This window comes from Variovorax sp. GW458-11-26-14-LB1 (genome assembly GCF_059423965.1).
Window position 1 is genome coordinate 1 of record NZ_JBWKYW010000056.1, and the last position, 46,026, is coordinate 46,026.

A 46,026-nucleotide genomic window follows, 5' to 3' on the forward strand; every position below is an offset into this window, starting at 1 on the left:
CCCCCGGCAAGCCCTACGTGCCCACCGCGGCGCGCGAGGCCGCCGAGTTCGTCGCCAAGATCGCCGAGCTGTCCGCCACCAACCCGGCGTCGGCCGCGGTCGAGGAAGAGGCCACGCCGCAACTCGAACTCGTGCCCGAACCCGAGCCCGAAGCGCCCAAGGGCTACACGCCCGCCGTGCTCGCGGTCACCGGCACCAACGGCAAGACCACCGTCACCTCGCTCACCGGCCAGCTGGTCGAACGCGCGGGCAAGACCGTGGCCGTGGCCGGCAACATCGGACCCACGCTGCTCGACACGCTGGCCGGGCACCTCGACGCCGGCACGCTGCCCGACGTGTGGGTGCTCGAACTCTCGAGCTTCCAGCTCGACGGCGTGCAGGGCTTCGAGCCCACGGCCGCGACCGTGCTCAACCTCACGCAGGACCACCTCGACTGGCATGGCGACATGCCGGCCTACGCGGCCGCGAAGGCGCGCATCTTCGGCGCCAAGGGCCTGATGATCCTCAACCGCGACGACGCCGGCGTGATGGCCATGCTGCCGCCGCCGGTCAAGGTGCGGCTGCAGCGCCCGCAGATCCGCACCCACGTCACCTTCGGCGGCGCGATGCCGCTGCGCCCCGGCGACTACGGCATCGAGCGCATCAACGGCGTGGCCTGGCTGGTGCGCGCGCTGGAAGCCGACGAAACGCAAAAGCGCAAGCGCGGCGCGGTGGTGGAAGAAGAGCTCTTCTTCCAGCGCCTCATGCCCGCCGACGCGCTGCGCATCCGCGGCCGCCACAACGCCATGAACGCGCTGGCCGCGCTCGCGCTCGCCAGCGCCGCCGACTGCCCGCTGGGCCCGATGCTCTACGGCCTGCGCGAGTACCGCGGCGAGCCGCACCGCGTCGAGCCGATCGCCATCGTGGACGAGGTCGAGTTCTTCGACGACAGCAAGGGCACCAACGTCGGCGCCACTGTGGCTGCACTGAGCGGTCTCGGCGAAGAACGCCGCGTGGTCGTGATCCTCGGCGGCGAAGGCAAGGGCCAGGACTTCGAGCCGCTGGCCGACCCCGTGCGCCAGTACGCGCGTGCCGTCGTGCTCATCGGCCGCGACGCCCCGCTGATCGAGGCCGCGCTGGCCTCCACCGGCGTCTCGCTGAAGCACGCGGGCTCGATGGAAGAGGCCGTGAAGCTCGCCGCCGTGCGCGCCCACCCCGGCGATGCCGTGCTGCTGTCACCGGCCTGTGCGAGCTTCGACATGTTCAAGGACTACGCGCACCGCGCCGAGGTGTTCTGCGAGGCCGTCGAGGCCTATGCCGACAGCCCGCGCGAGGCCGTGGGTGGCGACGACGCGGTGGTGTCGTACGTGCCTGGCGCGTCGCTGTCCACCGCCGGATCGATGGAGGACCCGATTTGAACTCCGCAGCCGCAGGCCAGGAAACCAGCACCGGCAGCCGTTTCGGCGGCTGGTTCCGGCGCGCCCGCAGCGGCATGGATTCGCTGCCCGTGCACCTGCCCGTGCGGCTGGGCGGCGCCGGTGTCGCGCAGACCAAGGCCACGCCGATGCGCGTGCTGGGCTTCGACCAGGCGCTGGTCTGGGTCACGGTCGCGCTGATGACCTGGGGCCTGATCATGGTGTATTCGGCCTCCATCGCGCTGCCCGACAACCCGCGCTTCGCACGCGCCGGCTACAGCGCCTCGTACTTCCTCACGCGGCATGCGGCCTCGCTGGTCATCGCCTTCATCGCCGCGCTGCTGACCTTCCAGGTCCCGATGAAGACCTGGGAGCGCGCCGCGCCCTGGCTCTTCGTGGCTTCGCTGCTGCTGCTGGTGGCGGTGCTCATTCCGCACATCGGCATCAACGTGAACGGCGCGCGCCGCTGGCTGCCGATGGGCTTCATGCGCTTCCAGCCGTCGGAGCTGGCCAAGTTCGCGATGGTGCTCTACGCCGCCAGCTATATGGTGCGCAAGATGGAGATCAAGGAGCGGTTCTTCCGCGCCGTGCTGCCGATGGGCATCGCGGTGGTGGTGGTCGGCATGCTGGTGATGGCCGAGCCCGACATGGGCGCCTTCATGGTGATCGCCGTGATCGCCATGGGCATCCTGTTCCTGGGCGGCGTGAACGCGCGCATGTTCTTCGTGATCGCGACGCTGGTGGTGGTGGCCTTCGGCTCCATCGTGGCGAGCAGCCCGTGGCGCCGCGAGCGCATCTTTGCGTACCTCGATCCGTGGAGCGAAGAGCACGCGCTGGGCAAGGGTTACCAGCTGTCGCACTCGCTGATCGCCATCGGCCGCGGCGAGGTCTTCGGCGTGGGCCTGGGTGGCAGCGTCGAGAAGCTGCACTGGCTGCCCGAGGCGCACACCGACTTCCTGCTGGCCGTGATCGGCGAAGAGTTCGGCCTCATCGGCGTGCTGCTGATCATCGGCCTGTTCCTGTGGCTCACGCGCCGCATCATGCACATCGGCCGCCAGGCGATCGCGCTGGACCGCGTGTTCTCGGGCCTCGTGGCCCAGGGCGTGGGCGTGTGGATCGGCTTCCAGGCCTTCATCAACATGGGCGTGAACCTGGGCGCACTGCCGACCAAGGGCCTGACCTTGCCGCTGATGAGTTTCGGCGGCTCGGCGATCTTGATGAACCTCGTGGCGTTGGCCGTGGTGCTGCGCATCGACTACGAGAACCGCGTGCTGATGCGGGGAGGTCGCGTATGACCGGCCGTACGGCACTCGTCATGGCAGGCGGCACGGGCGGCCACATCTTTCCGGGTCTCGCAGTGGCCGAGGCCCTGCGCGAGCGCGGCTGGCGCGTGCACTGGCTGGGCGCGCCCGGCAGCATGGAAGAAAAGCTCGTGCCCCCGCGCGGCTTCGCCTTCGAGCCGGTGCAGTTCGGCGGCGTGCGCGGCAAGGGTCCGCTCACGCTGTTCCTGCTGCCGCTGAAGCTGCTGCGCGCCTTCTGGCAGAGCCTGGCCGTGGTGCGCCGCGTGAAGCCCGACGTGCTCGTGGGCCTGGGCGGCTACATCACCTTCCCGGGCGGAATGATGGGCGTGCTGATGGGCAAGCCGCTGGTGCTGCACGAGCAGAACTCGGTCGCCGGCCTCGCCAACAAGGTGCTGGCGGGCGTGGCCGACCGCGTGTTCACGGCCTTCCCGAACGTGCTGAAGAAGGCGCAGTGGGTGGGCAATCCGCTGCGCGCGGCGTTCACGTCGCAGCCCGATCCGGCCACGCGCTTCGCGGGCCGCACGGGTCCGCTCAAGTTGCTGGTGGTCGGCGGCAGCCTGGGCGCGCGTGCGCTCAACGCCGTGGTGCCGCAGGCGCTGGCACGCATCGCGCTCGACGTTCGCCCGCAGGTGCTGCACCAGAGCGGCGCCAAGCAGATCGACGAGTTGCGCGCCAACTATGCGGCGGCCGGCGTCGAGGGCGAGCTCACACCCTTCATCGACGACACCGCGCAGGCGTACGCCGAGGCCGACCTCATCGTCGCGCGCGCCGGCGCCAGCACTGTCACCGAAATCGCGGCCGTCGGCGCAGCAGCGCTGTTCGTGCCTTTCCCCTCGGCGGTCGACGACCACCAGACCACCAACGCGCGCTTCCTCGTGGACGCGGGCGGCGGCTGGCTGGTGCAACAGACCGACCTCACCCCTGAATTGCTGGCTGATTTGCTACAGAAAACCGAACGCGCGATCTTGATCGACCGGGCCACCAAGGCCAAGACCCTGCAGAAGACCGAAGCAGTGGACGCGGTTGTCCGCGCCTGCGAGGAGCTTGCGAAATGAAGCACGCGATCCGTCACATCCACTTCGTCGGCGTCGGCGGCTCGGGCATGAGCGGCATCGCCGAGGTGCTGCTGAACCTGGGCTACCGGATCACCGGCTCCGACCTGTCCGACAGCGCCACGCTGCGCCGTCTCGCGGGCCTGGGCATCGGCACCTTCGTAGGCCATGCCGCCGCGCACATCGACGGCGCCGATGCGGTCGTCACCTCCACCGCCGTGCAGTCGGACAACCCCGAGGTGCTGGCCGCGCGCGAAAAGCGCATTCCGGTCGTGCCACGCGCGCTGATGCTCGCCGAGCTGATGCGCCTGAAGCAGGGCATCGCCATCGCCGGCACGCACGGCAAGACCACCACCACCAGCCTGGCCGCGAGCGTGCTCGAGGCCGCTGGGCTCGACCCGACCTTCGTGATCGGCGGGCGCCTGAACAGCGCCGGCGCCAACGCGCAGCTGGGCAGCGGCGACTACATCGTGGTCGAGGCCGACGAGTCGGACGCCTCGTTCCTGAACCTGCTGCCCGTGATGGCGGTGGTCACGAACATCGACGCCGACCACATGGAGACCTACGGGCACGACTTCGCCAAGCTGAAGAAGGCCTTCGTCGATTTCCTGCACCGCATGCCGTTCTACGGCGTGGCCATCCTGTGCACCGACGATCCGGCGGTGCGCGAGATCGTGGCCGACGTGACCTGCCCGGTCACCAGCTACGGCTTCGGCGAGGACGCCCAGGTGCGCGCCATCGACGTGCGCGCCGTCGGCGGCCAGATGCATTTCACCGCGCAGCGCCGCAACGGCGTGACGCTGCCCGACCTGCCCATCGTGCTGAACCTGCCGGGCGAGCACAACGTGCGCAACGCGCTGTCGGTGATCGCCATGGCGGTCGAGCTCGGCATTGCCGACGAAGCGGTGCAGCGCGGCCTGGCCGGCTTCAAGGGCGTGGGCCGCCGTTTCCAGAGCTACGGCGACGTGGCCGTGCCGAACGACACGGCGGGCGGGCGCTTCACCGTCATCGACGACTACGGCCATCACCCGGTCGAGATGGCGGCCACCATCGCGGCCGCGCGCGGCGCCTTCCCGGGGCGCCGGCTTGTGCTGGCCTTCCAGCCGCACCGCTACACCCGCACGCGCGACTGCTTCGAGGACTTCGTGAAGGTCATCGGCACGGCCGATTCGGTGCTGCTGGGCGAGGTCTATGCCGCGGGCGAGGCGCCCATCGTGGCCGCCGACGGCCGCACGCTGGCGCGCGCGCTGCGCGTGGCCGGCAAGGTCGAGCCGGTGTTCGTGGACGACATCGTCGCCATGCCGCAGGCCATCCTGGACAACGCCCGCGCGGGCGACGTGGTGTTGTGCATGGGCGCGGGCTCCATCGGCGCGGTGCCGGGCAAGGTGGTCGAACTCGGCACGCCGCCCGCACCCTCATCAACAACTTCAGAGCGCACTGCGCGCAAGGGGAGGGCCGCGTGAGCCTTCAGGATCCACAACTTTTCGGCAAGGTGGCCGTGCTGTTCGGCGGCAGTTCCGCCGAACGCGAGGTGTCGCTGATGTCTGGCGCCGGCGTGCTGCAGGCCCTGCGTTCGCGCGGCGTCGACGCGCATGCCTTCGACCCGTCGGAGCGCGAGCTGACCGACCTGAAGCGCGAAGGCTTCGCACGCTGCTTTGTCGCGCTGCATGGTCGCCACGGCGAAGACGGCACCGTGCAGGGCGCGCTCGAGCTGCTCGGCATTCCCTACACCGGCTCGGGCGTGATGGCCTCGAGCGTGGCGATGGACAAGGTCATGACCAAGCGCATCTGGCAGGCCGACGGCCTGCCCACGCCCAAGTACGTACGCCTGGCCTTCGACCAGCAAAGCCGCGAGCAGATCATGGTGGTGCCCGACGTGCTGGGCCTGCCGCTGATCGTGAAGCCGCCGCGCGAGGGCTCGTCCATCGGCGTGACCAAGGTCGAGGGCTACTCGCAGATGCAGGACGCCGTCGCGCTGTCGGCGAAGTTCGACGCCGACGTGCTGTGCGAGGAGTTCATCGACGGCGAAGAGGTGACCTGCGCCGTGCTCGGCCAGGGCCTGGACGCGCGCGCGCTGCCGGTGGTGCGCATCGCCGCGCCCGAAGGCGCCTACGACTACCAGAACAAGTACTTCACCGACGACGTGAAGTACCAATGCCCGAGCGGCCTGCCCGAGGCCGAGGAACGCGAGATCCAGCGCATCACGCTGGCCGCGTACCACACGCTCGGCTGCCGCGGCTGGGGCCGCGCCGACGTGATGATCCGCGCCAGCGACCGCAAGCCCTTCCTGCTCGAGATGAACACCTCGCCCGGCATGACCAGCCATTCGCTGGTGCCGATGTCGGCGCGCGCGGCGGGCATTCCCTACGAAGAGCTGTGCGTGCGCGTGCTCGCGTCCGCATCGCTGGATGCCAAGGGAGGCGCGAACTAAGCCATGGCCGACAGCATCCCCGCTCCCTTCGACGTCAAGCTGATGAACATCGTCGCGAACGTTGCGTTCGTGCTGGTGGCGCTCATGCTGCTGGCGGCGAGCGCGTGGTGGGTGCTGCGCCAGCCTTTCTTCCCGATCTCGGGCATCAAGGTGGACGGCGAGGTCACGCACAACAACGCGGTCACGCTGCGTGCCAATGTGGCGCCGCAGCTCAAGGGCAACTTCTTCACCATCGACCTGGCGCGTGCGCGCACCGCCTTCGAGACGGTGCCGTGGGTGCGCAGCGCGGTGGTGCGGCGCGAGTTCCCGAACAAGCTGCGCGTGACGCTGACCGAGCAGGTGCCGGTGGCGGTGTGGGGCGACGAGGCCGGCTCCAAGCTGATCAACGGCTTCGGCGATGTGTTCGAAGCCAACGTGGCCGAGGTCGACGCCGACCTGCCGCGCCTGGACGGCCCGATCGAGCAGGCCGGGCAGGTGCTGGGCATGTACCGCGTGCTCGCGCCGATGTTCGAGCCCTACGACTTCGACATCGCCGAGCTGCGGCTGTCCAGCCGCGGCAGCTGGAAGGTGCTGCTGGACAGCGGGGCCGAGATCGAACTCGGCCGCGGCCAGAGCGACGAGGTGTCGGCGCGCCTGCAGCGGTTCCTGAAGACCGTGACGCAGGTCGCGGGCCAGTACCGCCGCACGGTGGCCGACGTCGAACGCGCCGATCTGCGCCACAACGACGCGTATGCCCTGCGGCTGCGCGGCGTCACCACGGTCTCGCCCGAGGCCCCAAGAAAAATCAAGTAGCGAATACCGAGGACATCTACATGCCCAAAGAATACAAAGACCTGGTCGTAGGCCTGGACATCGGAACCGCCAAGGTGATGGTGGTCGTGGCCGAGGTGCTGCAAGGCGGCGAGCTCAAGCTGGCCGGCCTGGGCATCGCGCCCAGCAACGGCCTCAAGCGCGGCGTCGTGGTGAACATCGACGCCACCGTGCAGAGCATCCAGCAGGCGCTGAAAGAAGCCGAGCTGATGGCCGACTGCAAGATCAGCCGCGTCTACACCGGCATCACCGGCAGCCACATCCGCGGCATCAATTCGAGCGGCATGGTGGCGGTGAAGGACAAGGAAGTCACGCCCGCCGACGTGGCCCGCGTGGTCGAGACGGCGCGCGCCATCAACATCTCGAGCGACCAGCGCCTGTTGCTGGTGGAACCGCAGGAGTTCGTGATCGACGGCCAGGACGTGAAGGAGCCGATCGGCATGAGCGGCATGCGCCTGGAGGCCAAGGTGCACATCGTGACCGGCGCGCAGAGCGCGGCCGAGAACATCATCAAGTGCGTGCGCCGCTGCGGCCTGGAGGTCGACCAGCTGATGCTCAACCCGCTGGCGTCCAGCCAGGCGGTGCTCACCGAAGACGAACGCGAACTGGGCGTGGTGCTGGTCGACATCGGCGCGGGCACCACCGACGTGGCGATCTTCACCAACGGCGCGATCCGCCACACGGCCGTGATCCCGATCGCTGGCGACCTCATCACGAGCGACATTGCGATGGCCCTGCGCACGCCCACCAAGGACGCGGAGGACATCAAGGTCGAGCACGGCTACGCCAAGCAGCTGCTGGCCGACCCTGAATCGCAGGTCGAAGTCCCCGGCCTTGGCGATCGCGGCCCGCGCATGTTGAGCAAGCAGGCGCTTGCCGGCGTGATCGAGCCGCGCATCGAAGAAATCTTCTCGCTGGTGCAGCAGGTGGTGCGCGAGTCGGGCTACGAGGAAGTGCTGTCGTCGGGCGTGGTGCTCACGGGCGGCAGCGCCGTCATGCCCGGCATGGTCGAGCTCGGTGAAGACATCTTCCTCAAGCCCGTGCGCCGCGGTATTCCGAAGTACTCGAGCGCGCTCTCGGACATGGTGGCGCAGCCGCGCGCGGCCACCGTGATGGGCCTGCTCGAGGAAGCACGTTTTGCACGCATGCGTGGCTTCAAGGTCGCACAGAAGAACGGGTCCGTAAAGACTGCGTTCGGACGTTTCAAGGACTTCATCGTGGGGAACTTCTGACCATGAACCACTCCCCACTCTGGCTCGCACGCGCGGGTCCTCCGCTGCATTTCAACGAGCGATGGCGACGCACCGGTCCACCATCGCGACGGCGATCCCGTTGATCACGTCACGGCAGAAGAAATATTCATAGACACATAACGGCAACTGCAATATTCAAGGAGTTAGAAATGACCATCGAAATGATCGAAGTCGAAGAATTCAACCAGGGCACGCAGATCAAGGTGATCGGTGTCGGCGGCGGCGGTGGCAATGCGGTCGCCCACATGATGGAGCGTGGTGTGCAAGGCGTGCAGTTCGTTTGCGCCAACACCGACGCGCAAGCCCTGCAACGCAGCAACGCGCACAAGAACATCCAGCTGGGCATCAGCGGCCTGGGCGCCGGCAGCAAGCCCGAGAAGGGCCGTGACGCGGCCGAAGCCGCGGTGGACGACATCCGCGCCGCCATCGACGGCGCGCACATGCTGTTCATCACGGCCGGCATGGGCGGCGGCACCGGCACCGGCGCGGCCCCCGTGATCGCGCGCGTGGCCAAGGAAATGGGCATCCTCACCGTGGGCGTGGTGACCAAGCCCTTCGACTGGGAAGGCGGCCGTCGCATGACCAACGCCGACGCCGGCCTGGCCGAGCTCGAAGCCAACGTCGACTCGCTGATCGTGGTGCTCAACGAGAAGCTGCTGGACGTGCTCGGTGAAGACATCACCCAGGACGAAGCCTTCGCGCACGCCAACGACGTGCTGAAGAACGCCGTGGGCGGCATCTCGGAAATCATCAACGAGTACGGCGGCGTGAACGTCGACTTCGAAGACGTGCGCACCGTGATGGGCGAACCCGGCAAGGCCATGATGGGCACGGCCGCGGCTGCAGGCCCGGATCGCGCGCGCATCGCCGCCGAACAGGCCGTGGCCTGCCCGCTGCTCGAAGGCATCGACCTCTCGGGCGCCAAGGGCGTGCTGGTGCTGGTGACGGCATCGAAGGGTTCGCTGAAGCTGAACGAGTCGAAGCTCGCGATGAACACCATCCGCGCCTACGCCTCGCCGGACGCGCACGTGATCTACGGCGCCGCCTACGACGAAAGCCTGGGCGACCAGATGCGCGTCACGGTGGTGGCCACGGGCCTGTCGCGTGCCGACGCACGCCGCCAGGCCCCGACGCTCGAAGTGATCCGCACCGGCACCGACAACATCCCGTTCACCGTGCCGACGCTCGGCGGCGTGGGCCACGCGGGTGGTGGTTCGGGCAGCCAGCCCAACTACGACGGCATGGCCGTGCCCAGCGTGTGGCGCACCAACCGCACGATGGCCGCTGCCAAGGTCGACGCACTGTCGTCGGGTGGCATGGACGACTTCGAGATCCCCGCATTCCTGCGCCGTCAGGCCGACTGACCGCAGGCCACCGAACGCAGAGGGCACGAGGGTTCGCAAGGGGACGGGGAAGACCTGAAAGGGACTGCCCCCCGGCTCTAGGCGCTGCGTCCACCTCGTGCCCCTTGCGTCCATCGCCGGGGGCTCCCTGGCTTTTTGTTCTTTCTTATCTGACCGGTCCATGTCTATCGCGGCCATAGCGAAGGGAATAGGGCGTCACGGTCGCCGCCCGCCTAAAATCTCGGGCGTGCTGCAACAACGAACCCTCAAGTCGATCAGCCGCGCCGTGGGCGTGGGGCTTCACAGCGGCCAACGCGTGGAGCTGACCCTGCGACCGGCCCCGGCCGACACGGGCATCGTGTTCCGCCGCGTCGACCTGCCCGAGCCGGTCGAGATCCGCATGACCGCCGAATCGGTCACCGACACGCGCCTGGCGTCCACCGTCTCCACGGGCGGCGCCAAGGTGCAGACCGTCGAACACATCATGTCCGCCTGCGCGGGCCTGGGCATCGACAACCTCTACATCGACATCACGGCCGACGAAGTGCCGATCCTCGACGGGTCGGCCTCGTCCTTCGTGTTCCTGCTGCAAAGCGCGGGCATCGAGCTGCAGAAGGCGCCGCGCCGCTTCATCCGCGTGCTGCGCAAGGTCGAGGTGCGCGAAGGCGAGGGCGCCAACGAGAAGTGGGCAAGCCTGGAGCCGTACCACGGCTTCAAGCTGAGCTTCGAGATCGACTTCGACCACCGCGTCGTCAACTCCACCGGCCAGCGCGTGGAGTTCGACCTGGGCACCGACTCGTACAGCCGCGACATCGCGCGTGCGCGCACCTTCGGCTTCACGAAAGAAGTCGAGTACATGCGCAGCAAGGGCCTCGCACTCGGCGGTGGCCTGGACAACGCCATCGTCATGGACGACACCAAGGTGCTCAATGCCGGCGGCCTGCGCTACGACGACGAGTTCGTGAAGCACAAGATCCTCGACGCCATGGGCGACCTGTACATCATCGGCAAGCCGCTGCTGGCCGCGTACACCGCGTTTCGCTCGGGCCACGCGCTCAACAACAAGCTGCTGCGCGAGCTGCTCTCGCACAGCGACGCCTACGAGGTCGTGACCTTCGAGGACGAGAAGCGCGCACCGCGCGGCTTCGGCGAAGTGGCGCGGGCCTGGTAAGCCCGGCGCACGCCTTTTCTTTCCGATGCTTCTCTTTCGCTGGGCCATCCTGCTGCTTCTGCTGGTGGCGGGCGTGTCCTTCGCGTTCTATGCGGGCACGGGGCAGGTCAAGTACCGCCGCTTCGGCTGGATCGTGTTCAAGTGGACGGTGCTCGCGGCGCTCGGCTTCTTCGCGGTCCTGATTGCCGAGCGCGTCGCGTAGACCCAGCCGTTCAATCGATCAGGGCCTGTAGCGCCTGCACCTGCTGCGCGAGCAGCGGCCCCTTGCGGTGCGCGGGCACCAGCAGCATCAGCGTGTCCCCCAGCGCCTTCGGCCGTCCCCAGGGCGCGTGCAGCCGGCCTTTCTCCAGCAGCGGCGCCACCAGCCGCTCGCGACCCATCAGCACCCCTTCACCGTCGAGCGCGGCCTGCAGCGCAAGGCTGTAGAGCGAGAAATCGGGCCCGGCAGCCAGCGCATCGGCCTCGGTTGAGGTGGTGTCGGGGCGCACGGCCTGCAGCCAGCGCGACCAGTCGTCGCGCCACACCGTGTCGTGCAGGCCGCCGCAGCGCGCGAGCACGTCGAGGAGGTCGTCGAGCGGGCGCGGGCGTGCGCTCTCCAGTGATGCGCGCAGGCGCGGGCTGCACACGGGCACGAGGCGGTCGCGCGCGAGCGGGATGCTCGTCGCGCCGACGGCGGCTTCGGCGCCGCGTGCGTAGAACAGTCCGAGATCGAAGGGCTCGCGCCGGAAGTTCGGCGGCTGCTCCAGCGCCGTCACCGACACCTGCACGCCGGGCAGCGCGGCCTTCAGCCGCGAGAGCCGCGGCGACAGCCACAGCTGCGCCATCGCCGGCAGGGCCGCCACCTGCAGCGTGCTGCGGCGCGCGGCGGTCTGCGTTTCCTGGCGCAGCGCCTGCACCGCGAGGCCGAGCTGGTCGACCGCCGCACTGAGCGCAGGCAGTGCGCGCCGGCCGTGCGCGCTGAGCCGGATGCCCTGGCTGTGCCGTTCGAACAGCGCACCGCCGGCCCAGGTCTCGAGCGCCTTGATCTGCTGCGCGACGGCGGCGGGCGTCACGAACAACTCCTCGGCCGCGCGCGCGAAGCTGCCGTGGCGCGCCGCGGCCTCGAAGGCGCGCACGGCCGTGTGCGGCGGCAGGCGAGGGCGGGGTGGGGCGAGGGACATGGTGGGGAGGCCAAGTTTTTCTTGGGCTCGGGCCCAGTTTATCCATGTTGCCCGTTGGGACACAGGGCGCGACCATGCGGTCATTCCCTTCCACCACTCCCAGCGAGACACCGCATGCCCGCAGCCCTCCACCGCCGTTCCTGGGTTCCCGCCGCCAGCGAGGACCACGTGCTCGCCATTGCCGCCGACGCCGCCGCGCGCGACGCGGCGGGCGTGGCCGCCGAGATCGAACGCCTCGTGGCCGACAGCCACCGCATCCACGACGTCGACGGGCTGAACCTCAACCCCGCCACCAACGTGATGAACCCCGCCGCCGAGGCGCTGCTGTCGCGCGGGCTGGGCTCGCGCCCGTCGCTGGGCTACCCGGGCGACAAGTACGAGATGGGGCTGGAAGCCATCGAGCGCATCGAGGTCGTCGCCGCCGAGCTGGCGGCCGAGGTGTTCGGCGCGCGCTTCGCCGAGGTGCGCGTGAGCTCGGGCGCGCTGTCGAACCTCTACGTGTTCATGGCAACCTGCCAGCCCGGCGACACGATCATCGCGCCGCCGCCCGCCATCGGCGGCCATGTGACGCACCACGCCGCGGGCGCGGCCGGGCTCTACGGCCTGAAGACCGTGCCGGCGCCGGTCGATGCCGACGGCTACTCGGTCGACGTCGTGGCGCTGGCCAAGCTCGCGCGCGAGGTGAAGCCCAAGCTCATCACCATCGGCGGCAGCCTCAACCTGTTCCCGCACCCGGTGCCCGCGATCCGCGAGGTGGCCGACAGCGTGGGCGCCAAGGTGCTGTTCGATGCCGCGCACCTGTCGGGCATGGTGGCCGGCAAGGCCTGGCCGCAGCCGCTCGAAGAGGGCGCGCACGCGATCACCATGAGCACCTACAAGAGCCTGGGCGGCCCGGCCGGCGGGCTGATCGTGTCGAACGACGCGGCGCTGATGGCGCGCATCGACGCCATCGCCTACCCGGGCCTCACGGCCAACTCGGATGCAGGCCGCACGGCCGCGCTGGCCCGTGGCCTGCTCGACTGGAAGGTGCACGGCACGGCCTATGCAGCGGCGATGCGCGACACCGCGCAGGCGCTCGCACGCGCGCTCGATGCGCAAGGCCTGCCGGTGTTCGCCAAGGCGCGCGGCTTCACGCAGTCGCACCAGTTCGCGCTCGAGGCCGCGCGCTGGGGCGGTGGGCAACGTGCAGCGAAGCAGCTGGCCCAAGGCGGCCTGCTGGCCTGCGGCATCGGCCTGCCGATCGCGCCGGTCGACGGCGACATCAACGGCCTGCGCCTGGGCGTGCCCGAGATCGTGCGGCTGGGCTTCACGCCCGACGACATGCCGCAGCTGGCCGGCTGGATCGCGCGGGCGCTGGCAGGCGATGCGCCCGCCGTGGCCGCCGAGGTGCGCGAGCGCCGCCGGCGCCTGGGCGACCTGCGCTACATCGTGCGTTGAATCGCCGTCAGCGCGAACGCCCTTGCCGGTAGGAGCCGGCGTGGGTCTTCGACAGCTCGGCCGCTTCCGCGAGCCGCGCCATCGAACGGCCGACCTGCGCGTGCGTGATCGCGATGCCCAGCGCGTCCGCCGCGTCGGCGCCCGGCAGGCCGGGCAGGTCGAGCAGGCGCTTCACCATCTCCTGCACCTGCGCCTTCGCGGCCTGGCCGGGGCCGGCCACGGCCTTCTTCATCTGCAGCGCCGTGTACTCGGCCACCGAGAGGTTGTGGCTCACCAGCGCCGTCACGCAGGCACCGCGCGCCTGGCCCAGCAGCAGCGTCGACTGCGGGTTGACGTTGACAAAAATGATTTCGATCGCCGACGCCTCGGGCTGGTAGCGCGCCGTGATCTCGCCGATGCCGTCGAACAGCACCTTCAGGCGCGCCGGCAGGTTGCCGCTGCCCAGGTGCCGGGTGCTGATGGTGCCGCTGGCCACGTAGCGCAGCGCATGGCCGTCCGCATCGACCACGCCGAAGCCGGTGGTCTGCAAACCGGGGTCGATGCCGAGGATCCGCATGAAAAGGAAGCGTAAAGGCCTAAGCCTGGGTGAGGAAGGTTGAAGAAGGTGCGAATTCGCGCGCGATGCGTGGGGGATCGCGGGCAGAATCCGCCGTTCTTGCATTCCGCCCCGCTTCGCGCGGGGCGCGCCACACAAGGAAGCGAAGGTGAATGTAGTCGAGTCCTCCGCGCAGCAGCAACCGAAGCCATCGAACGACGCCCCGGCCCTGCCCGCGCCCCTGCAGCAATCTCCCGCCGAACGCGCCGCCGCGAGCTTTCGCCAGGCGGAGCTGTTGAGCGACCTCGGCCGCCGTCGCGAGGCGATCGCCGCCTGCAGCCGGCTGATCGCCGAGTTCGGTGCGCTGCCCGACGCCGGCGTGGTCGTGCCTTGTTGCCAGGCGCTGCGGCTGCTCGCGCACGTGCTGCGCCAGCTGCACCGCCCGGCCGACGCGCTGGCCACGCTCGACCGCCTGGTGGCCGCGCACGGCGGGCGCAGCGAGCCCGAGATCCGCGCGCACATCGCCCACGCGCTGTACCAGCGCACCTGGCTCATCGACGATGCGGCGGCGCGTTGCGAGGCCTGCGACTTCATGAGCGAGCAGCTCGACGCACAGGCCGATGCCGCGCTCGATGCGTGGCGGCTCGATGCGCGCCTGCTGAAAGCCGAGATCGAACACCACCGCGGCCTGCCGCAGGACGCATTGGCCACGCTCGAAGCGGCCATCGAACGCTTCGAAGGCGGCGCCGAGGCCGGCGTGGTCCTGCGCGTGGCGCGGGCCCGGCTGGCTGCGGTGCTCAACCTGCGCGAACTGGCGCAGCACACGCAGGCGCAGGTGCTGTGCCTGCAGGTGGCCGACCAGATCGAGACCGGGCTGGCCGAGGCTGCGCCCGAACTGCGGCTGGAAGGCGTGCGTGCGCTGGCCCTGTTCTTCGACGGCCTCGGACTCGACGAGGTGGCGCGCCGCGCCGAGCTGGTCGGCTGGCTGCTCGACCGCTATGGCCACGACGCCTCCGCGCAGGTGCGCCGCCTCGCGGCCGTGCGCGCCCACGAATGGGCCGTGGGGCTGCGCGACCAGGGCGACGGCGAGGCCGCGCTGGCCGCCTGCGAGCGCCTGCTCGGCACGTTCGCCCGCGACAGCGACGCCATGGTGCAGCGCACCGTGGCCACCACCTTGCTGCACAAGGGCTTCGTGCTGCTCGACCTGCTGGGGCGGCCCGAGGCAGCGCTTGCGGTGTACGAGCCGCTCGTCGCGTTGTCGCGCGACGGCGCCACGCCCGAACTGCGCGAGCTGCGCGTGAAGGCGATGGCCGGGCGCGAGGCCTGCCTGAAGCGCCTGCGCAAGACCGGCGGGCTCGACGCCGGCGAGTTGCCGGCCGAGCTCTTCGATGCGGCGTGCGACACCGTCCGCGAAGGCCGCAAGCTCGGCGACGCGGGCGCATCGCGCGAGGCCATCGCGCTCTTCGACGAGGTGCTCGCCGCGCATGCCGCCTCGCCGCACCCGCTGATGCGCCGCCAGTGCGCCCGCGCCCTGTCGCACAAGACCTTCTGCCTGCTGGCGCTGGAGCACTTCGCCGAGGTCGTCGAGGCGGCCGACGCGATGGACGCGCGCTACGGCGCCGATGCCTCCACCGAGATGCAGTCGCAGGTGGCGCTGTGCCTGCAGTACAAGAGCACCGCGCTCGATCGCCTCGCGCGGCCCGCGGACGAGATGCGTGTGCACGACGAGATCGTTGCGCGCTGGGGCAATTCCGAGCTGCCCGACCTGCGCGCGCGCGTGGCCGGCGCGCTGTTCCGCAAGGGCGCCGTGCTGCGCCGCGCGGGCCGCTTCGCCGAGGCCGTGGCCAGCTACGACGAGGTGATCGCGCGCACGGCGATGGCGCGGGACAGCGCCCTGCAGCTGTGGGCCGCCAAGTCGCTGATCAACAAGGCCAAGGCCTTCGACAAGATGGACGACGCAGCGGGCCAGGCCAAGGCCTACCGCGTGCTCATCGCGCGCTTCGGCGAGTCGGGCGACACGGCCTTGCGCGAGCGCGTCGCCAATGCGTGCGAATGGCTGGCCGAGGCCGAAGGGCGGCAGGGGCGGGTGGCGGCGCAGCGCGAGGCGCTGGAGTTGGCACTCGGGCGTTTCGGCACGGCGCTGTCGGCTGAGCAGCGCACGCGGCTCAAGCGCGAGCTTCAGGCGCTGAAGACGAGGGCTCTAGGGCGGCGTGCGAAGCAGGCCTTCGACCGGGTGGTGCGGCGCAAGGTCTGATCGCCCACCGCCCGCCCGGTGCTTCAGACGTTGAAGTACCAGCGGATCGAATGGAAGAAGATCGGCGCCGCGAAGCACAGCGCATCGACGCGGTCGAGCAGGCCGTTGGCGCCGGTCACGCCCACGCCCTTCTGGCCCCAGTTCGGAATGCCGCGGTCGCGCTTGAGTGCCTTCATCACGAGGTGGCCCATCGAGCCCGCGACGCAGGCAATGATCGACACCGCGAGCGCCTGCCCGAACTTGAACGGCGTGATGAACGAGAACAGCGCGCCCACCAGGCTGGCCACGACGATGCCGACGCCCCAGCTGGTCCAGTTGAAGCTGCGGCTCACGTTCGGCGCGAACGGCGTGCGCTGCATGCGCCGCGAGATCAGGTGCTGCACCAGCACCGAGGTCTGCACCACGAACACCAGGAAGAACACGAGGAAGGCGCTCTTGCCTTCGTAGCCGGGGAAGGTCAGCAGCAGCAGCGCGGGCACGTGGCTCATGCCGTAGACGCAGACCATGATGCCCCACTGCAGCTTGGCGTTGCGCTCGAGGAAGTGGCTGGGGTCGTTGGCCAGCGCGCTCGCCACCGGAATGGCGAGGAACACGTAGACCGGGATGAACACCGTGAACAGGTCGAAGCGCGCCGTGGCCACCAGCCAGAACTGGATCGGCAGCACCACGAAGAACGCGAGGATCAGGCTGCGGTGGTCGCCGCGCCGCGTCGGCGAGAGCGTGATGAACTCGCGCAGCGCAAAGAACGCGATCAGCGCGAACAGCACGGTGGCCACCGTTTCGCCCAGCGCCCAGCCGATCCAGAACACGATCACCATGAACCAGGTGGTGCCCAGCAGCGCGCGGAAATGCGCCAGCTCGGCCTGCCACGACTCGTCGTGCACCGGGTTGCGCCGCTCCTTGAAGCTCAGGAAGAAGACGGCGGTGCTCACGATGAAGAGCAGGCCGAAGACGATCAGGAAAAGGGCCGCGACCTGCTGGGTCGGGCTGAGGCTGCGCAGGAACTGGTTCATACCTTCAGACGTCGCGCAATGCGATCACGGCGGCACGCGCACGGTCGAGGAAAGGCCGGCGCTCTTCGCCTGCTTCGACGCGGATCGGCGCGCCGAAGGTGACGGAGCACAGGATGGGCACGGGCACGATCTCGCCCTTGGGCATGACGCGCTGCACGTTGTCGATCCAGGCCGGCACGAGCACCACGTCGGGGAACATCGTCGCCAGCGCGTACAGGCCCGACTTGAATTTCTGCGGCTCGCCGGTGTGGCCGCGCGTGCCCTCGGGGAAGATGATGATCGAGTCGCCGCTGCGCAGGGCGTCGATGAGCGGCGCGAGTGGATCGGCGGCGGGCGGCTCGGGCGCGGCGGCTGGCGCTTCGGGTTCGATGACCGGCGGCGGTGCGACCGGTGGTGGGGGCGGAGGGGGAGCGGGAAGGTCGAGCTGTCCCTGAATCTCCTGCGGACCTTCGGCAGCCGATGCGTGAGACACCGTTTCGATCGGCAGCAGCGGCTCCATCGACGGCTCGATGCGCTCGGCCGGGGCGATGGGCGCCGCGGGCGGCGGTGCCTGAGGCGGTGTTTCCGGCGGCGGCGCAACCGGTGCAGCTCCCGTGGCCGCCCGCTCCACATACACCGCGTTGAACACCTCCGTCGTGATCCAGCGCTTGACCGGCGTGTTGGCCCAGTAGTCGCGCGCCGCAATGGGCCGCGTGATGCTGCGCAGCTCTTCGGGCAGCGCGGCCCAGATCATCACGAGGTCCGCGTGGCTCTGGTGATTCGCGAAGTAGATGCGCTGCTCGGCTTTCGGCGGACAGCCGTACCAGCGCGCCTGCGCGCCGGTGAGCAATCGGACGATTCCCAGCAGCAACCAACCTGTGAGCTTTGCCAGCATATGGAGGCGATGATACGGGCCATGCGATGGCGATTCGATCTTCTTTCCCTGGCGTGGGCGGTGGCCCTCTTTGTGTTGCTCGTGCTGCTGGCCACCGTCGGCGCGCGCTGGGGCTGGGTGCGAAGCTTCTTCGGCGACGTGCTCGCCGTGGCGTGGGTGTACGTGGTGTTCAAGACCTTCGTCGCCGCGCGCGTGCTGCCGCTCGCGCTGGCGGCCTTCGGCGTGGGGCTGCTGGTGGAACTGGGGCAGTTCCTTGCGTCGACCTGGCACCTGCACATTCCGAACCGCGCGCTGCGCATCGTGCTCGGCGCCACCGCCGACTGGTGGGACGTGCTGGCCTACGCGATCGGCTTCGTCGCCGTGCTGGCGGTGGAAGGCGCGGTGCGCAAGTTCAGGGCAGGTCGACCGCCGGCATCCGCGCCACGATCGTCGATGCCCGTCCGTTGATGTACGAGGAGTTGGGCCGCCGCTCGAAGAACTTCGGGCTCGGCAGCATCACGGCCAGGCGCGCGGCCTCGTATGAAGTCAAGCGTGCGGCCGGCTTCCTGAAGTAGTACTGCGCGGCGGCCTCGGCGCCGAACACGCCTTCGCCCCATTCGACGTTGTTCAGGTAGATCTCGAGGATGCGCCGCTTGTCGAGCAGCACCTCGAGCAGCGTGGCGAGCACCAGCTCCTGGCCCTTGCGCAGCATGGTGCGTTCGCCCGACAGCAGCAGGTTCTTCGCGAGCTGCTGCGTGATGGTGGAGCCGCCGCGCAGCGGGGCCGGCTGCACCGGCTTGCCGCGAGCCGCCGCGCGCGCCATGCGCTTGGCGGCCAGCTGTTCGGCGCGGGCGTTGCGCTGGCGCGCACGCTCGATGGCTTCCCACTCGACGCCGTTGTGGTCGACGAAGCCGGCGTCTTCGCTGGCGATCACGGCGCGCTTGAGGGTGTCGTTGATCTGCGTGTAGGGCACCCAGTCCTGGCGCCATCCGCCTTCGCGGCCCTGCGAGAGGGCGACGCGCCAGGCTTCGGAGCGCTGGAAGGCCGTGCTCTGCGGATCGATCACCGCCATGGCCGCGATGCGCACCACGAAGAACAGTTCGAGCGCCAGGCCCGCCACCACGAGGCAGGCGATCAGGCGCAGCAGGCCCTTCATGCGCCGGCGGCGAGCGAGGCGCGCAGCTCGGCCAGCACCTGGGCCGACGGCGGGCGCACGCCGCGCCAGAATTCGAAGGCTTCGGCGGCCTGTTCCACCAGCATGCCGAGGCCGTCGCGCGCGACCGCGCCGTGCGCTTCGGCCCAGGCCATGAAGCCTGCGGCGGCGGGGCCGTACATCATGTCGACGGCCAGTGCGCCGGGGCGCAGCACCTGCGCGCGCACGGGCACCGCCTCGCCCGCGAGGCTGGAGGCGGTGGCGTTGACCACCACGTCGAAGTCGCCCGGCACCTCGTCGAGCGCCCAGGCCTCGAGCGTGGCGCCGTGGCGTAGCGCGAGCGCGGCGTGGCGCTGCACCAGCGCGATGGCCTTGTCGAGCGTGCGGTTGGCCACCACGACGTGCGCGGCGCCCGCGTCGAGCAGCGGCCCGAGCACGCCCGCCGCCGCGCCGCCGGCGCCGATCAGCAGCAGCGACCGGCCCGCCAGCGGCACGCCGGCGTTGCGCACGATGTCGTTGACCAGGCCGATGCCGTCGGTGTTGTCGGCGTGGATGCTGCCGTCGGCCTCGAAGCGCAGCGTGTTCACGGCCTGCGCCAGCGTGGCGCGCTCGCTGGTGTGCTGCGCGAGCGCAGCGGCGTCGAACTTGAAGGGCACGGTGACGTTGCAGCCGCGTGCGGTGTCGCCCTGCGCGGCCGCTTCGCTGCGGAAGGCGGCGAGGCCTTCGGCGAAGGCGCCGATCGGCACCAGGCGCCGGCCGTAGGCCATGGGCTGGCCGCAGAGTTCGGCAAAGCGCGCGTGGATGCGGGGCGAGCGGCTGTGCTCGACGGGGTTGCCCATGACGCAGTACTGATCCATGGCCGATGCTCCGTGTTCTGCTGGGGTGCTGTTGCTATTGAGACGACAGCTCGATGGTCTCGTCGCGCGTGAACTTGAAGCGCGACTGCAGCACGATCTGGTCGGTCTGCTTGCGCATGGCGTCGGTGAACTTGCCGAAGTTGCCGACACTGCGCACGATGGCCTGGGCACGGCGGTCGAGCGTGGTGTTGCCCGAGCTCTCGTCGACCACGGCGTCGAGCACGCGCCCGTCGTGGTTGATGGTGACCGTCATCTTGAGTTCGCCGTAGAGCTTCTTGCCGGCTGCGGTCGGAAAGTTCTCGGTGCCCTTGACCTCGATGCGCCGGCGCAGCGTGTCGACATACAGCGCGTAGGCCGCCTCGCGCGTGGCCGGGCTCAGGTAGCGTTTCTTGGGGCGCGCGTTTTCCTCGTTCACGCGGCGCTCGATCTCGGCGAGCAGCGCGACCATCTGGCGGCGCTTTTCCTCGCGCGCGGCGGCCTCGGTCGGGTCGCCGGCCTGGCGCGGATCGGGCACGGGCATGGCGGCCAGCTCGCGCTTGAGCTGCGCCAGCATCTGCATCTGCTGGGCCTGCATGGCCTCGACCTGGCGGCGCGATTCCTCGAACGAGTCGCCCATGGTGGTGAAGCTCGACGGCGGCAGCGGGCTGGTGGCGCGGCCCTTGTCGAGGTCGCCGCCGCCCGCGAGCGTGGTCTGCGCCATCACGCGGGCCGCGGGGTCGGGCTTGTCGTTGGTCTTGCTGTTGACCAGGATCACCTCGAGCGGGGTTTCGCTGAAGACCCGGTTGAACGATTCGGGATCGACGAAGCGCACCGCGAGCAACGCGGCATGCGCGATGACCGACACGCCCAGAGCGATCTGCAGCGTGCTGAGGTCCTTGAGATTCATTCTCGAAACTCCTCCAGGGGGCGCGTGTCTCCGGTCGTTCGACCGGGGGTCATGCAGGCGTGGTCGTCGTCGGGTCGGGTGCGGCCTCGGTGTCGCTCAGGTCGACCGCGATGGCGATCGGGCCGGCGACTTCTTCTTCGTCGTCCTCGCCGCCGTCAGCGGCTGCGGCATCGGCCTGCGGCACGTCGAAGCGTTCGAGCACGGTGCCGCTCACGTCGAGCGCGATCTCGTCGATCTCGCCGAGCTTCACGCGCACGCGCGCGCCGCGCTCCTGCTGGCCGGCCACCGGGAACACCAGCGGCAGCGTGTCGGCACGCACCAGCGCGCCGTTGGGAATGTCCTTGATGACCGTGGCCTCGAGCTCGGTGATGCCCTGCTGCTGCAGGTACTTCAGCGTCCAGAAGCGCTCCATGCCGCCCTGGTAGGCGTTGTACGTGGCGTAGGCCGCATCGAAGCCCGACAGGATCGAGAACAGGTCGGCGTCTTTCGGCTTGAACGGCGCGGCCAGTGCGGCGGTCTTGCCGTGGCGGGCGGCCGCGATGATCTGCCACTGGTTCACGAGGTCGGTGTAGCGGCGCAGCGGCGAGGTGCTCCAAGCGTAGCTCTTCACGCCCAGGCCCGCATGCGGCAGCGCGCGCGTGCCCATGCGCACCTTGATGCCGGGCGCCAGGCTGGCCTGGCTGCGGTACAGGCCCGGCACGCCGAGCTCGCCGAGCCAGCCGCCCCAGCTGCTGTTGGCCAGGATCATGGCCTCGGACACGATCAGGTCGAGCGGCGCGCCGCGCTGGCGCGTGGTGATCTGCACCTGCTCGTTGCCGGTGGGCTCGGTGCCGTCGTTGCCGACGAGGCGGAAGTTGTAGTCGGGCCGGCTGAAGTTCTCGGGCTTGCCGCGCACCACTTCGCGCTGTGCCTTCAGGTGCTTGGCCAGGCGGAACAGGAAGGACAGCGGCGCGCGCAGCTTCGCGGCGGCGTCGGGGGTGTTGTCGGAGTTGAAGGTGGCGTCTTCGAGCCAGGGCTGCGTGACGACGGCGTCGAGCTGGTCGTGGCGCAGGTTGGCGACGATCGGCACGCGTTCGAGCTTGGTCTCGGTGGCCTGCAACTCCAGCGTGGCTTCGTCGAAGCGCGCATAGAGCGACACGGCCGGACGGTCGCCGCCTTCGAGCAGCGTGTAGGTGTCGACCACCTCGTCGGGCAGCATGGTGATCTTGTAGCCCGGCATGTACACGGTGGACATGCGCGCACGCGCCACGGCGTCGATGGCGCTGCCCGGCGTGAGCGCCAGGCCCGGCGCGGCGATGTGGATGCCGACCGTGATGGTGCCGCTGCCCATGCCCTGCACGGACAGCGCGTCGTCGATTTCGGTGGTCTGCGAGTCGTCGATCGAGAAGGCCCGCACGCCTTCGGCCAGCGGCAGGTCGTCGGCGACGGCCGGCGCCGCCAGCGCGGGAAAGCCGGTGCCCTTGGGGAAGTTCTCGAACAGGAAGCGCCGCCAGTGGAACTGGTAGGGCGAATCGATGGCGCCGGCACGCTCCAGCAGGTCGAGCGGCGGGCGCTGCGTGGCGCGCGCGGCGTCGACCACGGCCTTGTACTCGGGCGCGTTCTTGTCGGGCTTGAACAGGATCTTGTAGAGCTGCTCACGGATCGGCGGCGGGCACACGCCCTCGGCCAGTTGCCCCGCCCATTCGACGATCTGCGCCTGGATGGCCTTCTTCTTCTCGATGGCGGCCAGCGCCTGCTGCACGATCTCGGCCGGCGCCTTCTTGAAGCGCCCCTTGCCCGCGCGGCGGAAGTAGTGCGGCGCCTCGAACAGCGCGAACAGCGCGGCGGCCTGCTGCGCCAGCGAGGGCTTGTCGCTGAAATAGTCGGCCGCCAGGTCGGCAAAGCCGAACTCGCCTTCGGCTGCGAATTCCCAGGCGAGGTCGAGGTCCATGGCGGCGGCGAGCGTGCGCGCCTCGGCGATCAGCTCGGCCGGGGACGGTTTCTCGAAACGCAGAACGATGTTGGCGCCCTTGACCTTGACGCGCTTGCCGGTCTCGAGCTCGACCTGTGCCGAGGCTTCGGCTTCCGACAGGATGCGGCCGCCGAGGTATTTGCCGGCTTCTTCAAACAATACAAACATCCGGCGATTCTCCCACGCGGGATCGGGCGCGCTTCCGGGCCCGGGGCGAACGCTAGACGGGGTTGATGAAGGCCATCACGTCGTCGAGGTGCGCTTTTTCGAAATCGGACAGCGCATGGTCGCCGCCCTCGAGCAGCTTGATGCGGCTGTCGGGGTAGCGCGCCGACATCTCGTGCCAGTCGAGCGCCTCGTCGCCCTTGGCGATGATCGCGAACAGGCGCTCCGGCCGCGTGAGCGCGCCGATTTCCATGGCGCGCAACTCCTGGATGAATTCGGGCTGGAAATAGAAGTGTTCGGCCGGATCGTGCCAGGCGGTCTGGCTGCCGATGTAGCGCGTGAGGTCGCGCGCCGGGTGCACCGCGGGGTTGAGCAGCACGGCGCGGCAGCGGGTCATGCCAGCGACGTAGGTGGCGTAGAAACCGCCCAGCGACGAACCGATCACCGCCATCGACTTGCGCGGCCAGTGCGCGATGCCCTTCATCACCATGTCGATCGCATCGTGCGGCGACGGCGGCAGCTGCGGGCACCACCACTCCAGGTTCGGGTGCTCGCGCGCCACGTGCTTCGCCACCAGCCGCGCCTTGGTCGAGCGGGGCGACGAACGGAAGCCGTGCAGATACAACAGATGGGTGGTTTGCGGTTCCATGGGAGGAGGTGACTGGGGGTGCGCTGGTCGCGCCCCGTGGCCGGATTCAGACAATTTTGCATGAGGTCCGCACCGCTCACGGCGCGGTGACCCCACAAATCCCTGCGAATCGGCCCATGAGAAGGCCGCGAGGGCGTGGCTGGAATTCGAAAGTATTCACGGTGCGGCCGCGCAGGGGGCGGCGGTGCGGCGCAAGGGCGGAAAGAAGAGACAAGTTTCGTGACGCATCTGGCAGGGGGCATCCCATGAACGAGGGAGGCAGGCCCCACGTGGCGGTGGGTGCCCAGGCTTATGCTTCATCCCATGAATACCGAGGTACAGGATGACGGGATGCCACGCCGCTGGGGCGTGCTCGTGGTCGAGGATGACAGCCGCGCACGCGCCTTCTTCGAGGCCAGCGTGCAGCGCAGCCCGCGCCTGTTCTGGCTCGGCAGCGCCGGCACGGTGCAGGAAGCGCGCACCTGGCTGGCCGCGACTGCGACCATCCCCGACGTGCTGCTGGTCGACCTCGGCATGCCCGACGGCACCGGGCTCGACGTGATCCGCGATGCCGTCGCGCGCTTTCCCGGCTGCGAGCCGCTGGTGGTGTCGGTCTTCGGCGACGAGGAGAACGTGCTGGCCAGCATCGAGGCCGGCGCCGTCGGCTACATCCACAAGGACGCCGCACCGGAAGACATCGCGCAGACCATCGTCGAGATGAAGGCCGGCGCTTCGCCGATCTCGCCCATGATCGCGCGCCGCGTGCTCGCCAAGTACCGCAGCCTGCAGGCGGCCGTGCCGGGCACCACTGGCGCGGCGCCGGCGGAGACGGCGCTCGACGAGGCCGACCGCGGCCTGCTCTCGGCGCGCGAGCACGAGGTGCTGACGCTGATCGCGCGCGGCTTCTCGTACGCCGAGATCGCGCGCCTCAAGGGCCTGAGCGTGCACACGGTGCAGACCCACATCAAGAACCTCTACGGCAAGCTCGCGGTGCATTCCAAGAGCGAAGCGGTGTTCGAGGCCACGCGCCTCGGCCTGCTGTCCCACCCGGGCTGAGGGCGGATGCTGCGGCGGCTGGCGTTCCTGTGCCTCCTCGGGCTGGCGGCGCTGTTCGCCGCGGGGCGCGCGGCCGCAGTGGAGGCACAGGGGCCGATCGAGCTGCGCCACGCCAGGGTGACCACCACCATCGACGGTGTCGTGCAGACCGAAGCGGTCGACCTGTCCTACCACTGGGACCGCCGGCACCGCGGCCGCACCGGCTTCGCGAGCTTCGAGCTGCCGTTCCGGGTCGAGACCCTGCCCGAGGTGCCCTGGGGCGTCTTCATTCCCCGCGCTGGCAGCGTCTTCGAAGTGCAGCTCAACGGCGCGCTGCTGCAGTCCTACGGTGACCTCGGCCAGGGCAACCGCGCCGACTACGCCAAGGCCCCCGTCTACGTGCCGGTGCCCGGACGGCTGCTGAAAGAGGGCGAGAACCTGCTGCAGATCCGCATCCGCGCCGACAGCGAACGGCGCGCCGGCCTGTCGCGCGTCACCATCGGGCCGGCGACGCCGGTGCGCACCGCGTTGTTCGAAGGCGCCTACGCCTGGCGCTTCACGGGGTCGGTGCTGCTGACGGCGTTCAGCCTGATCGTCGGCAGCATCGCGCTGGCGCTGTGGTTCACCCAGGTCGACACCGGCGCGACCGGCCGCCGCCAGCGCGACGCCCTCTATTTCTGGGCCGCGGTCGCCGAGTTCTGCTGGGCGCTGCGGGTGGCCGACGCCATGATTCCCGAGCCGCCGCTGCCGTGGCAGCTGTGGGGCGTGCTGATGGCCGGCTGCTACGCGGGCTGGGCCGCCTCCGCCATGATGTTCTGCTACCACCTCGCCGACTGGGCCCAGAGCCCGCGCACGCGCTGGGTGCGCTGGCCGACGGCGGCCGTGGTGGCCGGCACCGTGGTGTTCACCTGGCTGGCGCTGAACCGCGAGGAGCCGCGCTGGCTCACGGCCTGGCTGGCGGTCGAGATCACGATCGTCCTCGGCTTCGTGGCCGCCTTTGCCGTCGCCACGGTGCGCCGGCCCAGCGTCGAGCGGCTGCTGGTGGCCGGCGCCGCGCTGGTCACGGTGGCCTTCGGCGTGCGCGACTGGCTGGTGATCCGCCTGAGCGACGCCTACGGCGAAACCACCTGGGTGCGCTACACCTCGGTGCTGTTCGGCGTGGCGCTGCTGCTGATCGTGCTGCGGCGCTTCCACTTCGCGAGCGTGCAGGCGCGCGGCTGGGTCAAGACGCTGGCCGACCGGGTGGCGCAGCGCGAACGCGAACTGGCCTCCACCTACGCCGAGCTGGAGGAGGTGGCCCGCGACCAGGCGCGCACCCACGAGCGCGAGCGCATCCTGCGCGACATGCACGACGGCGTGGGCTCGCACATCAGCTCGGCGATCCGCCAGCTGCAGTCGGGCCAGACCAGCCCCGAGGAATTGCTGCGCACCCTGCGCGACTCGCTCGATCAGCTCAAGCTGTCGATCGACTCCATCCACCTGCCGCCCGGCGACATCGGCGCGCTGCTGGCGGCGCTGCGCTACCGGCTGGAGCCCCGGCTGGCGGCCGCGGACATCGCCTTCGAATGGGGCGTGGACGAACTGCCCCCGGTGACGCAGCTCGACGCCCACGCCACGCGGCAGCTGCAGTTCCTGCTGTTCGAGGCCATCTCGAACGTGCTGCAGCACGCCCATGCGAGCGCGTTGCGCATCGAGGCCGACGCGCGCGACGGCGCCGTGCGCCTGCGGGTGATCGACAACGGCGTGGGCTTCGACGCCGCCGAGGTGCCGGAGGCGCTGTCCAAGCGCGCCGCCGCCATCGGGGCCCGCCTGGCGATCGAAAGCCGACCGGGGCGCACGGTCGTTCAGCTCGTTTTCGACTGAAGGGGCGGGCGGGGCGGGGATAATCCGCCCCCATCATGTCTGCCGTGTTCAACCAGCCCTCCCTGGCGCGTCGCATTGCGCCCATCTTCCAGGGCTTCGACGGCTTCCTGGCCTTTGCCGTGATGCTGCTCGCCTTTGCCGGGCTGCTCACCATGTATTCCTCCGGCTACGACCATGGCACGCGCTTTCTCGACCATGGCCGCAACATGCTGCTGGCCGGCGGCATCATGTTCGTGGTGGCGCAGGTGCCGCCGCAGCGGCTCATGGCCTTCGCCGTGCCGCTGTATGCGGCCGGGGTGGCGCTGCTGATCGCGGTGGCGCTGTTCGGCATCACCAAGAAGGGCGCCCAGCGCTGGATCAACGTGGGCGTGGTGATCCAGCCCAGCGAAATCCTCAAGATCGCGATGCCGCTGATGCTGGCCTGGTGGTTCCAGCGCCGCGAAGGCCAGCTGCGTCCGCTCGACTTCGTGGTGGCGACGCTGCTGCTGGCGGTGCCCGTCGGGCTCATCATGAAACAGCCCGACCTGGGCACCTCGCTGCTGGTGCTGGCGGCCGGGCTGGCGGTGATCTTCTTTGCCGGGCTGCCGTGGAAGCTGATCGTGCCGCCGGTGGTGCTCGGCGCGGTGGCCATCACGCTGATCGTGGGTTTCGAGTCGCAGCTGTGCGTCGACGGCGTCGACTGGCGCGTGCTGCACGACTACCAGAAGCAGCGCGTGTGCACGCTGCTCGACCCCAGCAAGGACCCGCTGGGCAAGGGCTTCCACATCATCCAGGGGATGATCGCCATCGGCTCGGGCGGCGTGGGCGGCAAGGGCTTCATGCAGGGCACGCAGACGCACCTCGAATTCATTCCCGAGCGCACCACCGACTTCATCTTCGCGGCGTACTCCGAGGAATTCGGCCTGATCGGCAACCTGGCGCTGATCGCGGCCTTCATCCTGCTGATCTTCCGCGGGCTGACCATCGCGCTGAACGCGCCCACGCTGTTCTCGCGCCTGCTGGCCGGGGCGGTGACCATGATCTTCTTCACCTACGCCTTCGTGAACATGGGCATGGTCAGCGGCATCCTGCCGGTGGTGGGCGTGCCGCTGCCGTTCATCAGCTACGGCGGCACCGCCATGGTCACGCTGGGGCTGGGGCTGGGCATCCTGATGTCGATCGCGCGGGCCCGCAAACTCGCCCAGAACTAGAGTCCCCCGGGGCGGCACGGACGGGGGCGGCTGCCTAGAATGGCAGCCATGATCTCCCGCGAACCCACCATCGAGCGCCTCGCCACGGCGCAACAGCTCCTGCTCACGCCGTTCGGCCTGGACGAATCGCACCTGAGCAAGGCCCTGGCCGAGATCACCGCGCACCGCGTGGACGATGCCGACCTGTACTTCCAGTACACCCGCAGCGAGGGCTGGAGCCTCGAGGAAGGCATCGTCAAGACCGGCAGCTTCAGCATCGACCAGGGCGTCGGCGTGCGTGCCGTGAGCGGTGAGAAAACCGCCTTTGCCTATTCGGACGACATCTCCGAGGCCTCGCTGCTCGACGCGGCGCGCACGGTCCGCTCCATTTCCTCCGCCGGGCGCACGGCGCGCGTGAAGACCGTGCCGCGCAAGATCGCTTCCAGCCGCTCGCTCTACGGCGGCATCGACCCCATCGCCACGCTCGACAGCACGGCCAAGGTGAAGCTGCTCGAGAAGGTCGAGCAGCTCGCCCGCTCGCGCGACCCGCGCGTGGCGCAGGTCATGGCCGGCCTGGCCAGCGAGTACGACGTGGTGATGGTGGCGCGCGCCGACGGCACGCTGGCGGCCGACGTGCGGCCGCTGGTGCGGCTGTCGGTCACCGTGATCGCCGAGCAGAACGGGCGCCGCGAGGTCGGCTCGGGCGGCGGCGGCGGGCGTTTCGGCCTGGCCTACTTCACCGACGCGCAGATCGCCGAGTACGTCGACCACGCCGTGAAGGCCGCGCTGACCAACCTCGACGCCCGCCCGGCCCCGGCCGGCGAGATGACCGTGGTGCTCGGCTCGGGCTGGCCGGGCATCCTGCTGCACGAAGCCATCGGCCACGGCCTGGAGGGCGACTTCAACCGCAAGGGCTCGAGCGCGTTCTCGGGCCGCATCGGCCAGCGCGTGGCGGCCAAGGGCGTCACGGTGCTCGACGACGGCACCATCGCCGACCGCCGCGGCTCGCTCAACGTGGACGACGAAGGCCACGCCAGCCAGCGCAACGTGCTGATCGAGGACGGCATCCTCAAGGGCTACATCCAGGACTCGATGAACGCCCGCCTCATGAAGGTCAAGCCCACGGGCAACGGCCGCCGCGAGAGCTACGCCCACGTGCCGATGCCGCGCATGACCAACACCTACATGCTCGGCGGCGACAAGGACCCGCAGGAAATCGTCGCCAGCATCAAGAAGGGCCTGTACGCCACCAACTTCGGCGGTGGGCAGGTCGACATCACGAGCGGCAAGTTCGTGTTCTCCGCCAGCGAGGCCTTCTGGGTCGAGAACGGCAAGATCCAGTACCCGGTGAAGGGCGCGACCATCGTGGGCAACGGCCCCGACGCGCTCACCCGCGTGACCATGATCGGCAATGACATGGCGCTCGATTCGGGCGTCGGCACCTGCGGCAAAGAGGGCCAGAGCGTGCCCGTGGGCGTTGGCCAGCCGACCCTTCGCATCGACGGCCTGACGGTAGGTGGAACGGCTTAGGACTTTCGGCACTTGCCGGCGGTTTCATTCGGTTGCTAAGCTGCGCTCCTTTTTTGCGAACGACGCATCAAGGAGCATTTCAATGGGGAACAGGATCAATTCGCCCGCCGTGCTGTGGGCCGTGACCGCCGTGGTCGCGCTGGCCACAGCCGGTTGCGCATCGCGCGGTGGTTCGGGCAGCCAGCCCGCCGCCGCACCGGCACCCGCCCCGGCCGCCGCCGCGCCCGCGGCGCCCAGCGGTTCGAAGGCCGGCATGGACGCACGCGGCAACGTGGTGGATTCTTCCAAGGTCGAGGCCGGCAGCGGCCGCACGGTCAAGGGCCTGAACGGTTTCGAAGGCGAGATCACCGGCAACCCGGCGCGCAACAGCAAGTTCACGCGCCTGCAGATCGGCATGAGCACCAAGCAGGTCACCGACCTCGCCGGCCAGCCCACCGACCAGGGTGCGTACATCACCGGCAAGGCCTGGATTCCGTTCTATTTCGGCAGCGATCGCCACCGCTTCGAGATGACCTACAAGGGCCAGGGCCGCCTGATCTTCGCGGGCGGCGGCATGGGCGATTTCAGCAGCGGCAACCTGATCTGGATCATTCACAACGCCAACGAATCGGGCTACAGGTAAAAACAACACCGACCCGGCCGCCTGGCCGGTTTTTTGTTTTCCGTGCTACATTCCGCCCACATGTCCGCCCTCCGCGCTTACTTTTTTGCCTACTTTTGGTTCCCGGTTTCCGGCGGACGAGAGGCGAGCGCGTAAAGCAAACGAACACCCTCCCAGAACCGCCGGTGGCTTCCAGCCCCCGGCGGTTTTTTTATGCCCTGACGATTTTTCATTCACACCAACAAGGAAGAGAACCATGAGCACGAACACCCCTCCCGCCGGCGACAGCTGGTATGCGAGCGTCGAAAAAACCAGCAAGACCGACGACGAACGCATCAAGGACATCAACGTGCTCCCCCCTCCCGAACATCTGATCCGCTTCTTCCCGATCCGCGGCACGCCGATCGAAACGCTGATCACCGGCACCCGCCGCGGCATCCACAACATCATGGCCGGCAAGGACGACCGGCTGCTGGTGATCATGGGCCCGTGTTCGATCCACGACCCGGCCGCGGCCCTCGAGTACGCCCGCCGCCTCAAGGCCGAGCGCGACAAGTACGCCGGCACGCTGGAGATCGTGATGCGCGTGTACTTCGAGAAGCCGCGCACCACGGTCGGCTGGAAGGGGCTCATCAACGACCCGTACCTGGACGAGAGCTACCGCATTGACGAAGGCCTGCGCATCGCGCGCCAGCTGCTGATCGACATCAACCGCCTGGGCCTGCCGGCGGGCAGCGAGTTCCTCGACGTGATCTCGCCGCAGTACATCGGCGACCTGATCGCCTGGGGCGCCATCGGCGCGCGCACCACCGAAAGCCAGGTGCACCGCGAGCTGGCCTCGGGCCTGTCGGCGCCCATCGGCTTCAAGAACGGCACCGACGGCAACATCCGCATCGCCACCGACGCCATCCAGGCGGCGGCGCGCGGCCACCACTTCCTGTCGGTGCACAAGAACGGCCAGGTCGCGATCGTGCAGACCAACGGCAACCGCGACTGCCACGTGATCCTGCGCGGCGGCAAGACGCCGAACTACGACGCCGCCAGCGTCGAAGCGGCCTGCAAGGACCTCGAAGCCGCCAAGCTGCCGCCCACGCTCATGGTCGACTGCAGCCACGCCAACAGCTCCAAGCAGCACCAGAAGCAGATCGACGTCGCGAAGGACGTCGCCGGCCAGATCGCCGGCGGTTCGAAGCGCGTGTTCGGCGTGATGATCGAAAGCCACCTGCAGGCGGGCGCCCAGAAGTTCACGCCGGGCAAGGACCATTTGTCGGGCCTCGAGTACGGCAAGAGCATCACCGACGCCTGCATCGGCTGGGACGATTCGGTGCAGGTGCTCGAGACGCTGTCTCAAGCCGTCAAGCAGCGCCGGGGCTGAAGCGCTATTAGTTAGAGCATGCTGGCCAGGTCGGGCCAGTGGTGCCGCATCGACGCCGCCTCGTCGCTGCCGGGCGGCACCAGCGAGAAGTCCGCGAAGTCGAAGCCCGGCCCGACCATGCAGGCGACCAGCGTGTAGTCGCCCGCCGCGTGGCCCTGGATCGGGCGCGCGGCCTGCCACTGGCCGGCGGGCACCACGTGCTGCGGCCGGGTGCCGTGCACATCGACCGGGCCCAGCTTCACGTGGGCCGGTGCGGTCCGCATCGCGGCGTCGCAGGTCCACAGCGCCAGCGGCACGCCTTCCAGGTGCACCCAGACTTCGTCGGACAGCACCCGGTGCCAGCGCGAATGCTGGTGGGCTTCGAGCAGGAAATAGATGCTGGTCAGCGCGCTGCGGGGCGCGCGGCCGTCGGCGGGCGTCACGCTCGTGGCCGACCGGAACACCTCGGCATACCAGCCGCCCTCGGGGTGGGGCTGGAGCTTCAGGGTGTCGATCAGCTCACGCGCGCGCATGCCGTTCATGATCCGTGGGCGGCGCGCAGGGCGTCCAGCAGTTTCTCGTGCACGCCGCCGAAGCCGCCGTTGCTCATGCAGACGATGTGATCGCCGGGCCGCGCGGCGGCCACCACCTGCTGCACCAGCGGCTCGATGGCGCCGGCGACCTGGGCGCGTGCGCCCATCGGTGCCAGCGCGGCGGCCGCGTCCCAGTCGAGGCCGGCCGTGTGGCAGAACGACAGGTCGGCCGATTCCAGGCTCCACGGCAGCTGCGCGGCCATCACGCCCAGCTTCATCGTGTTGCTGCGCGGTTCGAAGGCCGCGAGGATGCGCTCACTTTGCTTGCCGGCGTCGTCGAGCTTCTTGCGCAGGCCGTCGAGCGTGGTGCGGATCGCGGTGGGGTGGTGGGCGAAATCGTCGTAGACGGTGATCGCGCCGCCTTGGCCCTCAACCGTGCCGCGCAGTTCCATGCGCCGGCGCACGTTGCGAAAGCGCCCGAGTGCGCGGGCCGCATCGGCCGGCGGCACGCCCACATGGTCGGCTGCCGCCATGGCGGCCAGCGCGTTCATCTGGTTGTGCAGGCCCGAGAGTTCCCACTCGACCCGGCCGACCACCTCCCCGCGGTGCAGTACGTCGAAGGCGTCGTGCGTGCCGCGCGCCTGCCATTCCGTGGCCGGACCGCCGTCGCCGAAGCGGGCGAGTTCGCTCCAGCAGCCCTGGGCCAGCACGCGCTGCAGGCTCTCTTCGGTGGCGTTCACCACCAGGCGCCCGGTGCTGGGCACGGTGCGCACGAGGTGATGGAACTGGCGCTCGATGGCGGCCAGATCGTCGAAGATGTCGGCGTGATCGAACTCCAGGTTGTTCAGCACCGCGGTGCGCGGCCGGTAGTGAACGAACTTGCTGCGCTTGTCGAAGAAGGCGGTGTCGTACTCGTCGGCCTCGATCACGAAGGCCGGGCCGTCGCCGAGCCGGGCCGAGACGCCGAAGTCCAGCGGCACGCCGCCGACCAGGAAGCCGGGCGCCTTGCCGCCCTGTTCGAGCACCCAGGCCAACATCGAGGTGGTGGTCGTCTTGCCGTGCGTGCCGGCCACGGCCAGCACATGGCGGCCCTGCAGCACGTGTTCGGCCAGCCACTGCGGGCCGCTGGTGTACGGCTTGCCAGCGTCCAGGATGGCTTCCATCAGCGGGAACTTGGGGCTGCCGTCGGGCAGCCGGGCCCGCGAGACGACGTTGCCGACCACGAACATGTCGGGGGCGAGGGCCAGCTGGTCGGCGCCGAAGCCTTCGATGAGGTCGATGCCGAGCGCGCGCAGCTGGTCGCTCATCGGGGGGTACACGCCGGCGTCGCAGCCCGTGACCCGGTGGCCTGCTTCGCGTGCGAGGGCGGCCACACCACCCATGAACGTGCCGCAGATACCCAGAATATGAATGTGCATCGGCCAATTCTAGGGAGGCGCTGCGGGTGCCCCGGCCGCTTCGCCCCGGGCGCCGTACTGATGTTCATGTGAGGGACGCTCGCAGCGGGCAAAATGCCCCGATGGACACGTCCAAGCGTGAGATCGCCGCCGTTGCCGCCCGACTCGTCGTCGAGGAGGGGCTCGAGTACGGCCCGGCCAAGCGCCGGGCACTGCGTGAACTCGGCCTCCCGACGCGCACCGCGCTGCCCAACAACGACGAGGTCGAGGCCGAGGTGCGCGACTACATCGCGGTCTTCTGCGCCGACACCCAGCCCCAGGAACTGCACGCGCTGCGCCTGCTCGCGCTCGAGTGGATGGAGCGCATGGCCGTGTTCCGGCCGCATGTGGGCGGCGCCGTCTGGCACGGTACGGCCACACGTTTGTCAGACATTTATATTCAATTGTTCTGCGATGATTCCAAGTCGGCCGAAATCGCCCTGATCGATCACCACGTGGACTACGAGCCGCGCATGGTGACCGGCTTCCATGGCGAGCAGGTCGAAGCCCTCAGCGTCCACGCGCCGAGCCGGGCGCTGGGCGAGGAAATCGGGGTGCACCTGCTGGTGTACGACCTCGACGACCTGCGCGGCGCCCTCAAGCCCGACGCCCAGGGGCGCGCGCCGCGCGGCGACCTGAACGCGCTGCGCCGACGCATTGAACAAGAAAAGGACCAGTAATGACTTCAACGCCCACACGACGCGGCATGCTGTATGCCGGCGTGGCGGCAGTCGCTGCCGCGGCCGGCATTGCCGGCGCCTGGTGGCGGGAGCGCAATGACAGCGGCGTCGCGGCCACCGGCGGCGAAAAGCTCGATGCGGCCATGTTCTGGGACCAGCGCTTCGAGCGCCCCGAGGGTGGCGAGCTGGCTCTGTCGAGTCTGCGCGGCAAGCCTGTGCTGCTCAACTTCTGGGCCACGTGGTGCCCGCCCTGTGTCGAAGAAATGCCGATGATCGACGCCTTTTTCCGCGAACACGGCGCCAACGGCTGGCAAGTGGTGGGATTGGCCATCGATCAGCCCAGTGCGGTGCGCAAGTTCCTGCAGCGCACGCCGGTCACCTACCCGACCGCGTTGGCCGGTTTGCAAGGCATGGAACTGGTGAAGAATCTGGGCAACACGGGGGGCGGCCTGCCGTTTACCCTGGTGCTCCATGCCGACGGTTCGGTGCTGGCTCGTAAAATGGGCAAGCTTGAAACGACCGACCTGGACGCTTGGCGACGCCAACTTGTTCACGGTTAGAATTTAAATACACAAGCTGGCGTTAGACGCCAAACGCCGAAAATCGACGGTTTTCGGTCAAGTTCTTTCCTAAAGACCGGCAAAGCTGGCACTGGAGTTCCATGGATCTGCGCAAACTCAAGACACTGATCGATCTGGTGTCCGAATCGAATATTTCCGAACTGGAAATCACCGAGACCGAAGGCAAGGTCCGCATCGTCAAGGGTGGCGGTGCCGCCCCCGTGCAGTACGTGCAGACCCTGGCCGCCGCGCCCGCCGTGGCAGCGCCCGCCGTGGCCGGTGCTGCCGCCCCGGCCGCCGCTGCCCCTGCGGTTGAAGCCGCACCGAGCGGCCATGCCGTGAAGTCGCCGATGGTCGGCACCTTCTACCGTTCGTCCAGCCCGGGCGCCGCGGCTTTCGTCGAAGTCGGCAGCAAGGTGAACGAGGGCGACACGCTCTGCATCATCGAGGCGATGAAGATCCTCAACGAAATCGAGGCCGACAAGGCCGGTACGGTCACGCAGATCCTCGGCGAAAACGGCCAGGCGGTCGAATACGGCCAGCCGCTGTTCATCATCGAGTAAGCATGTTCAAGAAGATTCTGGTTGCAAACCGGGGGGAGATCGCCCTTCGGATCCAGCGCGCTTGCAGCGAAATGGGCATCAAGGCCGTGATGGTCTATTCCGAAGCCGATCGCGAAGCCAAGTACGTCAAGCTGGCGCAGGAAGCCGTGTGCATCGGCCCGGCGCCTTCGGGGCTGAGCTACCTCAACATGCCGGCCATCATCTCGGCCGCCGAGGTGACCGACGCCGAAGCCATCCACCCCGGCTACGGTTTCCTGAGCGAGAACGCCAATTTCGCCGAACGCGTGGAGCAAAGCGGCTTCCAGTTCATCGGCCCGACGCCCGACAACATCCGCACGATGGGTGACAAGGTCTCGGCCAAGCAGGCCATGATCAAGGCCGGCGTGCCCTGCGTGCCCGGCTCGGAAGGCGAACTCTCGGACGACGCCGCCACCAACAAGCGCATCGCCCGCGCGATCGGCTACCCGGTCATCATCAAGGCGGCAGGCGGCGGCGGTGGCCGCGGCATGCGCGTGGTGCACACCGAGGCGGCGCTGGTCAACGCGATCCAGATGACCAAGGCGGAAGCCGCCGCGGCCTTCAACAATCCGGCCGTGTACATGGAGAAGTTTCTCCAGAACCCGCGCCACATCGAAATCCAGATCCTCGCGGACAAGCACAAGAACGCGGTCTACCTGGGCGAGCGCGACTGCTCCATGCAGCGCCGCCACCAGAAGGTGATCGAGGAATCGCCGGCCCCCGGCATTCCGCGCAAGCTGATCGAGAAGATCGGCGAGCGCTGCGCCACTGCCTGCAAGAAGATCGGCTACCGCGGCGCCGGCACCTTCGAGTTCCTGTACGAGAACGGCGAGTTCTACTTCATCGAGATGAACACGCGCGTGCAGGTGGAGCATCCGGTCACGGAGTTCACCACCGGCATCGACATCGTGAAGACGCAGATCATGGTCGCCGCCGGCGAGAAGCTGCCGTTCACGCAGCGCCAGATCGAGATGCGCGGCCACGCCATCGAGGTGCGCATCAACGCCGAAGACCCGTGGAAGTTCACGCCGTCGCCGGGCCGCATCACCATGTGGCACCCGCCGGGCGGCCCGGGCGTGCGCGTCGACTCGCACGTGTACACCAACTACTTCGTGCCCCCGAACTACGACTCGATGATCGGCAAGATCATCGTGTACGGCGACACCCGCGAACAGGCCATGGCGCGCATGCGCACGGCCCTGAACGAGACGGTGATCGAAGGCATCCAGACCAACATGCCGCTGCACCGCGAGCTGATGGTCGACGCCAAGTTCATGAGCGGCGGCACCAACATCCACTACCTGGAAGAGTGGCTCGCGGCGCACAAGCGCTGAGTCCACGCGCAACGCCCTGTATGTTTGAACTCCGCCTCATGGCGCCGGAAGACCGGGTCGAAATGCTCGGCGATGCGCTCGACGCACTCGATGCGCTGAGCGTGTCGGTCGAAGATGCCGATGCGCAGACCGATGCCGAGCAGGCCCTGTTCGGCGAGCCCGGCATGCCGCCGCCCAAGGAGGGCTGGCAGCGTTCGCGCGTGATCGCGCTGTTCCCCGACGAAGCCGCCGCCCACGAGGCGGCCTCGGTGCTCGCGCTGCAGGACTTCTTTGAAGGCTGCGCGGTGCTCGGCGTGGCGCCGGTGCCCGACCAGGACTGGGTGCGGCTCACGCAATCGCAGTTCGCGCCGGTCGAGATCACGCCCGAGTTCTGGATCGTGCCCACGTGGCACGAGCCGCCGGCGCAAGCGAAGCAGGTGATCCGGCTCGACCCGGGCCTGGCCTTCGGCACCGGCACGCACCCGACCACGCGCATGTGCCTGCGCTGGATCGCGACGCAAGGAGAGGGCGCCTTTGCCGACCAGCGCGTGCTCGACTACGGCTGCGGCTCCGGCATCCTGGCCATCGGCGCGGCCAAGTTCGGTGCGCGCAACATTGACGCCGTCGACATCGACGAAGCCGCGGTCTCCTCGACCCGGCTCAACGCCGAAGCCAACGGCGTGCAGCTGAACGCCGGCCTGCCCGAAGCGGCCAAGGGTGAGTACCAGACGGTGCTCGCCAACATCCTCGCGACGCCGCTCAAGGTGCTGGCGCCGCTGCTGCGCAGCCACGTGGCCGCCGGCGGCTCGCTGGTGCTGGCCGGCATCCTCGAGCGCCAGGCCGACGAGCTCAAGGCGGCCTATGCGCCGTACGCCGCGCTCGAAGTCAGCGACACCGAGGACGGCTGGATCCTCATGACCGCACGCTGCTGAAGCGCGCGTCCGGGCGCTCGCACCGCGGGCGCCCCGGGCACCTGCCTGCACGGCGGGGGGCCAACCCTACAATCGCCCGGTCATGAGCCTCGTCACGCGTTGCCCCGCCTGCACCACCACCTTCAAGGTGGTGCGCGACCAGCTTCGCATCTCGGACGGCTGGGTGCGCTGCGGCCGCTGCAGCCATGTGTTCGATGCCACGCTCGACCTGCAGGAGGCGCCCGACGGTGCGGTGTCCGCGCCTGCCGCGCCGTCACCCGCGCCCACGCCGTCACCTTCGCCGATGTCTTCGATGGCCGCACTGGTGGCGTCTTTCGAGGACGCGCGCATCGACCTGGCGGCCGCACGGCCGGCGGTCGAGGAGGCCGACTTTCTCGACGACGAGTCCGAGCCGCAGGCGCCACCGCCTGCCCCTCAAGACGAAGCTGGACTGTCGACCGCTGCCACCAACGTCGCGCCGGCTGCGTCCCCGCTGCCTTTCGAGCTGACGCTGCCCGCACACGGCCTCGCCGCGGACGAGCCCTGGTCCGACCTCGACGCCACCGAACCCGCATGGCGTCCGCCCGCGAGTTCGCTGCCGCCGTTTCCGAACATCGACCTGAACCTCGGCGCACCGCCGCCCGCATCACCGCCGCCTGCGCCGCCCTTGCCTGACCTGCCACGCAGTTCAGCGCTGCGCGGGCTGGTTGCAGCGACCGGTGAGAACGACGACGGCGCGGCCGCGGAGCGCGAGCAGGAAGAGAAGGACCACGACCAGCTCCTGATCCAGAAGGCGCTGCGCCGTGCGCGCGCCAAGTCGGCCAAGATCGCGAACGCCAAGGCGCGTGACGCGCAGCACGAAGAGGCTGCCGCGCCGCTGCCGGGCCCTGGCATCCGTGCCGAAGGCGAGCCGGACTTCTCGCTTTCCGCGACCTTCGAGGCGCCTGAAGACCATCCCTTCGCCGAGGAAGACGAGCCGGCCGAAAAGGCCGTCGGCTTCTGGCAACGCGAGGGCGTGCGGCGCCTGCTGGTGGTGCTGGCCGTGCTCGCGGCGTTGGCCCTCATCGTGCAGATCGTTCGCCATGAGCGCGACGGCATCGTGGCGCGCCAGCCGAACCTGCGGCCCGCCCTGTCGGCGCTGTGTCAGTACACCGGCTGCGAGCTCGCGGCGCTGCGCCAGATCGGCGACATCGTGATCGAGGGCGCGGCCTTCGCGCGCGAGAAGAGCGGCGGCAACGACTACCGCTTGAGCTTCACCTTGCGCAATGCGGCGACCGTGCCGCTCGCGATGCCGGCCATCGAGCTGTCGCTGCTCGACACGCAGGAACAAGCCGTCGTGCGGCGCGTGCTGACGCCCAACGACTACGGCGCGCCGGGCGTGCTGGCGGCGCGTGCCGACCGCGCGGCCTCGTTGCCGCTGACCCTGTCGGCCAGCGAGGCGGCGGCACTGCCGCCGATCGCGGGCTACCGCGTCGAAGCTTTCTATCCCTGAACGGAGCGCCGACACGCGCGCCGTTCGTTCCCTTTCTCATCCAACCTACGGTCCACCCATGGCAGCAGTGATTTGCGGTTCCCTCGCGTTCGACACCATCATGACTTTCGAAGGCCGGTTCGCCGACCAGATCCTGCCGGACCAGCTGCACATCCTGAATGTGTCGTTCCTGGTGCCGGGCCTGCGCCGTGACTTCGGCGGCTGCGCCGGCAACATCGCCTACAGCCTCAACGCCCTGGGCGGCACGGCGCTGCCGATGGCCACGCTGGGCAGCGACGGTGCCGACTACGCCGAGCGCATGCGCACGCTGGGCATCAGCACGGAGTTCGTGCGTCAGCTCGACGACACCTTCACCGCGCAGGCGATGATCATGAACGACACGGACAACAACCAGATCACGGCGTTCCATCCCGGCGCGATGCAACAGGCGCACATCACGAAGGTGGTGGCGCGCGAGGACATCAAGCTCGGCATCATCGCGCCCGACGGCCGCGAGGCGATGCTGCAGCACGCCGAGCAGTTCGCCGCCGCCGGCATTCCCTTCGTGTTCGATCCAGGCCAGGGCCTGCCGATGTTCGACGGCGACGCGTTGCGCCACTTCATCGAGCTCGCGAGCTGGGTCGTCGTCAACGACTACGAAGGCAAGATGCTGTCGCAGCGCACCGGCTGGAGCTTGGCCGAGATCTCGCAGCGCGTGCGCGGCCTCGTGGTCACGCTGGCGGCCGAGGGCTGCGAGGTGTGGATCGGTGGCGAGCGCGAGCACGTGCCTGGCGTGACGCCCACGGCCGTGGTCGAGCCCACGGGCTGCGGCGACGCGTGGCGCGGCGGCCTGCTGTACGGCCTGGAAAAGGAATGGCCGCTGGCGCGCTGCGCAGCGCTTGGCAACCGCATCGGCGCGCTCAAGATCGCGCAACGCGGACCGCAGAACTACCAGATCGATCGCGCGACGCTCGATCTGTGATTCGCTGACGACCCGCCCGGATCGCTTCGGCGATTCGGCGACAGCGGGCGCCCATGAAAAAAGCCCGGCACCTTGCGGTGCCGGGCTTCGTGCCTTTCAAGGCCGCTGAGAATTCACTCAGGGCTTGCTGGCCGTCGGAAACGGCCAGGCTGCCTGGGGATTCAGCGTCGTTTGCGCCGCAGGGGCAGGCGCTACGGCAGCCTTCGCAGGCGCGGCGGCCTTCTTGGCAGCAGGCTTCTTGGCAGCAGCGGCAGGCTTGGCAGCGGGCTTTTTCGCGGCTTTCTTGGCCGCGGCCTTCTTGGCAGGGGCCTTCTTGGCGGCAGCCTTCTTGGCAGGGGCCTTCTTGGCAGCAGCCTTCTTGGCAGGCGCCTTCTTCGCTACGGCCTTCTTGGCAGGCGCCTTCTTGGCGGCGGCCTTCTTTGCCGGAGCCTTCTTGGCAGCGGCCTTCTTCGCCGGTGCAGCCTTCTTCGCTACGACCTTCTTGGCTGCAACCTTCTTGGCCGCGACCTTCTTTGCCGGAGCCTTCTTCGCTACGACCTTCTTGGCGACAGCCTTCTTAGCCGGAGCCTTCTTGGCAGCGACCTTCTTTGCCGGAGCCTTCTTCGCGGCGACAGCCTTCTTAGCCGGAGCCTTCTTTGCAGCGGCCTTCTTGGCCGGCGCTTTCTTTGCAGTTGCCATTTCTATTTCTCCTTGATCAAGTTGAAAAAATCAACCTATTGAAGCACTCCACGCGCGTTGGGAGCGTGAAGCGATTCATGGCGTTGGAATCTGAGCCCCAGCACCATGAACACCTGAGCCCTCGTCCATGCTGCGCTCTTTGGCGCAGTCGGTGGCAAGGGCAATTCTTGAATTCATGAATTGTTGTGTATCGAAAAATTCAATCCCAGGAGAGCGCACCACCCGACTGGTACTCGATCACGCGGGTTTCGAAAAAGTTGCGCTCTTTCTTCAGGTCAATCATTTCGCTCATCCAGGGGAACGGGTTTTCCTCGTTCGGGAAGAGCGTTTCGAGGCCGATCTGCTGCGCGCGCCGGTTGGCGATGTAGCGCAGGTAGCCCTTGAACATGGAGGCGTTCATGCCGAGCACACCACGTGGCATGGTGTCTTCGGCGTATTTGTATTCGAGCTCGACGGCCTTCATGAAGAGGTCCTTAATCTCGGCCTTGAACTCTGCGGTCCACAGGCCAGGATTCTCGAGCTTGAGCTGGTTGATCAGGTCGATGCCGAAATTGCAGTGCATCGACTCGTCGCGCAGGATGTACTGGTACTGCTCGGCGGCGCCGGTCATCTTGTTCTGGCGGCCCAGCGCAAGGATCTGCGTGAAGCCGACGTAGAAGAAGAGACCTTCCATCAGGCAGGCGAACACGATGAGCGACTTGAGCAGCGTCTGGTCGGTCTCGTGCGTGCCGGTCTTGAAGTTCGGGTCGCTGATGGCGTCGATGAACGGGATCAGGAACTGGTCCTTCTCGCGGATCGACGGCACTTCGTTGTAGGCGTTGAAGATCTCGCTCTCGTCCAGGCCGAGCGACTCGACGATGTACTGGTACGCGTGCGTGTGGATCGCTTCCTCGAAGGCCTGGCGCAGCAGGAACTGGCGGCACTCGGGGGCCGTGATGTGGCGGTAGGTGCCCAGCACGATGTTGTTGGCGGCCAGCGAATCGGCGGTCACGAAGAAGCCGAGGTTGCGCTTGACGATGCGGCGCTCGTCTTCGGTCAGGCCGTTCGGGTCCTTCCACAACGCGATGTCGCGCGTCATGTTCACCTCTTGCGGCATCCAGTGGTTGGCGCAGGTGGCGAGGTACTTTTCCCAGGCCCACTTGTACTTGAACGGCACCAGCTGGTTGACGTCGGTCTGGCCGTTGATGATCCGCTTGTCGGAAGCCTTGACGCGCTGGCCTGCAGCGGCGGCCACCGGTGCGGTGGCAGTGGCGGGTTGTGCAAGCGACGAAGTCGGAGCGGCGACCGCGCGGCCAGCGGAAAGACCGCCGGTCGATGCGTGGTGCTGCTGCAATCCTTGTTGCATATCCTTTGGTAAGGAGGGCTTGACTTCTTCGTCCCAGGTCAACATAGAAAAATCCAATGCGCAATTATCGGAGCAACGATGTGAGTTGCAAAGTGCTCGTTCACATCGTGCGCCATTTATGGGGTTGTTATGTTGCTCGCATGCATCGCGCGACGTCAGTCAATGCCTTGATTGATTGAACGTCGCGCGCTTTTCACTTGTGCGAGCACCTCGCTGATCGATCGAAGCGTCTTGTGTGTTGACGCTTCACTTGCACATCACTGGCAGGCTTCGCAGGTCGGATCGTCGACACCGCAGAACGCGATGTCGGTGGCGGGCATCGCGCTCATCTGTGCCTTCGCTGCAGCAGCGGCGGCTTCGAGTGCGCTCATGCCCGAGGGTGCGTCGTTGCCCGACGACACCGCGTTGAGACGGCCCGATTGCACCGTCGACTTTTCAGCGTGCGTCGCGCTCTGCGTGCGCAGGTAGTAGGTGGTCTTCAGGCCGCGCAGCCAGGCGAGCTTGTAGGTGTCGTCGAGCTTCTTGCCCGAGGCGCCGGCCATGTAGATGTTCAGCGACTGCGCCTGGTCGATCCACTTCTGGCGACGCGCGGCGGCTTCCACCAGCCACGTCGTCTCGACTTCGAACGCGGTGGCGTACAGCGCCTTCACGTCCTGCGGCACGCGGTCGATGGGACGCAGCGAGCCGTCGAAGTGCTTCAGGTCCATGACCATCACGTCGTCCCACAGGCCCAGGCGCTTCAGGTCGCGCACCAGGTAGTGGTTGATCACGGTGAACTCGCCCGACAGGTTCGACTTGACCGACAGGTTGCCGAAGCAGGGTTCGATCGAGGCGTCCACGCCGATGATGTTCGAGATGGTTGCCGTGGGGGCGATGGCCACGCAGTTCGAATTGCGCATGCCGTCGGCCTTGATCTTGGCGCGCAGCGAATCCCAGTCGAGGGTGGCCGAGCGGTCCACTTCGACGTAGCCGCCGCGGGCCTTCTCGAGCAGGTCGAGCGAGTCGATCGGCAGGATGCCCTTGTCCCACAGCGAGCCCTTGTAGCTGGAGTACTTGCCGCGTTCCTTGGCCAGCTCGGTCGAGGCCCAGTAGGCGTGGTAGCAGATGGCTTCCATCGACTCGTCGGCGAACTGCACCGCTTCCTGCGAGGCGTAGGGAATGCGCAGTTCGTACAGCGCGTCCTGGAAGCCCATCAGGCCCAGGCCGACCGGACGGTGGCGCAGGTTGGAGTCGCGCGCCTTCTTCACGGCGTAGTAGTTGATGTCGATCACGTTGTCGAGCATGCGCATCGCGGTCGAGATGGTGCGCTTGAGCTTTTCCTGGTCGACCTTGCCGTCCTTCAGGTGCTGCAGCAGGTTCACGGAACCCAGGTTGCACACGGCGGTTTCGGTGTCGCTGGTGTTCAGCGTGATCTCGGTGCACAGGTTCGACGAGTGCACCACGCCGGCGTGCTGCTGCGGCGAGCGCACGTTGCAGGCGTCCTTGAACGTGATCCAGGGGTGGCCGGTCTCGAACAGCATCGTGAGCATCTTGCGCCACAGGTCCGAGGCCTGGAGGGTGCGCGCGGGCTTGATCTCGCCGCGGGCGGCCTTTTCTTCGTAGGCGACGTAGGCCTTCTCGAAGTCGGCGCCGAACAGGTCGTGCAGGTCAGGCACGTTGGAGGGCGAGAACAGCGTCCAGGTGCCCTTTTCCATCACGCGGCGCATGAACAGGTCGGGGATCCAGTTGGCGGTGTTCATGTCGTGCGTGCGGCGGCGGTCGTCGCCGGTGTTCTTGCGCAGCTCCAGGAACTCCTCGATGTCGAGGTGCCAGGTTTCCAGGTACGTGCAGACGGCGCCCTTGCGCTTGCCGCCCTGGTTCACGGCCACGGCCGTGTCGTTCACCACCTTCAGGAACGGCACCACGCCCTGCGATTCGCCGTTGGTGCCTTTGATGTGGCTGCCCAGTGCGCGCACGCGGGTCCAGTCGTTGCCCAGGCCGCCGGCGAACTTCGACAGCAGCGCGTTTTCCTTGATCGACTCGTAGATGCCGTCCAGGTCGTCGGGCACGGTGGTCAGGTAGCAGCTCGAGAGTTGCGAGCGCAGCGTGCCGGCGTTGAACAGGGTGGGCGTGCTCGACATGAAGTCGAACGACGACAGCACTTCGTAGAACTCGATGGCGCGGGCTTCGCGGTCGATTTCGTTCAGCGACAGGCCCATGGCCACGCGCATGAAGAACGCCTGCGGCAGCTCGATGCGGGTCTTGCGCACGTGCAGGAAGTAGCGGTCGTACAGGGTCTGCAGGCCCAGGTAGTCGAACTGGTTGTCGCGCTCGGCCTTCAGGGCGGCGCCCAGGCGGGGCAGGTCGTACTGCAGCAGCTTCTCGTCGAGCAGCTCGTTCTCGACGCCCTTCTTGATGAACTGCGGGAAGTAGTCGGCGTAGGCGGTGGCGCGCTCGACCGGCATCACTTCGCGGCCGATGATCTCCTTGAAGATCGTGTGCAGCAGCAGGCGCGCGGTGGCGAAGGTGTAGTCGGGGTCCTTCTCGATCAGCGTGCGGGCGGCCAGGATGGAGGCCTTGTAGACCTCGTCCAGCGGCACGCCGTCGTACAGGTTGCGCATCGTCTCGGCGACGATGGGGGCGGCGGTGATGCTGTCGCCCAGGCCCTGGCAGGCCGATTCGATCAGGCCCTTGAGCTCGTTCAGGTCCAGCGCCACGCGCTCGCCGTTGTCGAGCACGTGCAGTGCCGGTGCGGCGGGCACGTCCTGCTCGCCCTGCTTGGAGCGTTCCTGGGTGCGGCGTTCGCGGTACAGCACGTAGGCGCGCGCGATTTCATGGTGGCCGCCGCGCATCAGGCCGAGCTCGACCTGGTCCTGCACGTCTTCGATGTGGAAGGTGCCTCCGCCCGGACGCGAGCGCACCATGGCGCGGATCACGCCTTGCGTCAGCGTGTCGACGGTCTCGCGCACGCTGGCGGAAGCCGCGCCCTGGGTGCCGTGCACCGCCAGGAAGGCCTTCATCATGGCGATGGCGATCTTGTTCGGCTCGAAGGGAACGACGGCGCCGTTGCGGCGGATGATCTGGTAGTGCGCGAGGTTCTGACCGGTGGGCGAACCCGCAGTGTCTTGTTGCTGCTGCGGCGTCGCGGGGACGGCGCGGGGGGTCGACGGGGTGTTCAGTGCAGTTTGCATTCGCTTCCTCTCGGTTGTGCAATTCTTGTTGGTTGGCAAGGCCTCGCGGGCCTTGCGTCGGCGTTGTTGCCGAACGGGAAGACACTATATCTAGGGTGTCTGTGCCCTACAAGCCACTACAGGTAGTGTTTTCCTATGGACGCAACCCTTACAGGAATTGCGCCGCATCCAGCGCATCGCCAGCGATGCCGCGTGAATACTGGCCCATGGTGGCGCAACCCGCACGGGGCGCGGCTTGCAAGGCGATTTGGGCCTGCAGCCCGCATGGTTGCTACGTCGCGTGCCTGCGCTTGCGAGATTGCTGCGCTGCGAGAGCGGCGCATCGCGGGCCACGGAGCGATTGAAAAAATTAGCGCGCGACCACCTGCTCGGGAAACATCTGTGGATTCCAGCCGAGCTGTTCGCGCAGCAGGCGCCAGTCGAAACCGGCGCCGGGGTCCTGCTTGCGACCGGGCGCGATGTGCTCGTGGCCGGCGATGTGGGCGATGGCGTAGTGCTGCGCGAGCGCGGCGCAGAGGCTGGCCAGCGTCTCGTACTGCGCCTCTTCGAAGCGCTCGCCCTCGAGGCCTTCGAGCTCGATGCCGACCGAGTCGTCGTTGCAGTTGGTGCGCCCGCGCCACGACGACACGCCGGCGTGCCAGGCGCGGTCGTCGCAGCTCACGAACTGCCAGAGCTCGCCGTTGCGGCGCACATAGAAATGCGAGGACACCTCGAGCCCGCGGATCGACTGGAAGTACGGGTGCGCGTCCCAGTCGAGCTGGTTGGTGAAGAGCTGCTGCACCGCGTCGCCGCCGTATTCGCCTGGCGGCAGGCTGATCGAGTGCAGCACGATCAGGTCGGTCTGCGCGCCGGCGGGGCGCGGGCCGAAGTTCGGCGAGGGCAGGGCCTTGGCGAAGCGGTACCAGCCAGCGCGCCAGAGTCCGTCGTCGCCGGCCGGTGTCGTGGCGAGGTCGTCAGTCGTCGGCATGTGCGGTGGCACCGTCGTCGCCGTTGGGCGTGGAGATGCCCAGGCGCGCGATGCGGTAGCGGATCTGGCGCAGGCTCATGCCCAGCCGCGCGGCGGCGGCCGTGCGGTTGAAGCCGCTCTCGTGCAGCGCGCGCACGAGGATCTCGCGCTCCTGCTGGTCGAGCCAGGCTTGCAGGTCGGAGGGCAGCGGCGGGGGGGCG

The 46,026-nt window shown here is 68.5% G+C and carries 42 protein-coding genes; 26 read left to right on the forward strand and 16 right to left on the reverse strand.

The features are described from left to right. From murD to AC07YS_RS27020, 10 genes are all read left to right on the forward strand, one after another. Positions 1-1,397, forward strand: a 1,397-nt coding sequence (murD, locus tag AC07YS_RS26975; protein WP_495273965.1) for a UDP-N-acetylmuramoyl-L-alanine--D-glutamate ligase, incomplete at its 5' end; no start/stop codon positions are given. Continuing rightward, positions 1,394-2,689, forward strand: coding sequence for a putative lipid II flippase FtsW (ftsW, locus tag AC07YS_RS26980; protein ID WP_062474228.1), 1,296 nt, complete (start codon positions 1,394-1,396; stop codon positions 2,687-2,689). The genes murD and ftsW, both read left to right, overlap by 4 nt. Continuing rightward, complete coding sequence (gene murG, locus AC07YS_RS26985; protein WP_492686298.1) at positions 2,686-3,750, forward strand: undecaprenyldiphospho-muramoylpentapeptide beta-N-acetylglucosaminyltransferase; 1,065 nt, start codon at positions 2,686-2,688, stop codon at positions 3,748-3,750. The genes ftsW and murG overlap by 4 nt, the downstream gene beginning before the upstream one ends. Continuing rightward, positions 3,747-5,210, forward strand: a complete 1,464-nt coding sequence (gene murC / locus AC07YS_RS26990; RefSeq protein WP_307695604.1) for a UDP-N-acetylmuramate--L-alanine ligase — start codon at positions 3,747-3,749, stop codon at positions 5,208-5,210. The genes murG and murC overlap by 4 nt, the downstream gene beginning before the upstream one ends. Continuing rightward, positions 5,207-6,178 (forward strand): D-alanine--D-alanine ligase, encoded by a 972-nt coding sequence (locus AC07YS_RS26995; protein ID WP_062474222.1) that lies wholly within the window; start codon positions 5,207-5,209, stop codon positions 6,176-6,178. Before murC ends, AC07YS_RS26995 begins: the two co-directional genes overlap by 4 nt. Before the next feature lie 3 nt (positions 6,179-6,181). After that, a complete protein-coding gene (locus AC07YS_RS27000; protein ID WP_062474220.1) occupies positions 6,182-6,970 on the forward strand; it encodes a cell division protein FtsQ/DivIB in 789 nt (262 codons plus the stop codon). A gap of 20 nt (positions 6,971-6,990) precedes the next feature. Further along, a complete protein-coding gene (gene ftsA / locus AC07YS_RS27005) occupies positions 6,991-8,220 on the forward strand; it encodes a cell division protein FtsA (protein ID WP_056575685.1) in 1,230 nt (409 codons plus the stop codon). A gap of 170 nt (positions 8,221-8,390) precedes the next feature. Next, a complete protein-coding gene (gene ftsZ, locus AC07YS_RS27010) occupies positions 8,391-9,605 on the forward strand; it encodes a cell division protein FtsZ (protein ID WP_062474218.1) in 1,215 nt (404 codons plus the stop codon). A gap of 226 nt (positions 9,606-9,831) precedes the next feature. Continuing rightward, on the forward strand, positions 9,832-10,755 hold the full coding sequence (gene lpxC / locus AC07YS_RS27015) for a UDP-3-O-acyl-N-acetylglucosamine deacetylase (protein WP_056575680.1): 924 nt from the start codon (positions 9,832-9,834) through the stop codon (positions 10,753-10,755). A 25-nt stretch (positions 10,756-10,780) separates the two neighbouring features. Continuing rightward, entirely contained in the window at positions 10,781-10,957 is a 177-nt protein-coding gene (locus AC07YS_RS27020; RefSeq protein ID WP_167394968.1) for a hypothetical protein, read from the forward strand. 10 nt (positions 10,958-10,967) lie between these two features. On the opposite strand, the gene AC07YS_RS27025 is transcribed toward AC07YS_RS27020, so the two are convergent. Then, a complete protein-coding gene (locus tag AC07YS_RS27025) occupies positions 10,968-11,915 on the reverse strand; it encodes a LysR family transcriptional regulator (protein WP_495275740.1) in 948 nt (315 codons plus the stop codon). Between the two features lie 114 nt (positions 11,916-12,029). Here AC07YS_RS27025 and AC07YS_RS27030 point away from each other — a divergent pair, with 114 nt between their 5' ends. Next, positions 12,030-13,352: an alpha-methylserine aldolase gene (locus AC07YS_RS27030; protein ID WP_495270350.1), complete on the forward strand. Its 1,323-nt coding sequence runs from the start codon at positions 12,030-12,032 to the stop codon at positions 13,350-13,352. A gap of 7 nt (positions 13,353-13,359) precedes the next feature. Here the strand turns inward: AC07YS_RS27030 and ruvC are convergent, their stop codons facing one another. Continuing rightward, on the reverse strand, positions 13,360-13,908 hold the full coding sequence (gene ruvC / locus AC07YS_RS27035; RefSeq protein WP_495275741.1) for a crossover junction endodeoxyribonuclease RuvC: 549 nt from the start codon (positions 13,906-13,908) through the stop codon (positions 13,360-13,362). Positions 13,909-14,056: 148 nt separating this feature from the next. On the opposite strand from ruvC, the gene AC07YS_RS27040 reads away from it, so the two are divergent. Continuing rightward, on the forward strand, positions 14,057-16,141 hold the full coding sequence (locus AC07YS_RS27040; RefSeq protein WP_495270348.1) for a tetratricopeptide repeat protein: 2,085 nt from the start codon (positions 14,057-14,059) through the stop codon (positions 16,139-16,141). 23 nt (positions 16,142-16,164) lie between these two features. On the opposite strand, the gene AC07YS_RS27045 is transcribed toward AC07YS_RS27040, so the two are convergent. Further along, complete coding sequence (locus tag AC07YS_RS27045; RefSeq protein ID WP_095948182.1) at positions 16,165-17,154, reverse strand: phosphatidate cytidylyltransferase; 990 nt, start codon at positions 17,152-17,154, stop codon at positions 16,165-16,167. 4 nt (positions 17,155-17,158) lie between these two features. Continuing rightward, positions 17,159-18,028 carry a lysophospholipid acyltransferase family protein gene (locus AC07YS_RS27050; protein ID WP_495272329.1) on the reverse strand — a complete coding sequence of 290 codons (870 nt, stop codon included), beginning with the start codon at positions 18,026-18,028 and terminating at the stop codon, positions 17,159-17,161. A gap of 9 nt (positions 18,029-18,037) precedes the next feature. Between AC07YS_RS27050 and AC07YS_RS27055 the strand changes: the two genes are divergently transcribed. After that, complete coding sequence (locus AC07YS_RS27055; protein ID WP_062474284.1) at positions 18,038-18,475, forward strand: ribosomal maturation YjgA family protein; 438 nt, start codon at positions 18,038-18,040, stop codon at positions 18,473-18,475. On the opposite strand, the gene mtgA is transcribed toward AC07YS_RS27055, so the two are convergent. From mtgA to AC07YS_RS27080, 5 genes are read right to left on the reverse strand one after another with little or no spacing between them, the layout of a single operon-like run. Then, complete coding sequence (mtgA, locus tag AC07YS_RS27060; RefSeq protein WP_495270306.1) at positions 18,420-19,163, reverse strand: monofunctional biosynthetic peptidoglycan transglycosylase; 744 nt, start codon at positions 19,161-19,163, stop codon at positions 18,420-18,422. The genes AC07YS_RS27055 and mtgA overlap by 56 nt on opposite strands. Further along, entirely contained in the window at positions 19,160-20,017 is an 858-nt protein-coding gene (gene aroE, locus AC07YS_RS27065; protein WP_495270307.1) for a shikimate dehydrogenase, read from the reverse strand. Before aroE ends, mtgA begins: the two co-directional genes overlap by 4 nt. Positions 20,018-20,051: 34 nt before the next feature. After that, on the reverse strand, positions 20,052-20,903 hold the full coding sequence (locus AC07YS_RS27070; RefSeq protein ID WP_447741130.1) for an energy transducer TonB: 852 nt from the start codon (positions 20,901-20,903) through the stop codon (positions 20,052-20,054). Between the two features lie 49 nt (positions 20,904-20,952). Continuing rightward, positions 20,953-23,022, reverse strand: a complete 2,070-nt coding sequence (locus tag AC07YS_RS27075) for a ribonuclease catalytic domain-containing protein (RefSeq protein ID WP_495270308.1) — start codon at positions 23,020-23,022, stop codon at positions 20,953-20,955. Between the two features lie 52 nt (positions 23,023-23,074). Further along, positions 23,075-23,668 carry a YqiA/YcfP family alpha/beta fold hydrolase gene (locus AC07YS_RS27080; protein ID WP_095743618.1) on the reverse strand — a complete coding sequence of 198 codons (594 nt, stop codon included), beginning with the start codon at positions 23,666-23,668 and terminating at the stop codon, positions 23,075-23,077. 291 nt (positions 23,669-23,959) lie between these two features. Between AC07YS_RS27080 and AC07YS_RS27085 the strand changes: the two genes are divergently transcribed. From AC07YS_RS27085 to AC07YS_RS27110, 6 genes are all read left to right on the forward strand, one after another. Further along, the gene (locus AC07YS_RS27085) at positions 23,960-24,703 is read left to right on the forward strand and encodes a response regulator (protein WP_062481220.1); all 744 of its coding nucleotides are present in this window, start codon (positions 23,960-23,962) and stop codon (positions 24,701-24,703) included. A gap of 6 nt (positions 24,704-24,709) precedes the next feature. Beyond that, positions 24,710-26,545: a sensor histidine kinase gene (locus tag AC07YS_RS27090; RefSeq protein ID WP_495270309.1), complete on the forward strand. Its 1,836-nt coding sequence runs from the start codon at positions 24,710-24,712 to the stop codon at positions 26,543-26,545. A 35-nt stretch (positions 26,546-26,580) separates the two neighbouring features. Continuing rightward, positions 26,581-27,735 carry a rod shape-determining protein RodA gene (gene rodA / locus AC07YS_RS27095; RefSeq protein WP_062481224.1) on the forward strand — a complete coding sequence of 385 codons (1,155 nt, stop codon included), beginning with the start codon at positions 26,581-26,583 and terminating at the stop codon, positions 27,733-27,735. 48 nt (positions 27,736-27,783) lie between these two features. After that, on the forward strand, positions 27,784-29,244 hold the full coding sequence (tldD, locus tag AC07YS_RS27100) for a metalloprotease TldD (protein WP_095743620.1): 1,461 nt from the start codon (positions 27,784-27,786) through the stop codon (positions 29,242-29,244). An 82-nt stretch (positions 29,245-29,326) separates the two neighbouring features. Continuing rightward, positions 29,327-29,866, forward strand: a complete 540-nt coding sequence (locus tag AC07YS_RS27105; protein WP_159278550.1) for a hypothetical protein — start codon at positions 29,327-29,329, stop codon at positions 29,864-29,866. A 235-nt stretch (positions 29,867-30,101) separates the two neighbouring features. Beyond that, positions 30,102-31,220 (forward strand): 3-deoxy-7-phosphoheptulonate synthase, encoded by a 1,119-nt coding sequence (locus tag AC07YS_RS27110; protein ID WP_495269559.1) that lies wholly within the window; start codon positions 30,102-30,104, stop codon positions 31,218-31,220. 11 nt (positions 31,221-31,231) lie between these two features. Here AC07YS_RS27110 and AC07YS_RS27115 read toward each other — a convergent pair whose 3' ends face one another. Continuing rightward, on the reverse strand, positions 31,232-31,741 hold the full coding sequence (locus tag AC07YS_RS27115; protein ID WP_495269560.1) for a cupin domain-containing protein: 510 nt from the start codon (positions 31,739-31,741) through the stop codon (positions 31,232-31,234). Further along, complete coding sequence (gene mpl, locus AC07YS_RS27120) at positions 31,738-33,150, reverse strand: UDP-N-acetylmuramate:L-alanyl-gamma-D-glutamyl-meso-diaminopimelate ligase (protein WP_495269561.1); 1,413 nt, start codon at positions 33,148-33,150, stop codon at positions 31,738-31,740. Before mpl ends, AC07YS_RS27115 begins: the two co-directional genes overlap by 4 nt. Positions 33,151-33,251: 101 nt before the next feature. Here mpl and AC07YS_RS27125 point away from each other — a divergent pair, with 101 nt between their 5' ends. The 7 genes from AC07YS_RS27125 (at position 33,252) to AC07YS_RS27155 (ending at position 39,666) form a co-directional block, all read left to right on the forward strand. Further along, positions 33,252-33,848, forward strand: coding sequence for a hypothetical protein (locus tag AC07YS_RS27125; protein ID WP_062481235.1), 597 nt, complete (start codon positions 33,252-33,254; stop codon positions 33,846-33,848). After that, positions 33,848-34,408, forward strand: a complete 561-nt coding sequence (locus AC07YS_RS27130) for a TlpA family protein disulfide reductase (RefSeq protein WP_062481237.1) — start codon at positions 33,848-33,850, stop codon at positions 34,406-34,408. The genes AC07YS_RS27125 and AC07YS_RS27130 overlap by 1 nt, the downstream gene beginning before the upstream one ends. A 101-nt stretch (positions 34,409-34,509) precedes the next feature. Continuing rightward, entirely contained in the window at positions 34,510-34,971 is a 462-nt protein-coding gene (gene accB, locus AC07YS_RS27135) for an acetyl-CoA carboxylase biotin carboxyl carrier protein (RefSeq protein WP_070060113.1), read from the forward strand. 2 nt (positions 34,972-34,973) lie between these two features. Next, positions 34,974-36,323, forward strand: a complete 1,350-nt coding sequence (gene accC / locus AC07YS_RS27140) for an acetyl-CoA carboxylase biotin carboxylase subunit (RefSeq protein WP_062480332.1) — start codon at positions 34,974-34,976, stop codon at positions 36,321-36,323. 20 nt (positions 36,324-36,343) lie between these two features. Beyond that, positions 36,344-37,234, forward strand: a complete 891-nt coding sequence (gene prmA, locus AC07YS_RS27145; RefSeq protein WP_062480334.1) for a 50S ribosomal protein L11 methyltransferase — start codon at positions 36,344-36,346, stop codon at positions 37,232-37,234. Positions 37,235-37,316: 82 nt separating this feature from the next. Beyond that, positions 37,317-38,705, forward strand: coding sequence for a zinc-ribbon and DUF3426 domain-containing protein (locus AC07YS_RS27150; protein WP_495269562.1), 1,389 nt, complete (start codon positions 37,317-37,319; stop codon positions 38,703-38,705). A 58-nt stretch (positions 38,706-38,763) separates the two neighbouring features. Further along, positions 38,764-39,666: a carbohydrate kinase family protein gene (locus AC07YS_RS27155; protein ID WP_495269563.1), complete on the forward strand. Its 903-nt coding sequence runs from the start codon at positions 38,764-38,766 to the stop codon at positions 39,664-39,666. A 117-nt stretch (positions 39,667-39,783) separates the two neighbouring features. On the opposite strand, the gene AC07YS_RS27160 is transcribed toward AC07YS_RS27155, so the two are convergent. From AC07YS_RS27160 to AC07YS_RS27180, 5 genes are all read right to left on the reverse strand, one after another. Next, entirely contained in the window at positions 39,784-40,344 is a 561-nt protein-coding gene (locus AC07YS_RS27160; RefSeq protein ID WP_056575601.1) for a histone H1-like DNA-binding protein, read from the reverse strand. Positions 40,345-40,543: 199 nt separating this feature from the next. Beyond that, positions 40,544-41,734 (reverse strand): ribonucleotide-diphosphate reductase subunit beta, encoded by a 1,191-nt coding sequence (locus AC07YS_RS27165; RefSeq protein ID WP_062480340.1) that lies wholly within the window; start codon positions 41,732-41,734, stop codon positions 40,544-40,546. A 212-nt stretch (positions 41,735-41,946) separates the two neighbouring features. After that, positions 41,947-44,859, reverse strand: a complete 2,913-nt coding sequence (locus AC07YS_RS27170; RefSeq protein ID WP_062480342.1) for a ribonucleoside-diphosphate reductase subunit alpha — start codon at positions 44,857-44,859, stop codon at positions 41,947-41,949. Between the two features lie 349 nt (positions 44,860-45,208). Continuing rightward, entirely contained in the window at positions 45,209-45,826 is a 618-nt protein-coding gene (gene ampD / locus AC07YS_RS27175; protein WP_495269564.1) for a 1,6-anhydro-N-acetylmuramyl-L-alanine amidase AmpD, read from the reverse strand. Beyond that, a partial coding sequence (locus tag AC07YS_RS27180) for a helix-turn-helix domain-containing protein (RefSeq protein WP_495275742.1) occupies positions 45,813-46,026 on the reverse strand: 214 nt, incomplete at its 5' end. The genes AC07YS_RS27180 and ampD, both read right to left, overlap by 14 nt.

What these genes read in the sequence shown, in the direction of transcription:
- AC07YS_RS27080 (WP_095743618.1), bottom strand. Translation starts at nt 23,668, where the DNA reads ATGGAACCGCAAACCACCCATCTGTTGTATCTGCACGGCTTCCGTTCG.
- AC07YS_RS27020 (WP_167394968.1), top strand. Translation starts at nt 10,781, where the DNA reads ATGCTTCTCTTTCGCTGGGCCATCCTGCTGCTTCTGCTGGTGGCGGGC.
- murG (WP_492686298.1), top strand. Translation starts at nt 2,686, where the DNA reads ATGACCGGCCGTACGGCACTCGTCATGGCAGGCGGCACGGGCGGCCAC.
- AC07YS_RS27110 (WP_495269559.1), top strand. Translation starts at nt 30,102, where the DNA reads ATGAGCACGAACACCCCTCCCGCCGGCGACAGCTGGTATGCGAGCGTC.
- AC07YS_RS27165 (WP_062480340.1), bottom strand. Translation starts at nt 41,734, where the DNA reads ATGTTGACCTGGGACGAAGAAGTCAAGCCCTCCTTACCAAAGGATATG.
- ruvC (WP_495275741.1), bottom strand. Translation starts at nt 13,908, where the DNA reads ATGCGGATCCTCGGCATCGACCCCGGTTTGCAGACCACCGGCTTCGGC.
- AC07YS_RS27155 (WP_495269563.1), top strand. Translation starts at nt 38,764, where the DNA reads ATGGCAGCAGTGATTTGCGGTTCCCTCGCGTTCGACACCATCATGACT.
- AC07YS_RS27130 (WP_062481237.1), top strand. Translation starts at nt 33,848, where the DNA reads ATGACTTCAACGCCCACACGACGCGGCATGCTGTATGCCGGCGTGGCG.
- AC07YS_RS27085 (WP_062481220.1), top strand. Translation starts at nt 23,960, where the DNA reads ATGCTTCATCCCATGAATACCGAGGTACAGGATGACGGGATGCCACGC.
- AC07YS_RS27070 (WP_447741130.1), bottom strand. Translation starts at nt 20,903, where the DNA reads ATGAATCTCAAGGACCTCAGCACGCTGCAGATCGCTCTGGGCGTGTCG.
- ampD (WP_495269564.1), bottom strand. Translation starts at nt 45,826, where the DNA reads ATGCCGACGACTGACGACCTCGCCACGACACCGGCCGGCGACGACGGA.
- AC07YS_RS27075 (WP_495270308.1), bottom strand. Translation starts at nt 23,022, where the DNA reads ATGTTTGTATTGTTTGAAGAAGCCGGCAAATACCTCGGCGGCCGCATC.
- AC07YS_RS27160 (WP_056575601.1), bottom strand. Translation starts at nt 40,344, where the DNA reads ATGGCAACTGCAAAGAAAGCGCCGGCCAAGAAGGCCGCTGCAAAGAAG.
- prmA (WP_062480334.1), top strand. Translation starts at nt 36,344, where the DNA reads ATGTTTGAACTCCGCCTCATGGCGCCGGAAGACCGGGTCGAAATGCTC.
- AC07YS_RS27045 (WP_095948182.1), bottom strand. Translation starts at nt 17,154, where the DNA reads ATGAACCAGTTCCTGCGCAGCCTCAGCCCGACCCAGCAGGTCGCGGCC.
- AC07YS_RS27090 (WP_495270309.1), top strand. Translation starts at nt 24,710, where the DNA reads ATGCTGCGGCGGCTGGCGTTCCTGTGCCTCCTCGGGCTGGCGGCGCTG.
- AC07YS_RS27025 (WP_495275740.1), bottom strand. Translation starts at nt 11,915, where the DNA reads ATGTCCCTCGCCCCACCCCGCCCTCGCCTGCCGCCGCACACGGCCGTG.
- accB (WP_070060113.1), top strand. Translation starts at nt 34,510, where the DNA reads ATGGATCTGCGCAAACTCAAGACACTGATCGATCTGGTGTCCGAATCG.
- murC (WP_307695604.1), top strand. Translation starts at nt 3,747, where the DNA reads ATGAAGCACGCGATCCGTCACATCCACTTCGTCGGCGTCGGCGGCTCG.
- AC07YS_RS27055 (WP_062474284.1), top strand. Translation starts at nt 18,038, where the DNA reads ATGATACGGGCCATGCGATGGCGATTCGATCTTCTTTCCCTGGCGTGG.
- tldD (WP_095743620.1), top strand. Translation starts at nt 27,784, where the DNA reads ATGATCTCCCGCGAACCCACCATCGAGCGCCTCGCCACGGCGCAACAG.
- AC07YS_RS27150 (WP_495269562.1), top strand. Translation starts at nt 37,317, where the DNA reads ATGAGCCTCGTCACGCGTTGCCCCGCCTGCACCACCACCTTCAAGGTG.
- ftsA (WP_056575685.1), top strand. Translation starts at nt 6,991, where the DNA reads ATGCCCAAAGAATACAAAGACCTGGTCGTAGGCCTGGACATCGGAACC.
- aroE (WP_495270307.1), bottom strand. Translation starts at nt 20,017, where the DNA reads ATGGATCAGTACTGCGTCATGGGCAACCCCGTCGAGCACAGCCGCTCG.
- AC07YS_RS27115 (WP_495269560.1), bottom strand. Translation starts at nt 31,741, where the DNA reads ATGAACGGCATGCGCGCGCGTGAGCTGATCGACACCCTGAAGCTCCAG.
- AC07YS_RS27050 (WP_495272329.1), bottom strand. Translation starts at nt 18,028, where the DNA reads ATGCTGGCAAAGCTCACAGGTTGGTTGCTGCTGGGAATCGTCCGATTG.
- rodA (WP_062481224.1), top strand. Translation starts at nt 26,581, where the DNA reads ATGTCTGCCGTGTTCAACCAGCCCTCCCTGGCGCGTCGCATTGCGCCC.
- AC07YS_RS27170 (WP_062480342.1), bottom strand. Translation starts at nt 44,859, where the DNA reads ATGCAAACTGCACTGAACACCCCGTCGACCCCCCGCGCCGTCCCCGCG.
- mpl (WP_495269561.1), bottom strand. Translation starts at nt 33,150, where the DNA reads ATGCACATTCATATTCTGGGTATCTGCGGCACGTTCATGGGTGGTGTG.
- AC07YS_RS27000 (WP_062474220.1), top strand. Translation starts at nt 6,182, where the DNA reads ATGGCCGACAGCATCCCCGCTCCCTTCGACGTCAAGCTGATGAACATC.
- accC (WP_062480332.1), top strand. Translation starts at nt 34,974, where the DNA reads ATGTTCAAGAAGATTCTGGTTGCAAACCGGGGGGAGATCGCCCTTCGG.
- AC07YS_RS27030 (WP_495270350.1), top strand. Translation starts at nt 12,030, where the DNA reads ATGCCCGCAGCCCTCCACCGCCGTTCCTGGGTTCCCGCCGCCAGCGAG.
- ftsZ (WP_062474218.1), top strand. Translation starts at nt 8,391, where the DNA reads ATGACCATCGAAATGATCGAAGTCGAAGAATTCAACCAGGGCACGCAG.
- mtgA (WP_495270306.1), bottom strand. Translation starts at nt 19,163, where the DNA reads ATGAAGGGCCTGCTGCGCCTGATCGCCTGCCTCGTGGTGGCGGGCCTG.
- AC07YS_RS27125 (WP_062481235.1), top strand. Translation starts at nt 33,252, where the DNA reads ATGGACACGTCCAAGCGTGAGATCGCCGCCGTTGCCGCCCGACTCGTC.
- AC07YS_RS27105 (WP_159278550.1), top strand. Translation starts at nt 29,327, where the DNA reads ATGGGGAACAGGATCAATTCGCCCGCCGTGCTGTGGGCCGTGACCGCC.